The sequence below is a fragment of the Flavisolibacter ginsengisoli DSM 18119 genome (genome assembly GCF_900129295.1).
Lineage (GTDB): Bacteria > Bacteroidota > Bacteroidia > Chitinophagales > Chitinophagaceae > Flavisolibacter > Flavisolibacter ginsengisoli.
In genome coordinates, this window is sequence record NZ_FQUU01000010.1 from 115,343 (window position 1) to 173,013 (window position 57,671).

Consider the following 57,671-nt stretch of genomic DNA (forward strand, 5'->3'; position numbering starts at 1 on the left):
TAAACTTCAGTGCTTCCGGATCTTCTGTTTCTAAAGGCGAGACCTTGCTCGACACTGTGAATAACATCCTTTCTATGAAAGTAGATATGGTGGTTATGAGACATAGCGCCAGCGGAGCTCCCCATTTTTTAGCCAAACATATTCCCGCATCCATTATTAATGCCGGCGACGGTATTAATGAGCATCCTACACAGGCATTACTGGATGCTTTTTCCATTATTGAAAAATTTGGCACTTTAAATGGCACCAGGGTGGCCATTATTGGAGATATCATGCACAGCCGTGTTGCCCAAAGTAACATTTACCTGTTAACGAAAATGGGGGCTGAGGTAGTGGTTTGCGGACCACCTACATTGATTCCCAAATATATTGACCAGGCATTTAATGTGCGTGTGGAATACAACCTCACGAAAGCCCTTGAATGGTGTGATGTGGCCAATGTGTTGCGTATACAACTGGAAAGGCAAAACCAGGTGCTGTTTTCTTCATTAAGGGAATATAGCCTGGTGTATGGTATCAATAAAAGAATACTTGACAGCCTTGAGAAAAAAATTACCATCATGCATCCTGGCCCTATTAACAGGGGAGTGGAATTGGATAGTGATGTAGCAGACAGCGATCAATCTATCATATTGCAACAGGTAGAAAATGGTGTTGCAGTTCGTATGGCGGTATTGTACCTGTTGGCTGGTGATCGGAATTCATCTTAACTTGCTCCTAATTTTATTACATGCGTATAGCTTTATTTCCCGGTACATTTGACCCTGTTACATTTGGCCATTTAGATATCATAGAACGGTCAATTCCACTATTTGACAAACTATACATTGGCATTGGGATCAATTCTAATAAAAAACCTATGTTTTCTGCCGAGCAGCGGGTGCATTGGTTAGAAGAGATATTTAAAAATGAGCCTAAGATCGAATCAGTTATCTATGAAGGACTAACTGTGGATTGTTGCAGGAGGATACAGGCTAATTATATTTTACGTGGCATTCGCTATGTCAATGATTTCGAGTACGAAAAGGCCATCGCAGATATGAACCGGAGCCTTGATGAAAATATAGAAACGGTATTCCTTACCTGCCTGCCAAAATATACATCGGTAGCCTCAACCTTAGTAAGGGATGTTCTACGATATGGTGGCGATGTTTCTCAATTTGTTCCGGATGTAGTTTTAAAAACCATTCGCCAATCTGATCCTAAAATACTTTTTGCCTAAGCGTGGTCCAATAGTTTCACTCCGGCATGAATAACATCCCTGATGGACGCATGAGTATTGGACAAATAATGGTCTAATGCTGTTAATGGTGCCCATTCACACTTTTCAATATCTTCCTCGGTTTGCGGTTTAAACTCTTTTTGTTTTGAGCTTTTGATAAGATACCAGTGCGATTCCTTGATGATGTGTTCACCAAACTGGTGGTAGGTATGGTAGGTCACCGTAAGGGCTCTGTCCATTTCTATTTTTTCTAATCCTGTCTCTTCTATTACCTCCCGCAAAGCGCATGTTTCAAGATCTTCACCCTCATCCAGCTTCCCTTTAGGAAGGTCCCATTTCCCTCTTCTGAAGATCATCAGTACCTCATGGTCTTTTGTATAAACAAATCCTCCGGCAGCCTTAATAAGGTGCAGTTTCTTTTTGAATGTATTCAAAACAGCGTCCACGTCATGGTGCAGGAAAACCCCTCTCCTGATTTGCGGTTGTTCCATTTCATGGATCATTGCCTTTACGGTGTGCTGGTTAAATTCATCAATAAAAACGGTCTCTTCATGGTGCAAGAATTCTTCTACTTCAGGAGTGATCTCATTAACCAGGTAGAGCGGTTTATTATTAAAATAAATGATCTGCTGCATAAGCTAAGTTAAGCAGGAAGAGAGTTACAAATAAATTGACACCAGGAATTTTGAGCTAGGGGCTAACTCCATTTTTTTATCTTCGCCGGATGACAGATTCTATCGTAACAGCTGAGAAACTATTACAGGCAGACGCAGTTCGGCTTAATCCTAAGACCCCATTTACCTGGGCTAGTGGTTGGAAAAGTCCAATCTATTGCGATAACAGGAAGGTTTTATCGCTTCCCTATATCAGGGAGTATATCAAAAGTGAGCTATGTAATGTGGTATTTGAAAAGTTTGCAGAGGCAGAAGCCATAGCTGGTGTGGCCACGGCTGGTATAGCCTGGGGTGCAATGGTAGCAGACCAGTTGAAGCTGCCTTTTATATATGTTAGGCCGAAGCCAAAAGAACATGGTTTGGGCAACCAGATTGAGGGACAATATAACCCCGGCCAGAAGATAGTAGTGGTGGAAGACCTGGTTTCTACGGGTAAAAGCAGCCTGCAGGTCGTTGATGTGCTCAGGCAGAATGAAGTGGAAGTAATAGGCATGGTTTCCATATTTAACTACAGGTTTCCGCAGGCTGCTGAAGCTTTTGAACAGGCAGCCGTACCCATAATTTCATTGACAGATTATCCCAACCTTATAGCATTAGCACTTAAAAAGGCTTTGATAGAGCCCTCTGAAGAAGAGATTTTGTTAAAATGGAGGTCAGACCCTGCAAACTGGAAAGGAGTTTCCTAAATTGGTATTCAAATAATTATTTATGAAGAAACTGCTGGTTATGGCTTTTGCCGGAATGATCCTTTCCGTTGGGGCATCTGCCCAAACAAAGGCTGCGCAAACAGTCAAACTGAGTACCCCCACCGTTCAATGTGAAATGTGCAAGAAAAAGATCGAAGAATATTTAAAAAGGTATGATGGGGTTACCTCGGTTAATGTCAATTATAAAAGAAAAGAAACAACCATCAAGTACCTGACTGACCGCACCAACGAAGAGGTTTTGAAAGCTGCCATTGCTAACGCCGGCTATGATGCCAACGAGGTAAAGGCCAATCCTGAATCTTATAAGGCGCTCCCCAGGTGCTGTAAAAAGCCTGAAGATGGTGGGGGAATGCCCAAACACTAAGCCCTTCTTTAAAACGATTTTAAGTCCCTTTTTAAGGGACTTTTTTATTTAACTGTATTTCATCAAGCCTGTGTAATCCCTGGTAATGAATGGGCCTGCTAACGTAAATTCCGGCCTTTCCCACCTTCACATTTCCATCAGCTTTTAGTAAGATATCCTTTTGAGATAAAGATTCCAGGTTCAGTTCCATTGCTTTTCGAAGTGGGATAGTGCCTGAAAAAGGTATTGTAAAATCAGATTGTTTATTGACCTGTATTGCTGTGTCCTGAGTAAAAGTGCCCATAAATGTGCTATCCAGGTAAATATTTGCCTCTGCCTCCTTGACAGTTACGCCAAAATCATTGGGGTTAAAATAAGTAACATTAAAGCCAACCCTGGCTTCCTGCAAACTTAAATTCCTAAGACCAAACTCATCTATTTTCCTGAATTCAGGGTCTTTTACCTCTTTGCAACTTATCATACTCCCAGCCAAAAGAAGGAGGGAAGGTATAAGAATTCTCAATTTCATATTTCTTAATAGGGCAAATATCATGCTGAGTAAATATACTAAAATGTTGATAAAGTAAGTACTAAAATGCTTAGTATTTTTGAAAAATAAATGCTTCTTGGAAATGCCATTAGAATTAGTATATTATATTCTCCTAAATATATAAAATACAGTTTATTATAATTGTTATTTAATAAATAATTTTGATGTTATAAAGTGAAAATTATTGTACAATTCATATAATTATGAATCAACTCAACAATAAAAAATTTTAAGTGATAATTAATTGATTTTTAACCATAATTGAACTTATACTTAAGTATAACTTCAAATAAGTGATTGCATAGATTATTTAGTATAAATAACCAAAATCCACATTGATTTTAAAAGATGAAATCTTCAGTTTTAGCCCCTCAATTTGAAATTTGGGAACATTATCATCTGAAAGATTCGGGTGGTAGGGAAAGCCTTTACAGTTAGTTTTAAAGGCATCAGGAAATTTCCTGGCTTTCGATAGATGCCGGGAATTTTAAATCTCTTATCAACAAAATTTATCATTTATGTGGTATGACACATTAGCAGGTAAGTAAAATATTAGCCTCCACTTTGTGTATGGTCAGTGGAATCCACAAACCCTTTATGTAATTTGCATACAACCACATTATTCCCGATGGCTAACTGATGAGATATAAATTATTTACCTCATTTATTTTCATATTATTATTTCCACTTATTTCCTGGACACAGGATTTTTCTAATAAGGGCAGGGAGTTCTGGTTGTCCTATTCTTACCATGTCGGAATGGTCGAAGGGGGAAATCCAACCATGACTATTTATCTCACTTCTGAGGTGCTTACCAGGTTTACTGTAGATGTTTTCGGAGGATCAGTGATTCAATCCGGAGTTATCCAGCCAGGAGCAGTGGTCAGTGTAACCATCCCAAATCTTTATTTTATAAATGATGAAGGATTGTTTACCAATAGGGCTATCCGTGTCCTTGGGGATCAACCCCTTGTCGTTTATTCTTATATAACCAGGAGTGCTGCCAGTGGTGCTACGCTTTGTCTTCCGGTAAATGTTCTTGGTAAGGAATATTATTCTGTCAATTTCACACAGGAATCCAACGAGCTCAACTCGAATTCCTATTTTACCATTATTGCGGTGGAAGACAACACTACGGTGGAAATTACTCCTTCAGCAGATACCAAAAACGGTTGGAAAGCCAACAACACGTACTCAGTCAATTTAAATAAAGGTCAGATCTACCAGGTTTTGGGATATACCCCCGATGCCAGTGGCGTAGACCTTACAGGATCCAGGATCAGGTCCATAGCCAGCGGAACAGGTGGATGTAAACGTATTGCTGTTTTTTCGGGTAGTGGAAAGATACATATTCCCCCAACCGGTTGTGCCATTAGCAGTTCAGATAACCTTTACCAGCAGTTATATCCCACAGGAACATGGGGTAAAAAGTACCTTACAGTTCCCAGTAAGAATAATCCTTATAACTATTACAGGGTTATCAAAAATGATCCGTCAGCCTCAGTTTATGTAAATGGGGTACTTGTTCCTTCTACATCATTTATTAATAATTCTTACTACCAATTTTTTAATAACCGCCCCAACGAGATCATATCGGATAAGCCCATTTCAGTAGCTCAATATTTCACTACACAAGGTTGTGACGGAAATAGCAATACTGTCCCTAACGACCCGGACATGATCATCTTAAACCCGGTAGAGCAAAATATTAATAATGTTACGCTTGTCAATTCAAATCTTTTTGCTCCACCCACCAATCAGTATCCCCATCAACACCATATACATGTGATCATGAAGAATGGAGGCAGCGGCATTTCTTCTTTCCAGATAGATGGAGCCAGTGTTTCTCCATCATTATGGACAGTTCATCCATCGGATCCGGGTTATTCTTACCTGTATCTAAGTAATGTAAGCCAGGGATACCATCGTATTTCTTCAGATTCAGGCTTCAATGCCTTAGCCTACGGCTATGCCAATGCAGAAAGTTATGGTTATTCTGCCGGTGCCAATGTAAAAGACCTTTACCAGTTTGTCTCTGTCAGGAATGTATATGGGACTGTAAATTTTCCCGGAACCTGTAAGAATTCACCTTTTTACCTGGCAATGACCTTTCCCTACCAGCCAACCCAGATCAAATGGGTTTTTAATGGCCTGTTACCTGACATTACCATTACTGCGCCGATGTATGATTCAACATGGAATATTAATGGAAAGCAGTTATTCCGTTACCAATTGCCGGCAGCATTCAACCTTCCGGGAACTGGTACATTTCCCATAAAGGTATTGGCCCAAAATCCAACGCCGGACGGCTGCAGCGGGGAACAGGAGATCAATTATGATATCCAGGTGTATGACCGGCCTTCGGCTTCTTTTAGTTTTAGCACCAATGGTTGTTTATCCGACAGCGTTCGGTTTACAGATGTTTCTAACGGCAATGGCCGGCCGGTGGTCAAATGGCTTTGGGATTTTAATGACGGGAATATATCTGGCATTCGTAACCCTGCACATTTGTATACATCTCCGGGTTCTTATAATGTCAACTATTCCATCATTACAGATATCGGTTGCATTTCTGATACCGCCAGTAATAAAATAATCCTGTCCAATCCGCCACTGGCAAAGTTTGGTATTGAAAGCCCGTATTGTATTGGACAACCCATACGTTTCATTGACTCTTCTTCAAGTAGTTCATCCGCCATTGTTAAATGGTATTGGAATTTCGGAGATGGAAGTCCGGAAATGGTTACCTCTTCCAATGCAGCTCAATTACATAGTTTCTCGAAAGGAGGAACTTATACTATCTCACTAAAAGTAGAAATGGCAGGTGGCTGTCAGAGTACTGTATTTACAAGAGCAATATCCGTTACACCCAGGCCGGTTGCCTCATTCGATTTTGGTAATGCCTGCCTTCCATCCGGCACCATGCAATTCACTAATAATTCAGCTATCAGTGATGGCTCACAGGCAGCGCTTAGCTATGCATGGAATTTTGGAGATGGAGCAAAGGCCACCCAACCATCACCGGCTCATTCCTATGCTTCTGTCGGTCCCTTTGCAGTTGAATTGAAAGTGATTTCCAATACAGGATGCAGGGATAGCATTACCAAATCAGTCAACACCATTTATGCCCAGCCTAAAGCGATCTTTTCCCTTCCTGCTGCAATCTGCCTGGGTGATTCTGTTAATCCACAGGAGGCATCTATAGCTTCAGGAAGCTCTGTTTTAAAGTGGAATTGGGACTTTGGTGATGGATCGGTTTCTACACAGCAAAAGCCTGTGCATGTATACACTGTTGCCGGAACCTATAAGGTTTCACTGGTGATCACTTCGGCTGTTGGCTGCAACTCCGATACGGCTATAAAAAGTATTACTGTGAATCCTTTACCCACTGCTGCCTATAACATTATATCACCTGCCTGTGTGGGCAAAAATGTGAGCTTTGCTGATGCTTCAAAGGCCAACGCAGGTTTTATAACAGATTGGAAATGGGATCTTGGAGATGGAACAATACTCAATAAAAATACAAATGAAACGATCACCCACACCTTTAGTGTTGAGAAAAAATACCAGGTAAGTCTGCAGGTAAAAACAGATAGGGGATGTACTGCTTCGGTGTATACCCGGGAGATCACTGTGCACCCATTACCGCTGGCCGCATTCACCATGCCCGGTAACTGCCTGGCCGATCCATATTCCCAATTCAGGGACAGCAGTTCCATAACTGATGGTTCACAAAGTGGATTCAGCTATTCATGGAACTTTGGTGATCCCAATGCCAATTCCGCCAACCCGAATACATCTGTTGTAAAAAATCCGCAACATAAATATACTGGTGTAGGTTCTTATGATGTTTCCCTTACTGTGACATCTGGTGATGGATGCACCGCTTCTACTAAACAAGCGTTTTTTATCAATGGCTCCCTGCCTAAGGCCACCATTACAATTAATAATGGCACTGAGGCCTGTAGCAATAAGACAGTAACTATAACCAATAATTCAGGTGTGGATGTAGGAAGGGTAATTAAGCTTACCATTCAATGGGATCATGCTAACGCTCCGGCTATAGCAGATACTATTGCCTATCCCTCTGCAGGAGCGAAATTAACTCATACATACACAGAATTTTTTAGCCCGGCTTCAAAACCGGTTGAGATAAGAGTAGTAGCCTGGTCAGGTGAAAATTGCAGTAATGTATATGCTCAAACCATCCTGTTGAAGGCTACACCTCAATTAGGTTTTGACTCCATACCCTCTGTTTGTGCCAATGTTAAACCCTTTATTATTTCGGAAGCACAGGTATTAAATGGGGTACAGGGTTCAGGCACATTTTCTGGAAAAGGAATTACGCCTGCAGGTTTGTTTGACCCTTCCCTGGCAGGTGTGGGAGATCATATTATAAGCTATACCTTTTCAGCTGACAATGGTTGTGAAAATCATGTAGAGCAGTCTGTTAAGGTATCGTCGCTACCCATTATCAATGCAGGGCCCGACCGGGTGCTATTGGAAGGAGGCAGCGTTGTACTGTTGGGGACTGGGTCTGGCAATAACATCAGTTACGCCTGGTCGCCGGTGCAGGGATTGAATGATCCTTCACTTGCGCAACCAACAACTACTACGGCCATGGATATGGAATATACCCTGGTAGGTACTTCAGCAGATCTCTGCAGTGATTCAGACAGAGTATTGGTACAGGTACTTAAAAAACCATCCATACCCAATACTTTTTCACCCAATGGTGATGGAATACATGACAGGTGGGAGATCAGGTACCTGGAAAGTTACCCAGGGGCTACCGTGGAAATTTTTAACCGGTATGGACAACCGGTATTTAAAACTATTGGTTACAACAAACCATGGGATGGCACATTTAAAGGAAGTCCCTTACCGGCAGGTACCTATTATTATATTATTGAACCAAAGAATGGCAGGCAACCCATGTCGGGATTTGTAGATATTATACGTTAGCAATATGAACCGATCACTGTTGATATTATCCTTACTCATCACCGGCTCCCTGCATGGTGTAGCCCAACAGCGACCGCATTATACGCAGTATATCCTGAACAATTATATTCTGAATCCTGCTTTATCTGGTATTGAGAATTATACCGATGTAAAGATCAGTGGGAGGGACCAGTGGGTGGGATTGGATGGCGCACCACGGACTATGTATCTTACTGTACATATGCCTATTGGTAAAAAGGATTATAAAACATCTGCTACTTCGTATAATATTCCCGGCGAAAACCCCAGGGGTACCAATTATTGGTCTAATTATACCGCTTCCGAGCCGCACCATGGTATCGGCTTTTCTGTTATGAATGATAAAACAGGGTTGTATAATCGTTTTTCTGCTAATGTTTCTTATGCCTACCACCTGGGCTTATCCGCGCGAACCAATATAGCCGCAGGCTTTGCTGCAGGTATTCAAAGTATCAACCGTGATGGCACCAAATCAACTTTCAATAACAATGATCCTACCGATCCGGCGCAGGGTAATACTTCTGACATTTACCGGGTCAGGCCAGACCTTTCTGCCGGCATCTGGATATATGCTGCAGATTATTTTGTTGGTCTTAGTGCCCAGCAGGTGATCCCGCAAAAAGTTTCTTTTACCGATGACACTTTGGGTTTTAAGATAGTTCCCCATTTGTTTGCCACAGGCGGGCTCAGGTTCCTGCTCAGCGAAGACGTCAATGCCATTCCCTCAGTAATGGTAAAATATGTATCTCCTTTAGACCCTCAATTTGATGTTAACCTGAAGTTGCAGTACCAGGATCTTTTTTGGGTAGGAGGGAGCTATAGATTTAAAGATGGGTACGCGGCCATGTTGGGATTGAACGTTGCGAATTCATTCAATATTGGTTATGCCTACGATTTTACCCGTACTGCACTCAACACGGTAAGCAGGGGCACCCACGAGATCATCATAGGTTTTTTGATCGGTAACCGGTATGGTGATACTTGCCCCAGGAATGTCTGGTAAATGTTTTGAGAGGAACGTGTACCTGGTATTTATAAACTGATGCTAATTACAGGCGGATCACCTTTTTATCAGACTTCAAAGCTTTGATCTTTTCCAGTTTTACCTTAAGGCTGATTTTAGCGTCTCTTATTGCTGACAGGCTCACATCAGGTATCGGGCTGCAGGTAGTAAGCTGTGCATGGGACATTTCTGATTCCACCTTTTCCAGTTGAGAGAGCACCTGGTCACAATTGGTTTGCATGCTATCCAGTTCGATTTCTGTTAAGGCGTTGGACAAATTGGTATTGATCCTTGACCAGTCAATTTTTTCGTATTGTGCCTTTAAGTTCTGCTCAATATGCTGCCAGTTGATCTTTTCCAGTTCTTTATTGTACTGCTGTTGTGCCATGGCCTTTTCTTTCATTGTCATGGCATCTGCAATCTGTGTTTCAACCTCTTTCCATTGCAGGGTTTTCATTACCTTTTTTGTAGCAGCAACCGTCGAAGCCACCTGTTGTTTTTGTTCCTGTGTAAGGGAAGCATCTACATCATCCTGGGCCACCTGGATATAGTTGGATGCCTGTGGATCCACAGAATGTTCTTCAGGTACTACAGTCTCCCTTTGTTTAGGGTAAAGGCTCTTTTCATTAGCTGGTGAACTTATGGCAACGGTAGCCTTTGAAGACATAACAGGAACAGGTGATATGGATTCAGCTGCTGATGCAGTTTCCTCGGCTGAACTGAATAAAGCAAAAGGATTGGCCATGGTATTATAGGCAAACGCATAGTTACCTTGTCTTTTCTTTTCCTTAATGATCAGTACGGAGTTCAATGCTATAATACAGAACAGGGCTGCCAGTACACCGGCCAGTTGACTGAACTGAAATCTTTTTTTCTTTTCCATACCTACTATTTTTTCAATCCTGTTCAATAATGAATTCTTGCCTGTAGCACCTATGGCTAAAATATGCGGGGATGCAGTGGCAGCTTTTTCAAGTGTAAGTAGCGCCGCTGCATAACTTACTTTGTCATACCCGAATTGTAACACCAGTTCATCGCAGCATGATTCCCTTTCTGCTTCAATGTTCTTCATGAATTGTTTAACAAAAGGATTGAAATACAAGATGGTATGGATAATGCTGATAACCAGGTTTACCAGGTAATCGTAGCGTTTTATATGAGAGAGCTCATGGAGTAATACAGCTTCCACCTGCTGAACAGATAAATTATTCAGGCTGGCCACCGGTAATAGAATAATAGGTTTGAGGTATCCAATAGTAAGTGGTGACCTTACAATGCTTGACACATAAACCCTTACCTTTTTGCTGATGTTTAAATTCCCAGAGATCTTTTGCACAAAAAGACGGTAGGTTAGGTCCGCTTTTTTGATGCCTTCTTTTTTGATCTTTTGGACAAACAGGTAATTATTATATAAGCGCAGAGTTGGAAAAGCCAGTAAGCTGAGATAGGCAACAGATGCTGAGATCAGCAGGATGTTTAAAATACTGTCAGTTTCGGGAATAGATTGATCAAAGAATGCTATAGTTGAAACAGGATTACTGGTATAAAACTGTATAAAGCATATGATAAACCAAACAAAGCCGGTAATGATGGCGATAACCGAAAGCTGGTATTTTTTGTGAGACCCGGGTTTGAATAAATAACTAATGGCCAGGAATAAGCACCAGAGCAATGCCATTTGCCAAAAGCTATTAAGTGTGGCCCATCCGAGCGATTGCAGGAAATGGGACTGGCTCCAATTGGCCATAGTTTACTGTTTTTTCAGGTTGTCAATAAGAGTCTGAATCTTGTCCAACTCCTCAGCGGAAACTTTTTGCTCCCCGCTACCCAGTGCCTGCAAAACTAATTGAGTTGAAGATCCTCCGAAAAGAGAATCGATCATTTTATTTAAAAGGTGTTTTTGCGTCTTCTCCCTGTTTACCGCAGGTTGATAAACGTGCGTTCTCATAGACTCATCTCTCTTTACCAGACCTTTCTCGTGCATGATCTGCATGAGTTTAAGCGTAGTGGTATAGCCTACATCCTTAGATTTGGCCAATTCCTCGTGAACTTCCCGCACAGTAGCAACATCCTTATGCCAAAGGATATTAAGTATCTCTAATTCACTTTCCGTAGGTTTAATATATTTCGCCGCCATAAAAAAGCATTTACCGGACGAATATACGACCATTTTCGTATTATAAAAATAGGCCTATTATATTTAATATTTATTAACAGTTTTTAAGGATGAGCGGTTGGAAAACATTTTAAATGAGATTAATTACCGGGGGACCAAACTATCAATAACATTGATAATGCTATAAGAATGGGGTTATTCTCCAGCTTAATAACCCATTTACTCAATCGATTATTTCTTGCCTTCAATCAAATCATTGATAGCTTTTTCCATTCTTCGTTGCCTGGTTTCCTCTGTCCTGGCTTGTCCTAATGGCAATACATACCGTTGTTTGTTACTGTATGATAGTGTTTCAAAGAATTGCCTGGCCTTGCTGTTTTTATCAAGCAATCGTTGGAAGTCTGCCGGCACTTCCACTTCCCGCGGTTTAGTATCAAGTTCTAGTGTCACTTTTACTTTATCACCACCTTTGATACCTGTCTTGCTACGAATATCAGCACTTACACCAATCATAAATTTACCCCCCATTACGGCAATGGTATTTCTGTAAGTAAAATCGTTTACAGTAACAATTACCGGTGGCTTTTTCCCTGCTCCAAGTTTTTCCACCACTTCATCTGGCACATTAATTCCCGTATTGTTTCCCAGTTGCAGTATTGTGGTATTAAAACTTACCTTTTTTGCGTCAGACATAAATATCAATATTTTATTTTAATGGTTTGTACTAGTTTTTTTATTGGAATTAGATGTACTGTAACGTAAAAGTATTAATTAATGTGGAGGTATTATCATTCCTGCACTTTACTTATAATAACAAAAAAAAATGTTCATCAGTCTTGATAAAATCCTCCAGTAGCATTGCAATTTCAGTCTCAGTTACCAGCCGTTTTATTTATCTGGATGGCTGTTTCACCTTTCTTCCTCTTTTGTCAATGTAAAACCATTTGTCGCTAATCCAGGTAGAATATTCTCCAGTTGATTTGGTTTCACAAGTCATGGAGACTTTCGCCTTGCCTTTTTCAAAGGGCCAGGCGCAGGCAAACTGTGGTTGGATAACAACCTTCCCTGTTGCAGCGTCTGCATAGCCAATTTTTTCATCCTTAACTATCCGGAAAAATCCATCTTCAACGTAATCAGGCCCATTGTCAAAAGGGAAAACATTGTATAGGATGTTTTCTTTCCTATCAATTGCAACAAATCCTTTTGGCGGCAACGACACAATAGCATACGTTCGAAAAGTATCGGTAAAGCAAAAAGAATATTTCCCTGCCGGAATGATGATGTCTCCATAAAGGTTCTTATAACCATAGCCATCATTAACAGAATCAATATAAGACACCCATATTTTGTTACCATCTGTTTTCTGTCCAAAAACTCCATGAAAACAACACAGTCCGATAAAGATTAGGAATACAATTCGGTTGGTTATCATAATTGGCTGCCAAGGTTAAAATGTAAATGTGGCATTTGAAAGACGTCGGTTTCAATAAACCACAAAAGCAAAATAGTGATTTAAATTGTTATATTTAATGTCAAGCAACAATTTTAAAAACATTCTGTTGGCAGTAATTTTTTCTATTTGCTGTTATCTTCTTTCATCTCCAGATTCATTTGTTGTCCATACAAAAAAAGTTGTGGAATAAAAAGCAGGAAAACGGATAATTGCCAGGATGAAAAACCTTTACGAGCTATAAATAGGCAAACTATTATAAAGGCAATAACTATTGAAGCAATGTTTATTTTATAAGCTGTTTTCAAATATCCGTTGTCAGCCCAATTACGCCAACTACTTATGACTCTTATATTATTGTTTTTTGCAAACGTTTGTAAGAAGTGTATAAGCTTTAAATTATCATTTGGATCGACTTTGGTGGTGTTAATAAAAACAGTTTTATTATCCGTTATAAGCTTTCGCAGAAAACGTCCGTTGTCTATGACTATAGTTCTGATGTTGGCAAGGGGCAAGTCATCCACTTGTTTGTAATTAAACACAACTTTCTTTTTCCATGTAAAATGCAAATGCTCATTTTTAATAGAAATAGTCAGGTGTCCAACGGTGAAATAATAATAAAGCAATAAATAAATAACGAAAAAAAACAATCCCAAAATAGAACTGCCTATTTGAAATCCTAAAAGAAGCAGCCCTATAAAAGCAAATGGCAAAAGAAAAAGTCCGAACAGAACTCTAGATTGTCTAAATATGGTAAGCTTAAATGGTTGCAAGGTCAAATAAAATTACAGGCAATTAGAAACAGTTTTGAAATGGCAGTGTTACGTATCCAACTACCAGGTTACAGTTAACTAGTCGATTGTAGATATTTCGGTCAATTTATATTCATTAGTCCTGGTTCTGTTAAGCCCATGTTTAGAGTTTATAGTAGATACGTTCTTCAATAAGGTCGCCTTTGTTGTCGTATAAGTATTTCCACATTGATCTATAGCCTGTCCCATAGGATAATTCTTTGATTAATTTATCACCTTTCTTCCATGTTGTTGAAGTAAAGTCCTTCCCGGTAATCACAGTTGTTTCTTTTATGGTTCCATTATTTTCATATTCATAAAATAATTTGTTTAAAGTGTCATTGCTATTAGAAACACTGTAAGAATGATCTAACTGATTGTCAAAATAAATGTAATGGATGGTAGATAACAATTTAGAATTGTTGTCAAGCATCTTTTGCATTGTCAATATGCCTTGATTGTCATAAACATGATAAAGAAAACTAGTGTCATATAATGCTGTTCTTTGAGAAATAAGCCTGGCAGCCTCCTGAGAATTACCTGGGCGGTTTCTTATGCTAATGATAGCTTCTATTTTTAATTTTCCGGAATCATCATAGCTTTTAATGATTGAATCTAGTAGCAATCCATATTTTTTTTGGGCATGTGCCTTCAGTAATCCTTTTTCATTATAATAATCATTGACTTCCCTCCACAATACTTTTCTTCCGCCATTATCAATATCGAAATGCATTTTAGCAATTTGATGGCCAGTTGAGTCATATTTGTAATAGGTTAAACCAGATAACTTATTTGCAAATTCCTGACCATCAGAATAGAGGTAAATTGATTCCTTAGTTTCAATAATACGACCTACATTATCAAGAGCATTTTCATATTTGATGGATTGTGTTAGTTCCCAGCCCTTTTCATCATTCGAGGGAAAGTTACAAGCGAACATTGATATGGGTAGCAATAAAAGGAAGATGTCTTTCATAATTGCGGTTAACGCCCGAAGCGTTTGTGGATTGCTTGTAGTCTGTAGCTTCACCTTAGCCTGGCGTTAATTTAAACAGTTTTTATTACAGAAAGTTAGTATAGCAGGAACTATTTCACAAATATTCGTGTTAGCTGCTTTGCTTTTCTCAAAGTATTTCTTTCTTTTCTTCCCCGATGAGTCACCGCTTTAGTAGCCTGCTTCTTGGAGCCTCTCATGCGGGACTCATGGGCTATCTGTGTTCCGCAATCTTTTCTTCACTCGTACAATACACCATAAAATCCCTGTAACCCCTTTGGCTCCATTTGTAGTAAGTGGCAGAATTACAGCATATTCTATTCTAGGATAACTGCATCGATCAGTTTCTTAAAAAAACTAACAAAATATAATAAAAGGTAAAAGTAATTCCGGCGATGAGTTCCGCGCTGGATATCTTAAAGTTTTATCTGCTGCTGCGGTGACTCATCGGGAAAAGAAAAGCATACTAGGAGGCACTGCCAGCGATGCTGCATTTTCAATTGCAGAAACTTCTGATGGGGGCTATATAATGGCTGGTCAAACAGCTAGTAAAGAAGGAGATGTTAGCAATAACCACGGAAACACGGATGCTTGGGTGGTGAAGCTCGATAGAACTGGAAATAAGCAATGGCAAAAAACATTCGGTGGAACAGGTAGTGAAGGATCTCAATCTATTATTGAAACTTCAGAAGGAGGCTATATTATGGCGGGCTGGACCAACAGCAATGACGGTGACATAACCGGTTACCATGTTGGTTGGGGGATGAACATTGGAAATATAGACGGGTGGGTGGTAAGACTAAACAAAGATGGGAACCTCTTATGGAACAAAGCATTTGGGGGTAGCAGTAGTGATAGAATTAATTCTATTATCCAGGGCATGGATAACAGCTATACAATAGCGGGAGATACAAGGAGTAACTATGACGGTGATGTGGGCGCCAACCATGGTGATGATGATGCTTGGACTGTCAATATAGATAAAGAAGGAAAGATTTTATGGCAAAAAACCCTCGGCGGATCGGATGGGGATATGGCCTATTTTATTACACCTACGCGGGATGGTGGTTATGTGTTGGCAGGTTTTACTTCAAGTAATGATGGTGACGTAAGCGGTAATCACGGTGGCGAAGACGCTTGGGTGGTAAAGTTGGATCAGAGGGGAAACAAACAATGGCAACGGACACTCGGTGGATCAAGCGGCGACATAGCTCGAGCTGTTTTTCAACGTGCCAACGGAAGTTACGTGATGGTAGGATCTACAGGCAGTAACGATGGCGATGTAATCGGTCAGCTCCATGCTGGAGGCGCTTGGATTGTTACAATGAAAGATCATTAATAATAGAATTGAAGTAAATCGCCACTTATGGTCTTCAAATGCGCAATTTTCTTATTCAGGGAGTCTCTTGTAAGGTACTCGCGGATTTATAATGTGTCACTTCACAAAATCTTTGTTTATTCTTAAAGTAGAATAAACAGGAAGTATAAATATAAGCTTCATTGTGTGCTTCTCAGCCAGCACTGGTGCGAACCTATTGTTAGGGGTTGCTTTACTTTAGAACTGATTATTAGCATAAATCTTGGAAGAATCTTTTAGATAGAAGTTTATAACTATATATTTGGGAAAACTAACTATTATGAAATTAGTGGCTCTCTTGGCAACATTTTTATTCATCCATTCTTCGTTTGCTCAAACTACTGTTTTTTCCAAGACATTTGGCACATTAGAATTTATAGAATTGGATCATGGTCTTGCTCATGTAGTAGATGGAACAGTTGAAAATGTACAAAACACCCCCACTGGAACACACGGCTGGCTAAAAGATCTCGAGATTGTAAAAGTTACTGATACCATTGAAGTAGCGCCAAAGGCTAATTTCGGAGTAGTATATATGATCAAAGCAAAAGATACAGTAGATATTGCTGTGGCAATCGAATGGATCTATCCGGAAAAAGTCACAAATGAAAAAGGTGAGAAGTTCAAATCTATAAAGTATACCACGAAGCGGCCTACAAACATTCCATCTGCTTCTTCATACAGTCTTGACGCATCCTACGAAATGGTAAAAGGTGAATGGAAAATGAACATGTATATCGAAAATAAAAAGGTGTACACTAAAACATTTTTCCTTCTTTAATCGTATGACAGTTTTTTCGAAACACCATTGTGTCTACCGGAGTTTCAACTAAAACAGAGTCTTTAGAAAAGGCTACGACCTTGAAATAAGTTCCTCGGGCAATTACTAATGTGTCTCCTTTTGCGGACCAGGCATCTGGAACTATAACATCAAAATCATCATATCTGTATACAGAATCTGTTCTTTTATGATTACGGAAATTGTAATAATAAAAAAAACATTGGCCATTAGGGAGAAACTTATAACAAGAGTTAAGTTCGCCGATAACTTCTTTATCACCAGTAATATCCCAAAAACAGTCACTCTTCAGGACATCATCGAGATGTAAACTTTGGGAACTATTACAAGATAACAAGCAGAAAGTGAAAAATACTATAAAAAGTATATTCATTTAATTAAGATGAAAACAGAAGCAATTTCCACACGCTAATGATTTCAAAGTTGCTGATCTCTATTGCTTTATTGCTGTTCGTTAACCTTTGTGTGTTTAAAAGTGTCAAATAAATCTCGCCAATATTTGTTTGACAAAATTCCTACGTAGTGTCGACCTGAAATTGTCAGATGAATTGCAAGCCATAAAAGAAATATTCCTTGAATTTTTATATCACCTGAAGAATGTCCATTCAAAGAACCTCCGATTGAGTAATAGCTGATGATGGCTGAATATGAAACCACTTTAAATAGTCCGAGAGTTAATGTTAAACCGAGTGCTAATACTCCAGGTTTGTGTCGCCATACAAAAAGTATATATGTTACAGTCAGCATTACCAGGCCAATATAATGTTCGTAGGAGAAAATTATGGTTGTTGTTGATACAGTCCATATCAGAACTATTGTATAAACTGTCAAGATAATTAGAGGTATAAAGTCTATAAGATTCTTGATTTTATCCTTTGTCATAGTTAGAGATGGTCTGACTTGCAATTACAGCCTAACGTTATAGCATTGGTGAAAATAGGGGATTTGATATTCGCCTGACGATGCTAAAGCCGATGCCAAATAAAGATATAAAGTTTAGCGTATGTTTGTCAGTGTTTTTGCCAATGCACACTGTTGCCTGCTGCTTTTCAACCAGAAGCTACTATTAAAGCACGTTCTTCAGCCAAGATTCCATTCGCTCAATTGGTCTACAGGATTCGGCAATCTGCCTTCCAGCCATTGTCTTAATATAGCTGGTGTAAATTCCTTGTCTTTCGATTCGATCACCCATGATAAGTATTCGCCTGGTCCACCATTCAAATAAGGAGCAGGCGAAACAGGGTAAAACAAAGTGGGAAGACGCTCATTTAAAGACAGATAGTTGATTACACAGCCAAATTCTTGAACAACATGCCAGGAAAGAGGGTTAACAATATCAATTTGGAACTTTACCCACCAAAGACCATCATCGCCAATACCTGTTCCAATGGGTGATAGAATAGCAGGCACTCTGGCTAAATAATCAATTAATGGTTGAAATATTAAAGTTTCCATGGAGAATATCTTAATAATCCGGTTCTTGGCAAAGAAGCAAATTTGTATGTTCCGTTACGCTGGCTTAGCACAGAAATTGAATTATATTTTATTGTCCAATATAGCACTTCAAACGCTTTTTTACTATACACATGTTACTGGCTGCCGGTTTCAGTCAAGAATTGGAAATCCTAAAGAGATTTTCCACGTTTTTATGTAGGAGTATTTAAATGTCCCTAAATCTTTTACAGGTTGCAATGCATCCTCAATTTGCCTATGGTTGGAATACATAAAGTCTGTGATTTTTTTCACTGCTTTTTTGTCTTTCACCAAGTACAAGTTTCGAGCATTGCCGCCTTTAATTGGTTCTAAGGAGATAAGTTTGCCGTCGAAATAGTCAAAGTGAAAAGTGCTTCGTTTTCTTGTAAGTTGATTAGTAAAGGTTATTGTTTCATTTTCCGTGTCAATGACTAAAAAGTTAGAGTCAAAGAATAGACGCCCAAAGCCTCCTAACAAAATTATAAGCGCTACAAGAAATAAAATAAGGCCAGCAAGAGTAGTATTGTGAAATCCGAAAACCAAAAAATAGATAATAGCAGATATGCCGCCAATCAATGAAATAACTGTTAGCCAATAACCAAATGTTCTAAATTTTCCTTTTATTACCATTTCAAAATAACATCTTAGCTTGTTGTAACTCCTGTTAGATTAACGCTAACGCTGAAGGTTTTCCCGCAGTGCAGGTAGCCTGTACTACACCAGCTACAGCCTAGTTCTGTCTTTAAATAGCGGTTTACACTTTAAAGATAATTCACAGCCTGTATGCTCGGCAACATGGGTGTTAGCCACCTTGAATTCTTATGAAACTATTGCTTCCACTTTTGAACTGTCCCACGATATATTCTGCCTCAAGAATTAATAGTAAGGCATCATCTTTATCTTTTCTATGCCTAAGCATCTTTGGGTCGTTGCTAATAATGTTTGAGTAATAGACCTTTCGTTGATTTATATAATAACTTGCCTGATAATGAGTTTTATACATGACTTTATTTGACAAATCCCTGGTATCTTCTTTGTCAGTAAAGGAAAGCAACGCTTCCGGGTACTGCTTTATATCGTGTGATAAATTGAAGTCATTATGCTTCACCAAAATAAGTATGGGGGTGGAATTATTATAATAGTAAACCGTCATCTGTGTGCCTCTATCATCTTGGTCTAACCTCACTACTTTATAAACTGAGTCAGACTTTACGTAAAAAGCAAGAAAACCTACACCCCTTTGACTAAGAAGTCCAGTGTAAAAACATGAAAGAGAAGAATCCTTATCAATTCTTCCAGATGACTGACCTATTTTATTAACAAGCGTATCAGCACCTGGTAGCACTTGACAAATTAGCTGTGAACTGAAAGTAGCAGACAGAAAGAGCAATAACGTTATAGCTTTGGAGCACTTCATAAGTTGCGTCTAAAGTGAAAAAGCTTTGTTCAGTGGTTGCACCTAAACTTTGCCTTTGACCAAATGTATTATAGAAAGTCCAAAGCTGAAAACTTGCTTTTCAGAAAGCATTGGTGCAAGCATTCATGTAAAAGTGAAGCCTACCTTCTTAAATTCGGAGGTAAGTTTTGAAAAACGGATTGAAGGTATTATCAGCTGTAAGGAAAACTACTGTGCAGCAACGAAAGCCAGCAACACCAGAATATTTGGAAAACCCTTGAAAGTCAACGTAACTTTATGAGAACAACCAGCTATCTCTTTACATAGGATACCCTTGTTGGCGGTTCGGCTTTCGTTTTTCAAGGTCTTCAACTCATTTTTAGTAATCCAAAGTTCGTGTCCAACTGTGTCGGTTATGTCTCTATATCTTATTATGTCACCAAGAAATTTGGAGTTGTCGAATTTTGTCGGCTTAATGACTGCGAACTCGTAAAAGTGGTCTTCGTGTCTTCCAAGTTTAATGTTGTCAAAATAAATGGTATCGTTTTGAACTCTAAATGTCCCTTTAGTTTCTGTCACACCAAAACAAACCTTTCTCTCGGTGAATGTGAAATTGTGTTTTAGTTTTAGAATTGTCATACAATTAGCTGCTCCTTCACGTTGAGCTACAAGAACATCGTTTCCTTCAAGTTTGTCAAAGTCAACAAGTCCGAATGGTTTATAGAATGTCAATAATAAAACTGCTGTCAACAGTCCAATATTTATAAACCTGCTTTTTTGTTTAAAACGTTCTTTAATAACGAAATAAATTTGTCGCAGTAGAACAATAGCAAGTCCGAAAAACACTGCAGCCAATAGAAGAAAAGCTGGAAACGCAAACAGTCCGAGTTTCCCTTCCCAATAATAAGTCGTATTAACCAACAGAAAGAAGGCAACTGTCGTTATGATTAGTCGTTTACTTTTCAAAGTCGTGTAGTGTGTCGTTGAAGCTGACCGCCAACGGGAAGGGGATTTAAGCAGTATGGGAATTTGGAATACTGCTGTTTCACCCTTTATCCCAAAGCAAAATAGAAATTGTTTTGTTCAAAATATATTCTTCTGCCCATATTGCTTGAAGCCCATGTTAGCAGAGGTTTTTACCAAGCTCCCAGAGGCATCATTATATATCTCTTCCAGTCAGCGCCCTCCTTCTTATAAACGAACAATAGGTTGTATCCAGCCGAATCTCCCACCATGTGGATTAAAGTCAGAAGCGCGTACCTGCCATTACGTATGAAAATAGGTTCGCTAAATTGAAAATACCCTTTGCCCACATTTTTATGGAAATACGGCCATCCCCTTTGTCTGTCATAAAGAATGGCTTGAAGTGTGTCTCTAAGAAGTCCTTTCGAGTTTTCAAACAAACTGTCTTTCCATTGCGCTCGATGGCGACTTTTGAGTTTTTGTAGTACAATTTCATTATCGGCTTTTGTAAGAAAGAGTTTATTCATCTTGGTCTCTTGATCTCCTCCAGACAACTTGCCCGTTATTATGACATTTTGTGCTTCAGAAAAAGAGAGTTCAGATCGCAAGTAAATAAGTGTCCCTGTGTCCTGCCACCGTCTCATGGCATCATAAGTTATTTGGTTGGAAATATCTTGTCCAGAGCTTTGATGGCTTGCTAGTATGAATAAAATGATTGCAGTTAGGGTTCTCATAAAGTCACTGCTAACGGAACGAGGCTTTAAGCAGTACGGGCATTCCGTGCTTCTGCTGCCTCACTTAATTGCAAAAGTAAAATAGCTATTCTTTCGCTGAAAACATATTCCTCCGCCCGTATTGCTAAAAGCCTGCGTTATCACACGTTTTCATTCGCCTTGGTGTATCCAGATATACTTTTTGCCGTTCCAGTAAATGATACCACCTGCAAGAGCTGCTCCATCCTCATAATCTTCTATGATAATACCAGGTCTTGCCAATTTGATTTCTTTGCTGCCTAATATGTCACCGCTTTCTTTGTCAAATTGGGTCTCATAAGCGGTCTTTTTTGTGTAAATTTTCCACTTGTCAGCCCACTTGAAATCTTTGTCGCCACTGCCAAATGCAGTTCCTGCACCAAACAGAAAGTGTTCTCTTGTCCTGCCATGAATCAGAAGAATGCCTTTTCTTTTAGTTCCTTTCTCAATCACCAGAACAGCAATGTCCTGCGTGGCATCACCGCTGAAATCTGCTTGCAGAAACGAAGGTTTGAGAAATGAAGAAATGTCGTACTTCTTGTCCAGTCCTTTACTCTTTATAGCATCAGAAAACCAAGTCGGCAATGTTGGCGTTTGGCTGTGTCCAGCAATGAGCGTCACAAGAAAAATTATCAATAGGAACGGTCTCATAAAATGAGTGCTAACGTAGAACAGATTTCTGAAGCCAAGATATTCTGTGTTTCTTCTGCTTCACTTCTGTTCTATAGCTAATAAAGATATTGGGTTTATCGTTTGTTTGTCAGCCTTGGTTTAAGAAATCTGATGTTGTGTGCAATCGTTAGTGAAAGGATGCCGCCATCTTACCGAGGAATTTATCTGCCTCAGGTTTCTTTTCAGGTGGGAAACTAATGCGCAGGTGATGCATCAGTTTATCCGAAATGATTGTTTTCAAATAAAACACACCTTCATCGTCTGTGCCGCTCACCACAAACCACTTTGACTTTAAGACAGAATAAGTCACACTATTTCTTTGTAATTGATCTTTGTACTCCTGTTGCAATGCTGCCCTCGTTCCTTTGCCGAATGTTTCTACAGTCACCAATAGTGCACTATCCAACGTGTTGTCGTAATACTGAAGTGTTCCAGATGCAACAAGAAGACCCGGCTTGAAATAAGCGGGAAGTAGAAGATGAAAACCATTCTTGTGGTTAATCGATTGCCAATTCTTTTGGGCTGAACAGAGAAAGACCAGATGAAGAGCTATAAAGAAGAAAAATAATCTCACCATTAGCAGTTAGGTTTTGGATTGTATACAACAACGTTTTTTAGCTTTAAGAAGTTGCGGCGTTCATTGATACTGGGCCACAATATTGCACCAAAGCTGCATAAAGGTATTTTGTTCAGCCTTTGCAAGCAAGCCGAATTGCTTAAAGCTGCTTTTGTAGGCATAGCTAATGTGGTTATTGCACCTGTAAAATGCGGAGTATCTGAACTAACAGCAGTATTGGAATTGGTGCTGTCATCAACAAGGTCAATAATTTAATGCTCTGGCTCGGAAAATAACGCCAATTGAGCAATACTTTCCCAGCGACAAAATATGAAATCAGTGCAGATGTCAGAACAGTAGGAATAAAGAATACTATGTTGAACGAAAAATTGTGCGGTGCATAGCCTGGAACAATGCCAAATATGTCCAATCGGAAATAGTTTACTATAAGTGCAGTTGCAACAAGGCAGTCTGCCACTATGGCCCAACGAAAAAGTCGCCGTTGATGTCGATTAGGATGATTTGCAAGATTGTTCGATGTCATTAATTGTTCTTCAAAAATTCAGGCTGGGCATTGCTTGTAACGGTTAACAGCTTTATGCAGTACTGGCATTCATTTCTTCCCCGATGAGTCACCGCTTTAGTAGCCTGCTTCTTGGAGCCTCTCATGCGGGACTCATCGGCTATCTGTGTTCCGCAATCTTTTCTTCACTCGTACAATATACCATAAAATCCCGTAACCCCTTTGGCTCCATTTGTAGTAAGTGGCAGAATTACAGCATATTCTATTCTAGGATAACTGCATCGATCAGTTTCTTAAAAAAACTAACAAAATATAATAAAAGGTAAAAGTAATTCCGGCGATGAGTCCCGCGCTGGATATCTTAAAGTTTTATCTACTGCTGCGGTGACTCATCGTGAAAAGAATTAGTAGGTCACAAATTTCTTTTTTTGAACCTCGTTCATCCTTTGGGTTTGGATAACACCAGTACTTTAAATAAGTATGAAAAGCAATCGTATTTACTGCCTGTTCACCTTCTTCTCCTTGGGAATGTCGAATGTCCATTCTAGTTGTTACTAATATCTGCTAACGGTGACGGCTTTGTGCCTGTGGCGGCATTCCGTGGTTCGTCAGCCGTGAATAAAGATATGTCGCTTATTTAAAAAACTTCAGTTGAGCCTTTGTTCATCCAGCCGCCATAGCACAAAGCATATATGTAAAAGAGTAGCTTACCCTTTTAAAATTCGGAGGTAAGTTATGAAACAACTCTTTATTGGTTTAGACGTCCACAAAAAAACTTGGGCAGTAACCATTCAGGAAGATCATCTCATACTTAAACGGTTCACCATTGACGCAGATGCCGATCTTCTGATTGGCTACGTGGCAAGGCATTTCCCGCATCACCAGGTACAGTGTTGTTATGAATGTTGCTGCTGCGGCTATCATATCTATCATTCCCTTACTGCTGCTGGTTGGCAGGTGCTGGTGGTCAATCCAGGAGACATCGCAAGGGGTAATAAACAAGTAACCACAAAAACAGACAAGGTAGACAGTGCTCACCTGGCAAGAGAACTCGAGGCAGGAAGACTGAAAAGTATTTATATCCCCACTCATAAGCAGGAACAGTTCCGCAGTTTGTTCCGCAGACGTAATGACCTGGTCAAAAGCCTCAGGCGTATTAAATGTCATATTAAGTCCATGCTCTTGTACTATGGAATTGTATTACCAGAAAAATATGACAACATCAACTGGAGTAAGGACATGATCCAGTGGGTGTACAAACAAAGATGGTCTTATGCTCCGGCCACCGAAGCCATGAAAAGCAGGCTGGAAGAATACCTTTTCCTTCGCAAACAGTACCTGCATGTAGGAAATGAATTAAGGAGCTATGCACGCAAGCACTTTAAAAAAGATTATTACCTGCTCAGAAGCGTTCCAGGCATTGGTCCTTTGACAGCCATTGGAATGCTGGCAGAAGTAGGTGACATCAGGAGGTTTAGAAACATTGACCACCTGAGCAGCTATATTGGACTGGTGCCTTCCCTGCATAGCAGTGGAGAAAAAACCTACAGCCGTGGCATTACCTACAGAAGCAAGCGCCTCCTTAGAAGCTACCTTGTGGAAGGAGCCTGGGTAGCAGCTAAGCAGGATCCTTCCCTGATGGTCTATTACGAAGAGAGAAAGGGATGTGATCACAAAAAATTAATTATCAAGCTGGCTGCAAAGACTTTAAGCAGGATCTACCATGTGATCAAAACAGGTGAACGGTATGAACTACTGAAGCCGTAGACCTGATACATAATCTTATTACCTAAGGATCTTAATACTATGCAGAGAGAAAAACTATTTACAAAAGTGGCGACTGTAAAACATCGGTTGCAGATGCGTAAAAGTATATTGCTTCGCAAAGCATACAGCGCCACTTCCTTTTCTTTTACAAATGCCTGCAGCGACCCCAGGGCCGACTGCTTATAGGATGCTGAGACAAAGGTAGTAAGATGATAAAATAAGTAACAACTGAGAAAGAAAAGTAATCAAAAGGGAAACGGATTAATTGTTTTATCAGCTGCCAGGAATACTATTGTGCAACACCAAAAGCCAGCAACACCATAATATTTGGAAAACCCTTGAAAGTCAACGTAACTTTATGAGAACAACCAGCTATCTCTTTACATAGGAACCGATGTTGCCTGCATGTGCTTTTTGTTGGGGCTGTCATTTTTCGTTTTTGATGGAAACCAGTTTTACAAATTTTGAACTTGTTCCTGTCCAAAAAGAGTTTTGCAAAGTTTTGCCTTTGTCAGTAAAGAACACTTCAAAGGATAGTTGATTACTGTCGGCAAATGTGAGGTCAACTTCGTCTATGTCCCACCTGCGGTACTGCCAGGTGCCTTTGCCGAAAGTTTTTACGCTGTCAAGTTTTGCAAGTTCAAACGTCTTGTCCGGGTGAAGGTTGAGCACCACTTGCCCGGAGCTTTCAAGGGCATAGCTGCCAATCAATGATTTTTCATTACTTGCTTCAATCCTGTCCACCATGAACGCATGAAGAAAAGGAAGTGATAAGAGGATAAAACCCAAACCAATTCTTTTCCGTCCGTGTCCTTTGTCGGCGTTAAATCCTTTAAACAGAAGAATGATACCTGTCAGTGGTATTATGATGTAAAGTGGTATCATCCAAACAAACTCCATGAAATGTTCTTTCTGTCTGACGGAACTAAATGAATGCTTGTGTCAGCATTGCAGGCAACGCTTAGTATTTAAGCAATTATACGCAATGTATATTTTTTTAATTAGCTCACTTTCATCACTTTTCCACTGCGCTATTTTTATTGCGCATTGCGCCAATCATCCGTCCCATTCTATTTCCTCTTGTTCCAAGGACTGTCCAGGGCACTTTCACAATCACTATTTTTCTTTGACAGCATTCAAATAATGGCTGGTTTTTAAGTAAGCAGGGCTTGCATGCTCAATTCCCCAACCCTAAAATAAGGTGGCTTGAAAAACAAATAACATATAATTTACCAGGGAACCAAACCCATAGTCAACCTTAAAAGTTAAACCCATTTTAATCCCTCCACTAATAAACGAAAATCACTACAATAGGATACCCTTTCTCTATTCTGTTTATTTACCCTCACCCAGTCCATGGAAAGAGCAGGATATCCCGAAGATATCCCGAGGATATCCCGAGGATAAGCCGACGATAAGCCGACTCTTATAGAGTCGGGATATCCCCGGGACATCTATGGCTGATCCATAGGATATCGTTGGGAAATGGTTGCCTTTGGCAAATTTTAGGGGAGGAAGAAAGTGCAACTGGTGACTGCTTACCCGGGAATACCTGATCGCTGCATTTATTAGATCAACAGCGCATTGCTTTCTCATAGGGGTAGGGTAGCTTTGAGGTATGTCAAAGATCATAACAGTCACGTTTAACCCAACGATAGACAAAAGCACCTCAATAGCTGCCCTGATGCCTGAAAAAAAGCTTAAGTGCGCTGCACCCAGGTTTGAACCTGGTGGTGGTGGCATCAATGTGGCAAGGGCTATCAAAAAGCTGGGGGGAGAAGCTTTGGCTGTTTACCCGGCCGGAGGGTATTCCGGTAAGTTTTTGAATGAATTGATGGCCCGGGAAGGGGTTACCATGCATGCTGTACCGACAAAATCTCATACCCGTGAGAACTTGATCGTGTTTGACAGGTCTACCAGCCTGCAATACCGCTTTGGTATGCCTGGTTCTGAGGTGCTGGAAGAAGAGTGGCGCCAGCTTTTGACTGATATTGAAAATTCCGGAGCTGAATACATCATTGCCAGTGGCAGCCTGCCGCCGGGAATGCCGGACGATATTTTTGGATGGATAGCCGATATAGCCCGTAAGATCAAGGCTAAATTAATTGTGGATACTTCCGGGGAAGCCCTGAAAAAGGCTGTGGACAAGGGGGTATTTCTATTAAAGCCTAACCTTGGAGAACTGAGCTCCCTTGTAGGCAAGGAGGAAGTATCGCACGAATCGGTGGATGAAATAGCCAAAGAGATCATTGGCAGGGATTGTTGCCAGGCCATTATCGTTTCTCTTGGATCGGCGGGGGCACGGTTAATCACAAAAGATGAGGTAATACAGGTGATACCCCCGGTGGTAAAACGCCTGAGCACGGTAGGTGCCGGAGACAGCATGGTAGCCGGTGTTATCTTAAGTTTGTCCAGGGGTATGGACTTAAAGGAAGCCATGAAGTATGGGGTGGCCTGTGGCACAGCGGCTACCTTGAACCCAGGCACAGAACTTTGTAAACCTGAGGATGTGGAAAAACTCTATAAATTAATGAGTACTACGGGTGCTCACCAGCAATAAATGGGTTTAAAGTAAAGCTCATCCAATAAAAGCAACATCAAAAGCCTGAACCTTAATTTCTATAAAGAAAAAACCCTTTCCAATAGGGAAGGGCTTAAAATAAAAGTCCCCCGAAGCAGACCGGGGGAACTTTTTTTGTCTCTCACAAAGCAGAACTATCTTAAATGAATTGTATTTGCTGTTACTGATTTTGAGGCAGTTACTTTTATAGACTGTTCAGTCTTCCATTTCGCTGCACCGGTTTCAGAATTATTTTTTTCTTTGAAAACCGAGGCAAGGGTAGGAGCAATTACCAGGGATACAATGGACATAAGTTTGATCAGGATGTTCATGGATGGGCCTGAAGTATCTTTAAATGGATCTCCAACCGTATCTCCTGTCACTGAGGCCTTATGTGGATCAGAGCCTTTAAAATATTTCTGGCCATTGATATCTACCCCTTTTTCAAAGCTTTTCTTGGCATTGTCCCAGGCGCCACCTGCATTGTTCTGGAACATACCCATCAATACGCCACAAACAGTTGCACCTGCCAGGAACCCGCCTAAAGCTTCCGGTCCAAGCAGAAAACCAATGATCAATGGAGAAATGATAGCGATGGCACCCGGCAGCATCATTTTTTTGATGGATGCTTCCGTGGAGATGGCAACGCACTTATCGTACTCAGGTTTTCCTTTTCCTTCCATAATGCCCGGAATATCGCGAAACTGGCGGCGCACTTCTTCCACCATAGCCATGGCGGCCTCGCCAACCGCACGGATAGCCAGGGAAGAGAAGATGAAGGGGATCATTCCACCTACAAACAGGCTGGCCAATACATTAGCATTGTAAATATTGATACCATCCATTTTAAAACCGTTGGCATTGATCACACCAACATAGGCTGCAAACAAGGCCAGTGCTGTTAAGGCAGCAGAGGCAATGGCAAATCCTTTTCCTGTTGCTGCAGTGGTGTTACCTACTGCATCCAGGGTATCTGTTTTTTCACGTACTTCTTTTGGCAGTTCGCTCATTTCGGCTATACCACCAGCGTTATCTGCAATTGGTCCAAATGCATCGATAGCAAGCTGCATGGCAGTTGTTGACATCATACCCGCAGCAGCAATGGCCACACCGTACAAACCGGCAAAAGCATAAGAGCCATAAATACCGCCTGCTAAAACCAGGATAGGCAGGAAGGTAGATTCCATACCTACCGCTAAACCACCAATAACATTGGTAGCATGACCGGTGCCTGACTGGCGTACAATACTGTTCACAGGGCGTTTGCCCATAGCAGTATAATACTCTGTGATGATACTCATTAAGGTACCCACTACAAGGCCAACGGCGATAGATCCGAATACATTCATTTTGGTAAATGCAAAACCCCTGAGGTACATGTCACCGTCAGGCAGCAGGAAGCTTACCAGGAAAAATGAAGCAATGGCTGATAAAATGATAGAACCCCAGTTACCCATATTCAGGGCTTTCTGAACCACGCTGGTACTGATACCCGCGTTATCTGAAATGCGTACGAAGAAGGTACCGATGATAGAGAATATGATACCTACGCCAGCAATGAGCATAGGCAATAATATAGGGGAGTAGCCATTGAAAGTATCGTTAAGTGCAGTACCGGCATTGTCAGTCACCTCGTGGCCCAATACGATGGTAGCTAATACGGTAGCTACATAAGAACCAAAAAGGTCAGCACCCATACCTGCAACGTCACCTACGTTATCACCCACATTATCTGCAATGGTGGCGGGATTGCGGGGATCGTCTTCAGGAATACCGGCTTCCACCTTTCCTACCAGGTCAGCACCCACATCAGCAGCCTTTGTATAGATACCTCCACCCACACGGGCAAAAAGGGCAATACTTTCAGCTCCTAATGAAAATCCTGTAAGTACTTCTATGGCGCGGGTTACTTCATGACCTGTTGACAGGGCATCCGGAGCAAACCATTTGATCAATACTATAAATAAGCCTCCAAGGCCCAGGACCGCTAATCCTGCTACACCCATACCCATTACAGCACCGCCCGTAAAGGACACATTCAATGCTTTAGATAAAGAAGTGCGGGCAGCATGTGCGGTTCTTACATTGGCTTTAGTGGCAGCACGCATTCCAATATAACCGGCAAGTGCACTAAAGAACGCACCGATAAGAAAAGCCACTGCTATGAACCAATGTGATTCTGCATTCCTGCTTCCCATATAGCCTAATAATATGGCCACAATAATTCCGAAATAAGTAAGGATCTTCCACTCTGCCCTGAGAAATGCCATAGCACCTTCGGCAATGTAATTTGCGATCTCTTTCATTCGGTCCGTGCCAGCTTCCTGTTTACTTACCCAGGCAAATTTCCACAAGGTGTAGAGCAAACCAATTAATCCCATAACGGGAACCAGATAAACGTAAGAATTCATATTGCAGTCTTAAGTTATTTATTTACCCCTCCCGAAGGTTTCGGATTTGAGGACGGCAAAGATAGGGGTTGAAATGTCTGAACCATATTTTATGGCATTTTTTTGAAATGGATATAAGGCAACGTTAGCCTGGAAATGTACCTGTTGTCATATAAAGGAAAAGAAAAGGCAAGCCGGTAGCCTATTGATTTCTTTATAATTCTATCATCTGGAGGGGTTGTCCCAGCGTTTCCAGTTGCACCTGCAGCCTGGTGCAATTGGTATCTGTTATGAATATTTGAGTTTCCTCGTCAGCGCAAACTCTTTGCAACAAGTTAGTAATACGTTCTTCATCCAACTTTTCAAAAACATCATCCAGTAACAATAGGGGCGACAGGTGCTTTTCTTCTTTAATGATCTCCATTTCTGCCAGCTTCAAGGCAAATAACAGGCTTTTGCGTTGACCCTGGGATGCAATGCTTCTAAATGCCTGTTCACTTAATTTGAAAAATAAGTCGTCTTTATGTATTCCCCCGGAGGACCTCTGGATCATCAGGTCCTTTTGTCGGTTATGTTTTAGTAATTCCTGCATGCTCACATGATGCAGCTCTGTTTCATAAAACAGGTTAATGTCCTCGTAGCGCTGGCAAATATCATTGTACAATTGCTTCACCATGGGCAGGAACCTTAAAAGAAATTCGCGCCTCTTTTCGAAAATGTGATCTCCTTCTTTAGCGAGTTGTTCATCAAGGATATCAAGGACAGTGATGTCTTTTGTATAACTATCGTTATAGGAGCGCAGGAAAGAATTCCTTTGTTGCAGTATCTTGGTGTAATCTATCAGGCTTTGCAGGTAGTCATGGTCTAATTGGGAAAGCAGGGTGTCTATGAATTTCCTTCTTTCCTCGCTGCCTCCAATGATCAATTGGATATCATCCGGTGCAATGATGACACAGGGATAGCGACCAATGTGTTTGGAGAACTTCGTATAGAGTTCATCGTTCACGGAAAATTCTTTCTTCCCGGTCTCCCGGAGAATGCAGACCGCTTTTTCCTGCTTTTCATTTAACTGCAGGTGACCTTCAATTCTGAAACCTTCCTGGCCCTGGAGGATATTGTTACTGTCCTGGCGTGTAAAATAGCTTTTAGTAAAACAGAGATAGTGAATGGCATCTAAAAGATTAGTCTTACCCACACCATTACGTCCGCAGATACCTATGATACGCTCAGTGAATTGAAATTCCTGCTGAAAGTAGTTCTTAAACTGGAACAATGATATGGATCTGACTGAAAGACTCAAGCGGGCTGTTTTCTTAAATTAATTGTTATTGCTGCCTACTTCAATGGTTCACCTGGATGAAAATGTATGGTAATGCACTGTGAGCTTATTGGAGAGAAGCCGCCACCAGTTCGGCAATATCCATCACCCGCACATCGGCTTCTTTTTCAGCCGCCTTTACACCATCTGTGAGCATGGTATTGCAAAAAGGACATGCAGATGCTACAATTTGAGAGCCTGTGTCAATAGCTTCATTGGCTCGTTCCCAGTTAACCCTTGTGTTGCCTGGTTCTTCTTCTTTGAACATCTGTGCACCACCGGCACCACAGCAAAAGCCTTGTTTACCACAACGTTTCATTTCCACCAGTTCGGCATCCAGCGCTTCCAGCACTTTCCTGGGTGCTTCATAAACCCCATTGGCCCTCCCCAGGTAGCAACTATCATGGTAGGTGATCTTTCTACCTTTGAATGTACCTGAGTCTTTCAGCCGTATCTTACCTTCATCTATTAGTTGTTGTAAAAAGGTAGTATGATGCATGACCTCATAGGTGCCTCCCAATTCGGGATATTCGTTCTTGAAAATATTAAAGCAATGAGGACAGGTAGTCACGATCTTTTTAATGCCATAGTTATTCAGGGTTTGAATATTCTGGTAGGCCATCATCTGGAAGAGGAATTCATTGCCAGCTCTTCTTGCAGGATCCCCGGTGCACATTTCTTCTTTTCCCAGGATGGCATAGTTGATCTCCACTTTATTTAAAATAGTGGCAAAAGCCTTAGTTATTTTTTGAGCTCTCTGGTCAAAGCTACCGGCACATCCTACCCAAAATAATATCTCCGGTGTTTCACCGGAAGCAAAAAGTTCGGCCATTGTTCTTACCTGCATGCTATAATTTTTCTTCGCTTCAAAAATAAGCTATGAAGCTTTATGGTAATGAAAATAGATACCGGTAACAATATGTGTTTATTTTTGAAGGCTTACTATGAATTGGAAAGGATTTTGGGAAAAATGGTCCAACTGGGAGTTATGGCCTTTTGCACTTCGCTATCTTTTTATCAGTCCTGTATGGGCATGGTATTGCCTGCGTTCGGGATCGCTATGGTTTTTTTCTTCTTCTAATCCTACTATTACATTCGGCGGCTTTGAAGGGGAGGGCAAAAAGGAAATGTATGAACTGCTGCCTTTGAACACCTATCCAAAGACCATTTATATTCAACCCGGAGAACTATTTCCTTCAGTGAAGCACCGCATACAGGAAAATGGTTTTACCTATCCATTTATAGTTAAGCCGGATGTAGGCATGAAAGGTCTTTTGTTCAGGAAGATAGATAACGAAGCAGCCCTTGAAAAATACCACAGGATGATACCTATGGAATACATCGTACAGGAACTGGTGGAGTATCCGCTGGAGGTTAGTGTATTTTATTACAGGTATCCCAACCAGGAAAAAGGGGTGATCACGGGCTTTATACAAAAGGAGTTAATGGATATCACCGGTGATGGCAGCAGCACCATTTGGGAATTGATAGTTGCCCATGATAAAGCAAGGCACAGGCTGGAAGAAATGCGTATCAAGCATATTGAATCACTGGACAGGGTGTTGCCTGAAGGAGAAAGGTATATATTGACCCATGCGGCTAACCTGAATAGGGGAGCAAGGTTCACCAATTTAAAACATTTAATAGACGCAGACCTGTTGAAGGTGTTTGATGCACTCAGTCATCCCACACAGTTTTATTATGGCCGGTACGACATAAAATGCAGGTCGGTTGAGGATCTGAAAAAAGGAGTGCATTTTAGTATCCTTGAATTTAATGGCAGCGGGGCAGAACCTAACCATGTATATAATGCGGGGTACAGTTTATGGCAGGCTAACGCAGAATTCATTAAACACTGGAAGGTGCTATATGAAATATCGCGGTACAATAAAGATCATGGTTTGCCTTACTGGTCTTTTAAGAGAGGATGGGATTTTTTAAAGGAAGCTAAAAGACACCTGAAATTGCTGGAACAATATGACAGGGAGATACTGGTTTAATAAAGATCAGTAATTGAAAAAAGGATAAATGGTATTTTCGAAATTAAGCACCTGGATATGCAAAAGCTGGTACGTATTTTTTTTACAGGTCTATTTATAAGCTTCCTGGGTTCCCTTCCACTGGGCACGCTGAATATTGCAGCTATGCAGATAGCCATTGCAGAAACTGTAAAAGCTGCACTTTTCTTTTCCTTGGGTTCACTCACAGCAGAGATCATTTATGTGAGGCTATCACTGGTAGCCATGGATTGGGTGCGCAAGCAGCAGAAAATATTAAAGGCGCTGGAATGGGTGACACTGGTTATAGTGCTGGCCCTCGCTGTTTCCAGCTTCTATACAGCCATGCACCCGGGGGTGCACAAAAGCCCGATTCTGAATACTTCTTTGCATCCTTACTTCCTGGGTTTGACTATGAGTGCAGTGAACCCGGTGCAGATACCATTCTGGTTTGGATGGAGCACCGTACTATTTACCAAGAATATTCTATTGCCGCGTAACAGCCATTACAATACATATATAGTAGGTATCGGCCTTGGAACTTTGTTAGGGAACTGTGTTTTTATTTTTGGTGGAAGGATCATAGCAGACCGCATCAGCAGCAACCAGAATATATTAAACTGGGTGATCGGTGGCATTTTCCTGGTCACTGCCCTGATACAATTGTATAAGATACTAAAGCATAAAGATGCGCATCATGATATTGAACATCCCGAAGAGCTGACCCGTAAATTCGAAGGACATTTGGATGAAATAAATAAGCACACTTAAACAAATTGATATGTTGAATCAATCTATTATTGCTGAGCTCAAACAGGAAGCAGTACAAACAAAAAAGATACTGGAAAAAGTTCCCTTTGATCAATGGCAGTGGAAGCCCCATCAGAAATCAATGGCGCTCGGAAGGCTGGCCTCTCATGTGGCAGAATTGCCAAAATGGATCACTATGTGCATCAACACTGATGAACTGGATTTCAGCAAAAGGGGATACAAGGCAAACGTTTTTGAAAGCAGGGAGCAGTTATTACAGCAACTGGATGAAAATGTGCAGGAGGCGCTTTCAACCCTGGAGAAAACAAGTGATGCGCAATTACAGGAAAACTGGACCTTACGCAATGGAGAACATGTGATTTTTACACTGCCGAAGATAAACGTAATACGTTCCGCAGCTATGAATCATATGATCCACCACAGGGGGCAATTATCCGTATTCCTTCGCCTGTTGGATATTCCTGTTCCAGGTATGTATGGACCAAGCGCAGATGAATCCTGATATATAGGTTGTGAAACAGAAGGTTTTTTAGCCTGAGTACTGACCATGGTCAATAAATGGATGTATAGAATAAATGTAGCTTTGTTTTAGTTCTTTTTTTCCAACCTAAAACTTAGCTATATGAACAGCGTACAACGCCTCGAATTCTGGGGTGAACACCACCATCCCAAATGGCTGGATATTTTGCGTGTAGCACTGGGCGTCTTTCTTTGCTTCAGGGGAATCAACTTTGCTACACACATGGGTGAATTGATGAACGTACTGACAGGTAGCATGCCTTTTAGCACCTTCATGTTAGTATTGATAGGCCACTACGTGGTTTTTGCCCATATAATGGGAGGTTTTCTCCTTGCTGTAGGTATGCTTACGCGCATGGCCTGCATCATACAGATACCTATTTTAATGGGGGCCATTATTTTTGGAGAATTCTCTGAAACTTTGAAACCGTTATCTGAAGCCCTTATCTCTGTAGTGGTATTGGTATTGCTGCTTTATTTCTTTGTCATCGGCAGTGGTCCATGGTCTTTGGATAAAGCTTTTGAAAAAACGGATCAATAGGATAGGATTTGTAGCCATAATATACTGACAAAACATGGTGCTACCCTTAAAGTGGGGGATTATCCTGGTTGCTTAAGAGGTTTGCCCACAGCAATGGAACAATCATGGCCGGTTTGCCCATGAGCAGGGTTTAACCTGGCACCTGTACTATCCATTGGCAATGAATTCCATATAGCTAAAGAATCTTCACGGGACAATGTTTTTGTTACCGCCGGCTTAACAGGTGTGGAAGGATTTGTTTTACCTGGCGGTGCATTTAATGGAACTCCTACAGCAATATCACATCTATGTCCAGGCAGGCCATGAGCCGGGTTTAATTTAGGAAGAGCGCCTGTTGGCAAGGTTGTAGTTATAGCACTGGTTGCAGCAGGTGAGGAATTGAGTGGTGCCCCTACAGCAATATCACATCTGTGTCCTGGTTTTCCATGCGCGGGATTTATTCCTGCCGCTGGTGTCAGGCTATTTTGGGAGATTATAGGTGGTGGAATTTGTGTTGCCAGGTTACCTGCAGGTTGTGGTATAACAGGTAAATCTTTTGATGTTGCGGGTAAAGACGCCGAAACAGGCAATGGATCACCTACCGCTATATCGCACCTGTGACCTGGTTGCCCGTGTGCCGGGTTCCGGGCAGTACCTGCGGTGGAATTGCTTGCAAACATTACTCCCGGCTTTGGATGATAGTATTGAACATAACTTCTCTGGTTATCATCATTGCAGGAGCCAAGTATCATCAATAGTATAATAAAGGATAAAAAACTAACCGTAGTTCGCATGGCAGCTATTTTAATAAATATACAAAAATCTTCTGCTTATATGGATGCAGTTGCCAATGAAAAGCAAGCCCGGTATAAACCCCGGCGTTTCAGAACTTAACCACTATTTTAGGTAACACCTTTACCAGGATAAGAAAATACCTGCCCCTGGGAAAGAGCAGGTATTTTTTAAATAGTGGTCATTTGACCAATGCTTACCATGATAGAATAGTGCTGGTCCTTAGCTTTTCAAAACTTTATAAAATACGATCATAAAACAAACCAGTATAAGAATGGCAAAGTCTGTGATCTCTTTCCGGTCAAGCTTGGGGTATAATGTAAATAGCAGTAGTTTCCTTAAGAAGTTCATAGGGGTACAAGTTTAGGATTTTTACGGTGCGACAAGATAATAAGTCTATATGGAATATGCAAGCAGTCCATGAATAGTAATTTATTATGCAGACCTAAACGCTGTATAATCAAGTGCCTGCAAAAACTTTACCTGATAAATTCTTTTCTCAAGATGCGCATCAGGACTTCATTTCAGCCACCCAGCTGTCCCTGTCATCGGGACTGAACTTCCAGGGGGCGAAATTGTTTTCCACATTGCTGTACATACCATTCCATTCAGTGGGCTGGTTGCTCTCTTCCAGTGCCAGGTATCTTTTCAATTGGTTGATGATGCTTAAAGGACTGATCAGCACAGGACATACCTGCACGCAAGCCTGGCAACTGGTACAAGCCCATAGTTCTTCGGTGGTAATATAATCATGCAAAAGTGTTTTGGAATCTTGCTGTCCGTCGGGATTGTTATCTCTTAAAGTACCCACTTCTTCCATACGGTCGCGGGTATCCATCATGATCTTTCGGGGTGATAATTTCTTGCCTGTCTGGTTAGCCGGGCAGGCTGCAGTGCATCGGCCACACTCAGTGCAGGTATAGGCATCCAGCAGGTTTTTCCAACTCAGATCATTGATGTCTTTGGCTCCGAATTTTTTATGTTCTTCATTGGCTGCTTCTGCAGGAATGGTTTCGGGCTGCATGGCATACAATACTTCCCTTTGTATCTCGGGCATGTTATCCATTTTGCCCTGGGGTTGCAGGCGTGCATAATATGTATTGGGAAAGGCCAGCAGAATGTGTAAATGTTTAGAGTAGGGCAGGTAATTTAAAAAAACAAAGATGCCGGCAATGTGCATCCACCATGCGGCTCTTTCAATTGTTACAAGGGAAGCTGCACTTAGGTTTTGAAAAACAGGGGTAATAAATCCGGATACCCAGAAAGATGCAGTTTGGACCTCAGCGTAATGACCATAACCTTTAAGCTGAAGCGCTTTATCTGCTGCATTCATTATAAGAAATAAAGACATTAACACTATCTCGAAGAACAATATATAGTTAGCATCACTTTTGGGCCAGCCATTTAATTCTTTCATATTCAGCCGGCGCACATGTACTATGTTTCTGCGTATAAGAAATACAATACAGGAGGTAAGCACTAAAAAGGCCAGCACCTCAAAGAAATCCAGCACAAAGGAATAGACATTACCAAGGGCAGGGGCAAATAATCTATGTGTGCCCAGGATTCCATCCAGGATGATCTCAAGGATCTCCACGTTGATAATAATAAAACCTGCATAAACAGCAAGGTGCAGGAATGCAACCAGCGGCTTATCAAACATTCTTTTTTGCCCGAAAGCCATGAGCAGCACATTTTTCCACCTGTCGGGGTGAGACTCTATTTTTTCATCCCTGCCCAGGTTGATATTCTTTCTTATGAAGATTGCTTTTTTTGTAAACAACCAGATTGCTGCTGCCACAAGGACAATAAATAAAATTTGTTGCACCAACTGCATATAGATTTGCTAATTTAAGCGCTGTAAAAATAGGAGCTAAATATGGAAACTTCGCAAAACAGGAATTGTGTTTTAGACAAGGAAGCCATCAACAGGAAGATGAAACGCATGGCATTGGAGATAGCCGAGCAGAATAATGACGTAGCCGACCTGCTCATTGCAGGTATTACGGGCAATGGTGAAATAGTGGCTAAGTGCCTTGTTGAGGAACTATCTAAATTAAGCTCCATTAAGACAAGCCTGATCAAGGTAATAATAAATAAGAAGCAATTAATGGATGCATCATTAGAGCCAGCAACAGATGTGACCAATAAAAACGTCATCCTGGTAGATGATGTGGCAAATACGGGTAAAACCATGTTGTATGCCTTAAAACCATTTTTAGCTTCACGACCTGCAAGGATCCAAACCCTGGTACTGGTGGAGCGCAGCCATAAGCTTTTTCCTATTCAGACAGATTATGCCGGGCTGTCATTGGCCACAACCTTACAGGAACATATAAGCGTGGAAACGGAAGGTGATACGATAACAGGCGCCTGGCTGTATTAACCCCATTCAATAGGAATGCTAATCTTAAAAGCTGATCCAGTGGCCTTTAAATTTGCCATTAGATAATTCCAGTGTGGGTGCAGGGATCTTCAACACATTCAAAACAGAAAAGGCTGTCCGGAGAAACCTGCTTTTGGTTTTGATCCTTGCCAGGTCTATATCAGGTGAGAGATACCATTGCCTTCTTCGCTTAAGGTCCCGCCTGTCAAAAACAACATTTCCTTCTTTATCATATGCCAGGTTTTGATAACCGCCAAACATATTATCTGCTCCATACCCAATAGCAAGGTTGAGCCAGGGGGGTAATCCGTCTATACCACATGTTGATGAAAGGTTTATGCTTAACCAATAAGTTTGTGCATTATAATCTTTTAGTAGTCTTTCCGGGAGGCTGCTGCCGAATAGATCGTTGGCTCGTTGTTCCAGTGCAGCAGGTTTGTATTTTTTTTGAAAGGATGAAAACTTCAGGCTGATCTTTTGCTCTTTCCATACCAGTGCCTGGGAAGCAAAAAGAGTAGCACCAAAAAGATCGGCAGCTGCATCAGGCCAGCTCCATCCCCATTCAGCCGACCTCCCATCGAGGTATTCAATAGAAAGCATATAGGCCAGGCTGGTACCTGTGCCCAAAACAACTGACTGGCGGTCATTCATGCCAGCCCATTTCCACACGGTTGTATTGACACGGGAACTATGATAGGCAGTCCATGCATGGCCGATCTTATCCATCTGCAGCCATTCGCCGGCGTCATTAAAACTGTGAAAAGATGTTCTGGGATAACCTTTATACCAGGCTTCATTTAAGAATATAAATGATCCGCCATACACTGCTGCCATACCTGTTGCTGCCATCCATTTACGTTCGCTAAAATTAATTGTGGAAGCAGGTAATAATGCGCTATCCCTGTTGTGGATATGGGCATTGTACTCCTGGGCATTTGCAGATAGGGCAATAAAAATAAAAACAGATACGAGCCATTTTCTCACCTTTCAAATGTACGTACACTTAACTTCGCATTGTATTAAAATGGAAGGATAAAAACGGTAATGCCATTAACTGGCATCAGAATTTTAAATAGATAAACTCCTTTATTTTAGATAACAGTTAAAATATTCAAACCAATAAATTCTATACGATGGATGCTGCTATTCAACAGAACGTAGATAAATGGCTGAACGGAGCTTTTGATGAAGAAGTAAAGAACCAGATACGGGAACTACAGAAAAATGGATCTGATGAACTGGCGGATGCATTTTACCGCACCCTCGAATTTGGTACAGGTGGGTTGCGTGGTTTAATGGGTGTGGGCACCAACAGGATGAACAAATACACGGTTGGTATGGCTACCCAGGGATATGCCAATTACCTGAAACAAAGTTTTCCGAATGAACAGGTAAAAGTGGCTATTGCCCATGACAGCCGCAACAACAGCCGTTTCTTTGCTGAAACCGCAGCAAATGTTTTTGGCGCTAATGGAATCAAGGTTTTTTTATTTGAAGACCTGCGGCCTACACCTGAACTTTCTTTTACCATCAGGCAGTTTGGATGCCAGGGGGGCGTAGTGTGCACAGCATCGCATAATCCGAAAGAATACAATGGTTATAAGGCCTACTGGAATGACGGGGGCCAGTTGGTGCCACCGCATGATAAGGCTGTAATTGCAGAAGTGGAAAAGATACATGATGTGACAGACGTAAAATGGAGCGGGGGAGAAGCCAATATTGAAATAATAGGTAAGGATGTAGATGAAGCTTATGTAAAGATGGTCAAAGGCCTGAGCGTTTACCCAGAGGTGATCAAAGAGCAGAAAGACCTTAAGATCGTATATACTCCCATACATGGTACCGGTATTAAATTGGTGCCGGCAGTGCTTAAAGCCTTTGGTTTTGAGAATGTGCATATAGTAGAAGCACAAGCCATTCCAGATGGTAATTTTCCCACTGTAGTTTCTCCCAACCCGGAGGAAAGTGAAGCCATGAGTATGGGATTAAAACAAGCAGAAGCAATAGATGCAGATATACTGCTTGGTACAGATCCAGACGCTGACAGGGTAGGCATAGGTGTGAAAGACAACAACGGCAAGTGGGTGCTGATGAATGGCAACCAGACAGCGGTACTGGCTTTCAATTATATGATGGAAAGCCGCAAGGAAAAGGGTATTGCACAACCCAATGATATGGTGGTCAAGACCATTGTTACCACAGATCTTATTGACGTAATAGCTGCATCACTCGGAGTTAAATGCTATAATGTATTAACGGGCTTTAAATGGATAGCGGAATTGATCAAGGAAAAGGAGGGAAAGGAAAACTATGTAATTGGTGGAGAGGAAAGCTATGGTTTAATGATAGGCTCGCAGATCCGGGATAAGGATGCCGTTTCTGCTGTGGCCTTATTGTGTGAAATGGCAGCTTATGAAAAAAGTAAAGGCAAGACCCTGTTTCAAAAACTCCTGGAGCTGTATAGTAAATACGGTTATTACCAGGAGGATCTTATCTCCATTACTAAAAAAGGAATGAATGGTCAGCAGGAGATAGCTCAAATGATGGAGGACTTTAGAAATAACCCGCCAAAAGAACTTGGAGGCGTTAAAGTAACCCAATTGCTTGATTATCAAAAGCAGGTGAAGACCGATCTTCTTACTGGTCAAACTTCAGCCATTACGCTTCCCAAATCCAATGTCCTGCAGTTTATTCTTGAAGATGGTAGTAAGATCAGTGCCCGCCCTTCAGGTACAGAGCCAAAGATCAAGTTTTATTTTAGTGTCAATACTAAATTGGAGGCCATTGATAAATTTGCTGAAGCTCAGCAAAAAGCCAGGGGAAAGATCAAAGGAATTATCCAGGATATGAAGCTGTAATTGGTTTATAAACTTCTATAAAATTAAAAAGTGCTCTTATGGAGCACTTCCTCTTTTTTAGGCGGATGGACTTAATATTTTGATTTGTTTATTTCCTCGTGAGGGCACAAAGAAAAGGGGAAATCTTCAACCATACAAAAGAGAATCGCTGAAATCCCCTATTTAAGGGTTGATCTGGGCTCACCTACCGGTACAGATCTGAAGGTAGGGATGAGTTTGGGAACGCTTGCCTGGTACTGTTTATAGCTGTTACCATATTCTTTCACCAGTTTGTCTTCCTCGAACCTGATTGCGATCAATGTATACACTGTAATGACAGTGTCAGCTATTAATACGGTCCATAAAGGGAAGCACAGGAATGCACCCCAGATAAACGCAAAAGTGCCAAGGTATAATGGGTGCCGTACATATTTATGAACGCCCGAAATGATCAGCGTGCTATGGCTGTCTTCCTTCACCAGGCTTAAAAGCCCGCTTAAGCTTATAAAATACTTTTTTATGCAGATAAACATGATAACCAATCCGGTTAAAGCTATCGTGACTCCTGCTAACCTGGAAAACATGGTGGTTTTGAAAACAGCCATTGTTTCAATACTAAACTGATAATATAAAATGTACACCAGGAACACAAAAGCGAAGATTGTATAGACCAGCCTGTAATACCGGAATTGATTGCCGAGGATAACAGCCAGCTTAATTTTAATAGCAATGCTGGCCAGCAGGCTATGCAAAAGGCAATAAACGGTCCATAAAAGAAAAAGAATGATATGATTTCCAGGCATCTATAAAAGTACTCCTTTAGCTTTTTATGGAAAGACATCTCCATAAAATTATATTTGCCGCATGAGAAGGTTTGAAGATACGTACCGTCATAAGGGACTTCGTAAAAAGCTGGTGGAAACAGTTAGGTCGAAAGGCATTACAGATGAAAAGGTGCTGGAGGCAATAGAAAGGATACCAAGACATTTTTTCCTGGATTCAGCCTTTGATGAAGTGGCTTACGAGGACAAGGCATTTCCTATTGCAGAACATCAAACCATTTCTCAACCCTATACAGTAGCCTATCAAACGCAGTTACTGGAATTAAAACCTTTTGAAAAAGTATTGGAAATAGGTACAGGCAGTGCCTACCAGGCATCAGTATTGGCGGAGTTGGGTGTGCAGGTATATACAATTGAACGACAGAAAAAGCTGTTTGAATCCAATAAGCGGTTTGACTTCATTAAAAGATATCCCAATATCAAATTCTTTTATGGCGATGGCTATGAAGGATTGCCCACATTTGCTCCTTTTGATAAAGTGCTGATCACAGCAGCAGCTCCGGATATACCTCAAAAACTGGTGCAGCAAATGAAAACGGGGGCCATGATGGTCATTCCTGTTGGTACCGGGGAAGTGCAGGTTATGAAACGCCTGACCAAGCAAAAAGATGGCGGTCTTAAAGAAGAAATATTTGATCGGTTTAGTTTTGTTCCCATGCTGGGAGGCAAGAACGATTAATGATATTGAAGGTAAAGAGTATACAATAGTCAGTTTTCCTTTATTATCTTTCCTATTTATTAATCACTCAATCATTCGCTGTGTTGTCAATAACCAGGCACAGTGAACCATGCTTATGAGAATAATACCTTTTGTCATTAGTCTTGTAGTTACGCTGGGCCTTGTATTTGCTCTGAATACAAAGATCGGGACCATACCTCCCCTGGGAAAGTTTCTTAGCCCCCAGCAAGGGTTTTGGCAAAATGCTGAACCTTGTGATGCAAGGCTGGATGAAGATCTGCGTTTTCCAGATCTTAAAGGAAAGGTGAAGGTATACATGGATGAGCGCATGGTACCTCATGTATTTGCGGAAAATGATGAAGATGTATATTTCGTACAGGGATATCTCCATGCCAAATACAGGTTATTCCAGATGGAATTTCAAACCCATGCAGCAGCAGGAAGGTTGAGTGAAATATTAGGCAATAACCCACAGATCATCAACTATGACAGGCTGCAGCGAAGAATGGGTATGGTGTATGGTGCGGAAAATGAATTGAAAGCTGTTGCAAAAGATGCGCTTACGCAAAAAGTATACGATGCCTACACTGCAGGTGTGAATAGTTATATCAACTCTCTTTCTGCAGGAAACTTACCTGTGGAGTATAAACTACTTGACTTCAGGCCAGAGCCATGGACCAATTTAAAAATAGCATTGTTCTTTAAAGTGATGTGCAGTGACCTTGCAGGGCAGGAATATGCAAAGGATATATCCTTCAGTAATGAAAAGTCCCTGTTTTCAAAAGAAGAGATGGATATGTTATATCCCCAGGTTTCAGATTCATCTGTATCTATTATTCCTAAAGGAACAATATTTGAATCCCCGTCGGTACATCCTGAAATTCCTGCCAATGCAGATTCGTTTTACCTACAGAAAGATTCTATTGCTGAGCCGGTAAAAGTGCCAAAACCCTTTGAGGTCAAGGGAAGTAACAATTGGGTGGTAAGTGGCGCAAAAACCAAAAGTGGTGCTCCCATCTTATGCAACGACCCTCACCTTAGGCTAACACTTCCTTCTATCTGGTACGAAATGCAATTACATACACCTACAATGAATGTGTATGGTGTAGGATTTCCAAGTGTTCCCGGAATAGTTATAGGCTATAATGATAGCATTGCTATTGGGTTAACAAATGCCGGCAGGGATGTAATGGATTATTACCAGGTGAAATTCAAAGATGCTTCCCGTAACGAATATTGGTATAAAAATCAATGGCAGGCAGCAGAGCATCGCATTGAAAAGATAAAAGTTAAAGGTGGAGCAACTATTATTGATACAGTGGCCTATACTGTCTTTGGACCGGTGACGTATGACAGGAGTTTCACTACTGCTGACTCTAATACGAATAAGGCTCTTGCTATGCGATGGACAGCTCATGATCCTTCCAATGAAGTGCTGACATTAATTAAGTTGAACAGGGCTAAGAACTATTCAGAATATAGCCAGGCAATAAAAGAATTTGCCTGCCCCGGTCAGAATATAATTTTTGGATCTACCAATGGTGATATAGCTATCTGGCAGCAGGGTAAATTTCCTGCAAGATGGAAGAACCAGGGGTTGTACGTGATGCCGGGGGAAGATGATACATATAGCTGGCAGGGATTTATTCCCCAGGGTGAAAACCCGCATGTGCTGAACCCGCCTGATAATTTTCTTCAGAGTGCTAACCAGAGAGCAGTGGATTCGTCCTATCCTTATTTTATTCCAGGGGATTATTATGTGCCCCGGGGTAGGTCCATCTACAGGCAACTGAGCCAAATGCAGGACATTACCCCACAGGACATGATGCGACTGCAGGGTAATGCTTATAGTACATTAGCTGGGGATGCAATGCCGTTATTTTCAAAATACCTCAAAACAAATGAGCTTAGTGATAACGAATTAAAATATTGGGAAGAGGTCAGCAAATGGAATTTTGAATATACAGGCCAGGAAAGGGCGCCTACTATATTCCAAACCTGGATGGATAGCCTGGAATCTGTGATCTGGTCAGATGAATTTACGCAGGCATCTAAACCTGTAACAATACCTTCTGAACAGATACTCCTGGAGAATTTATTAAGAGATTCAGCTTTCCGGTTCGTGGATAATATCAATACCCCGGAGAAAGAAAATCTCTACCAGGATGTAACGCTCTCTTTTAAAAAAGCCGTGGGCGAATTGGTTAAAAATGAGGATGGGGTAATATGGTGGAAACATCGGAATACTTTTATTCAGCACTTATTAAGAGATGCCTTGCCTGCGTTTGGAAGGACCGGGTTAATGTGCAATGGATGGAGCACAACTATCAATGCTTTGACTAAAACACATGGCCCTAGCTGGCGCATGGTTATTCATCTTACAAAGCCCATAGAAGCTTATGGAGTTTATCCAGGTGGGCAAAGCGGTAATCCAGGCAGTAAATTCTATGAGAATTTTATAGATACCTGGGCTACCGGTAAATATTTTACCCTCTGGATGATGCATGAGAATGAATCTTCTGATAAACGAATTATTGGGCAAATAAACTTTACCAATTCCTGATGAGCATGAGATTTTTATTAGCAACACTACTTACAGCAGCATTTGCATTTATTGCCGGGATGTTTTTACCCTGGTGGAGCATAGCCATTGTTTCATTTTTGGTTGCGCTGTTTTTATTGCCAAACATCGGCCTGGGTTTCCTATCCGGGTTTCTTGGGATCTTTATTCTGTGGGGGTTTTTATCATTGTGGATAGATTTGAAAAACGAAAGCATTCTCTCCGGCAAAATAGCGCAGATCATTCCCCTGGGAGGTTCGTCTATTTTATTGATTCTTGTGACTGCTTTTGTTGGAGCCATCGTGGGGGGATTTGCAGCGATGGCAGGAAGTTCTTTAGCGCCGGTGATGGTACGTAAATAAAGAAAATATATATTAAAACTAAATGAAAGAGCTCTCCTTAGTACCTGGGGGAGAATGAATATTTTCTTTCTCAATAAGTTAGGTATCTTCAGGCAGTTTAAAATATTTTCGTCTGTACAAAAACGTTCAAATAAAATTGATTGCCTAATTTCGGGCATCCAAAAACCAAGGAATAATTATGGCATTTAGTTCTACTACCATTCAACCTGTTGCAAAACCTGTTAATGAACAGCCTGTGGATAACCACAATAATGCAGCCGCAGCTTCTTTATTGAGTATGCTTGTACTTTCAGTGTACGCCGCACAAAAAAGCAAAAAGAATTTCCGTAAGCTTAAACGTAAGTTCTTATGGACAGCTTTTAAATTAAAACTAAAATCTCTTTTCAGCAGCAGGCCAACTGACCGCCAATTAGTGCTTTATATCCTTTTGGGTATCCTGGCACTGGTACTGGTATTCTATTATCCTATTGCCGCCCTTATCGTAGCTATTGTTGGATTGATCCTGTACCTGACAGGTAGTATCTGATATTAAGAATAATATTTTTTAATAAAGGACTGTGTTTCACAGTCCTTTATCTATTTAAGAAGGCCTCGATTTCACAATTTATTGAAGAGTGAAAGCGTATTTTTGTTGCTTTAAAACTGAAATTTTCCTGCCCAGGCAGGGTTCACCCGGCGAGTGTCCTATAAATTTCTATTATGGCTGTATTGCATAACCGTATCTCCCAGGCGGAGCTTAAACAACGTTTGTTCGAAGAAAAAGAACACCGGACCACCATTTCCTTCTATCATTATTTTCCAATAGAAGATCCCAGGGTTTTCAGGGATGAACTCTATAAGAACCTGGACACCATTAAGGTTTTCGGGCGTATCTATGTTGCACACGAAGGGATCAACGCCCAACTGAGTGTTCCCGACAGCCATTTTGATGCATTAAAATCGTATCTCTATTCCATTAAACCCCTGGAAGGGATCAGGTTGAATGTCGCTGTGGATGATGATGGCAAATCCTTTTGGGTACTTAAGATCAAGGTAAGGGACAAGATAGTAGCAGACGGCATTACAGATCCCAGTTTTGATATGCGTAACAGGGGAAAGTATGTAAATGCTGAGGAGTTTAACCGACTTACTTCAGATCCTGATACAATTGTGGTGGACATGCGTAACCACTATGAATATGAAGTTGGTCATTTTGAAAATGCCATTGAAGTGCCATCCGATACTTTCCGTGAGCAATTACCCATGGCAGCTGATATGCTGAAGGAGGCCCGTGATAAAAATATTATCATGTATTGTACGGGAGGTATCAGGTGCGAAAAAGCCAGTGCCTACATGCTGCACCAGGGTTTCAAAAATGTTTTCCACCTTGAAGGGGGCATAATCAATTATGCCAACCAGGTAAAAGAAAAAGGCCTTGAGTTGAAATTTAAAGGTAAAAACTTTGTTTTCGACAACAGGTTGGGGGAACGGATTACAGAAGAGATCATTGCTCGTTGCCATCAATGCGGAAAACCAGCTGATACGCATGTTAATTGTGCCAATGAGGCCTGCCATCTGCTTTTTATTCAATGTGAAGAATGCAAAAACTCCTTCGATGGCTGTTGTACCAAAGAATGCCAGGAAGTTATCCATCTTCCCCTGGAAGAACAAAAAATAGTCAGGAAAGGCATTGATAAGGGCCGTAATATCTTCAACAAGTCCAGGGCAAGATTACGTCCACGACTTGCAGACTTAAATAAAAAACTACCTTAATAATTATAGCGGCTGTTGCCTACCTTAGCAAGCCATTTCTATACCGTGAGGAAAATCGCTGCTATTTTATTGATCTGCTGTCTTTTTTTTACTCTTCTGGGGTACCACATTATTTATAAGGTCAGGCTTTCGGGTATCAAAACTGAAATGAAAGCGAGATTGCAATCCCATATTACTAATGAAGTGATGACTCTCAGGTTTAACCAGGCGGATAAATCAGAATTGGAGTGGGAAGATGGATCAGAGATACGGTACGGAAAGGAAATGTATGATGTTATAGATACAAGCACAGTAGGCAACCAGTTCGTGGTGCATTGTATCCATGATAAAAAAGAACAGGAGTTGGTAGAGAACTATCAAAAGCTTCATGATGATTCCCCATCTCCATTGCAAACAGGGCTCATTAAATTAATGACTACCAGCTTCCTTTCTGCCGCAATGCTTCAATACATCCCAGTACATTATCATAACCAAATAAATTACCCTGTATATACAGCATCAGTTGCTAATGGTTATTTTTCTTCTCCAGACCAACCCCCCCGCACTGCCTGAGCTTCTCAGATCTTGTTTTACATATCCTGCTCATGATATTATGCAATAAACCATAGGGAGCAGGTAGTCAATAAAAAGTATTTTACAAACTATTCATGCAATGAAGCAAATTTCCATTGTTATTATTTTTTTATTCTGTGCAGTCATCTTGCATGCACAGGAAACCCTTAAAGGAAAAGTTATCGACGCTCTAACCAGAAATCCTCTCCAGGGCGCATCTATAAACACCATCGGCAAAGGAGTGGCCTTTACAAATGAAGATGGCTTATTTTCCATGCCCTGTGATGTAAACAATAAACTCACCATAACTTTTCTTGGATACGAGCCTGTAGAAAAGTTTGTAAAGAATTGCAGGGATGAACTGGTAATTGAGATGGTGCCTTTCAGCCATTCTATGGAAGATGTGGAAATAACAACTACCTCGGCACAGAATAAATCAGTATTGTATCAGCCGGCATCTATAGCCAAATTAAATACACGTGAATTAAAAAGAGGCACTGGCCTTTACCTGGATGATGCAATCAATGCAAATGTTCCAGGGGTAGCCATGCAAAGAAGATCCGTTTCCGGAGGTCAGCAATTTAATATCAGGGGTTATGGAAATGGGGTAAGAGGAACAAATGGCGTCAGTAGCAATTTTGATAACCAGGGTTCCAAGGTTTACTTAAACGGCATTCCACTTACCGATGCTGAAGGCATTACTATTATGGATGACATTGACTTTGGCTCTATTGGTAATGTGGAGGTAACAAAAGGTCCTTCAGGTACTTTGTCAGGACTGGCTATTGCAGGGGTGGTAAACCTGAATACCATAAAGCCAGAACCTGGTATAACCAGTCTAGGCCAGGAAGTCCAGGTAGGCAGTTATGGTTTGAAAAGATTCACTACAAATTTTCAAACAGCAAATGAGCATGCTTCTCTTTTGGCTAATTATGGACACCAGGAATCAGATGGATTCATGTCACACACAGCATCCAAAAAACAATTTGTCAACCTTGCTGGCAATTTTCAATTAGGTCCTAAGCAATCATTATTTACCTATTTTGGGTATAGTAAAAGTTACGACCAAAGGGGAGGAGAATTGACAATAGACCAGTATAACAACCTTGATTATAGTGGTAATCCTGAATACATCAAAAGGAATGCTCATTCAGAGGTTAACAGTTTCAGGGCAGGGCTGGGTCACCGTTATCAATTCAATAAGAATATTTCCAATACTACAACTGTATTTGGTACGGCTATGAATACCAATGCCAGTTCTGCGGGTGGTTGGACTGATAAAGACCCCGTCAATTTTGGACTTCGATCTGTTATTGATACTAAATTTCCTTTGAATAATGAAGTCGTTCTTAGTGGGATCACAGGTGTTGAAACCCAACATCAGTATGCACAAACAATGGGATATACCATGGTAGCTAATGCTGCAGATCCAAACGGCTACTGGGTGGTGGGTGCAATGAGAAGTAACCAATCGACTTATACAGGAACATCATCTCTATTTACAGAATGGACCCTTTCTTTACCCAGGGAAATTTCTATTACTGCAGGTCTTGGGTGGAGCAATATGAATATTGAATTGAATGACCGTTTCTATGTTGCCAACAGCACTAATCCGCGTCAGTATAAAAAAAGCTATAGTAACATGCTCTCTCCCCATATTGCTATTAATAAAGTATTTAACAAACAGCTTTCCTTATATGCTTCCTATAGTAAGGGGTACAAAGCACCGGTAAGTTCTTACTTTTTTATCCCGGCTACAGGTAAGTTGAATACGTCATTAAAGCCCGAAGTTGGAGGTCAATTTGAAATGGGTTCTAAGGGTTTATTGTTCCATGATAAGCTAAGCTACCAGGTTGCTGTTTTCGATGCCCTTTTCTCAAATAAAATGACAGCTGTAGCTGTTCCACTTGATGGCTCTGTAACAACAACTGCCTATAGCTATGTTGCCAATGGTGGAAAACAAGACAATAAAGGCATAGAAGCCCTTTTGAAATATACTGCATATGAATCTTACAAAGGGTTTGTAAAGGCTGTAAAACCTTTTGCCAACTTTGCATTCTCAGACTTTACCTACAAGGATTTTAAGTTTCAGAAGTTTAAAGCAGGAAGTAATAACACTGCCGTAGATACGGTTGACTATAGTGGTAAAGATGTTGCAGGCGTTCCCCGGGTTACTTTTAATATTGGGTTAGATGTACTTACGAGTTACGGGTTTTATGGAAATGCTTATTATTCTTACAAGGACGCCATGCCTATTACATCTGATGGAAAGGAAATGACAGATAGCTATAGCCTGTTGAATGCAAAGCTTGGCCTGAGAAGAATGCTGTCAAACCATTTTGATGCTGATCTGTATTTTGGTGTTAATAACATTACAGGTACTCAATACTATTACATGGTTTTCGTGAACCAGTTGCCGGATGCCTATTTACCAGCTCCCAATAAAGCAAATTACTTCGGGGGTATTAATCTAAAGTACAATTTTTAAAAAATCAGAAGTGTGGCAGCTTATGTACCTGCCTCACTTCTTACCTTTTATTATATGAGAATATTTGGCTTATTAATGATTATAGGAGTTAGCCTGACTGGATGTGGACGCTTTGGTAAAAAGGTTGGAGGTGATGATAAAGACAGGATCGTTTGTGTTTCCAAGCAAATGACTGAATTTCTTTTTGCACTGAATCTTGGTCATAAAATAGTGGGCATTGACCTCACCAGTACCTATCCAACTGAAACAAAAAAGCTTACCACAGTGGGCTATCACCGTCATCTGAATGCTGAAGGCATTATTTCCCTTGAGCCAACGGTAGTGATCCACCAGGGCGACATAGCACCGGCTAACGTAATGGCGCAGGTGCAGCAAGTGGGCATTCCTGTGAAAGTATATCCTCCGGGATCTACCATTGACAGTGCTAAAATGGTGCTGGCCATGGTAGCCCATGATTATGGTGCGGATAGTATTGCCAGGCGGTTAAACCAAAACCTGGACAGGCAATTGCAAATAGCAGATTCCTTTGTTCGCAGGTTTCCCACAAGGCCAAGGGTACTTATCATACACTTTGGGCAACAGCGTAACCAGTACTTTGTTATGGGTACAAGAGGAACAGCCAATGCCATGCTTACCCTGGCAGGTGGTGACAATGCCGCTGATACCAGTTCATTCAGAGATCTCAGTGCCGAAGTCATTGCAAGAGAACAACCTGACGTTATACTGGCAACTGATTTTGGGTTTGACAGGCTGGGAGGAAGTATGCAAAAGTTTATGGATTTACCTGGAATAGCTTTAACACCAGCAGCTAAAAATGGAAAGATCTACAGGATAGAAGAGCATGACCTTGTTTACTTTGGACCACGCACAGGGGAGAACATAATTAAAATTGCCAAATTGATTCATCAATAGACAGCTCATGCTCCTCTTAAAAAAAACGAGTTATAGTTCTATTTATTTGACCCTAAGCTTATTGCTTGTTGTCGCCATTGTACTTTCTGCAGGCACCGGAGCTGTTTATTTGTCCTTCCGGGAAATTAGCTCCCTCATTGCACACAAAGCTTTTGGTAACGGAATAGTGAACCCGGTTCATGAAGGATTATTTTTCCAGATCCGCTTGCCAAGAACGATTTTATGTCTTTTTGTAGGTGCAGCACTTTCAGTTTCCGGCGCATTGATGCAATCCTTATTTCGCAACCCAATAGTAGAACCCGGACTGGTGGGTACATCAGCAGGTTCTGCTCTTGGTGCAGCTCTTTTTATTGTACTGGGAAGTAATTCGTTTTTTTCTCACTTATCATTTATGAGTGAGTTGCTGATGCCTGTCTGCGCATTCCTGGGAGGGTTAGTTGCCACTGTCATTGTTTATTATTTTTCCGCTTCTCTCAACCGTGTCAACATTTCTGTTATGATCCTGGCAGGCATTGCTGTAAATGCTATTGCAAACGGAGCAACCGGCTTTCTTGCCTATATTGCCCGTGACCCGCAGGCACGATCTATTACTTTCTGGAACCTTGGATCCTTTGCAGGTGCCAACTGGACAGCTGTTGCTTTTGCAGGGGCATCAACAATAGTTGGTTTCTTTCTTTCCCTGCGATTCGCTAAATCTTTGAATGCGCTTCAACTGGGCGATACTGAAGCCGGGTACCTGGGAGTTAATACCGAAAGGCTCAAGATCAGTATTATTTTAATCAATACTCTTTTAGTATCAATAGCAACTTCCCTGGTGGGGATCATTGCTTTTGTTGGTTTGATTATTCCTCATTTATTAAGGCTGATGAAGGGTTCTGATAACCGGTACCTTATAATTGGTTCGGCTTTATTAGGTGCCATTGTGCTTTCCATTACCGATATGGTTTGCCGGGTAGTTATTGCCCCCGCGGAGATGCCAATTGGAATCATTACTGCATTTATTGGTGCACCGGTATTTTTATGGCTATTAAACAGGATGAAGAACAATGGGCAAAAAGGAGGGTTCTATGCTTGAAGCAAAAGATCTATCCTTTAAAATTGCGGGTAAGCATTTATTACAATCCACCAGTGTAAATTTTAGAGCAAATGCTTTTCATGTCATAATGGGTGCCAATGGAGCTGGAAAATCCACCTTATTAAAATTGATGGCCGGGGATATTCAGCCTACGACAGGGGAGGTATTGTTTGATAGCAAAGATCTTCGCAACTATACCCGTTTACAATTGGCAAGAAGAAGAGGTGTATTGTCACAACATTATAATATCACCTTTCCCATAACGGTTGGTGATATGGTTATGATGGGGAGGTATCCCTATTTTGACAATATACCTAACCAAAAGGATATTACTATTCAGCAACAGGCAATGAAATTGATGGGGGTGGAAGCCTTTTATGACAGGGATTACAATACTTTATCAGGCGGTGAAGCCCAGAAAGTCCAGATGTCTCGTGTACTTTCACAAGTGTGGCAGGAAGAAACCCTGGAAAGCAAAATTATATTCCTCGACGAACCTGTATCACACCTGGATATAAAGTATCAATACCAGTTACTACAGGTGGCAAAAGATCTTTGCCAACAGAATATTACTGTAATCGCTATACTTCACGATATCAACCTTGCTATCAGCTTTGCAGACAGGCTTCTTTTAATGAAACAGGGTGTCATTAAGTACGATCTTTCTTCAATAGGTGAGATATCCACCGAAATGCTTGAAGATGTATTTGATGTAAAACTCCGTTTACTTCATCCCCAGGGACATAAACCTGTAGTAATCTTTTAATCTCTAAAACTTCTTACACCTGTCCTTTAAACTAGGTTTCCAATTTACTTTTTACTGATATTTTGATAACGCTGCAGCTATTAATTTAAAGTTTTCTTCTTCTTCCAGGTCTTGTGGTGTAAACAGGGTTCCTGTTACTTTTTCATAAAGTTCAATATATCTTTTAGATATCGTTTCTACCCATTCGTCACTCATAGCAGGTACGGTTTGTCCTTCCTTTCCCATGAATTCATTTTGTATCAGCCATTCACGTACAAACTCTTTGCTCAATTGTTTTTGTTTTTCTCCCTTTTCCTGCCTCTCCGCAAAACCATCTGCATAGAAATAACGTGAAGAATCTGGTGTATGGATCTCATCCATCAATACTATCTGCCCATGGCGCTTGCCAAATTCATATTTGGTATCAGCTAATATCAAACCTTGTTTTAATGCCAGCTCTTTTCCCCTTTCAAATAAGGCAAGAGCATATGTTTTTATTTGCGTCCATTCATCCCTGGGCACGAGGCCTTGTTCAATGATCTCATTTTCAGAAATATCTTCATCATGTCCTTCACTTGCTTTTGTAGAAGGAGTTATTAAAGGAGTAGGAAAAAGGTCGTTTTCTTTTAAGCCATCAGGCATTAATGCACCGCATAAAACCCGCTGACCATTAGAATAAGTACGCCAGGCATGCCCACATAAATTTCCTCTCACCACAACCTCAACTTTAAAAGGTTCACATTTATTTCCAATGGAACTATTAGCTGTAGGTGTTTCCAACAACCAATTGGGACAAATATCAGAAGTGGCCTTGAGCATAAAGGAAGCCAATTGATTTAATACCTGTCCTTTATAGGGAATGCCTCTTGGCAAGATCACATCAAATGCGGAAATCCTGTCAGAAGCAATCATGACCAGCAGGTTATTATTGATGGTATATACATCTCTTACCTTTCCCCTATAAAAAGTGGTCTGTCCCGGGAATTGAAAATTTGCCATGCCCCGAAAGTAAATGGAACTGATCTTATATAAGGTGATGAGGGTTTGAAAATTTCAACAACTTATTCGAAGTCGTCGAAAATAATTTCCCGATGATTGGCCAAATGCTTATTTTTCCGCGTAGAAATACAGGTAATATTGGTCGGCCCGGTTGCCATAATTACATATTTCCCAAACTAAAATAGACACTATGAGAAAAAGCCTGAGTTATTTGGCTGTATTGCTTGCTGCGATCTTTTTTTCACTTTCCCCTGTTATTGCTCAAAATATTACAATTAGTGGTGTGGTAAAACACAGCACTACAGGAGAAGGCATTCCCTCGGTTTCTGTAACTGTTAAGGGTGGCACCCGGGGAAGTTATACCGATGGCAATGGAAAGTTTGAATTAAAAGTACCCACTTTGCCTGTTACATTAGTTTTTAGTTCTATTGGATTTGATCCTAAAGAAGTAGTGGTGGACAACGCATCCACATCCATTAGTGTCAATCTTGATCCTGCAAGCTCATTGGGCCAGGAGGTTGTTGTCTCTGCCACACGTACACCACAGAGAATACTTGAATCTCCAGTTTCTATTGAACGTGTAAATGCTGCAACCATCAGAAATGCACCTGCTGCAAACTATTATGATGTAATAACCAACTTGAAGGGTGTTGATGTTGTAGCTTCTTCCCTGACATTTAAAACTCCAACCACCCGTGGTTTTTCCGGCAGTGGTAACCTTCGTTTCAACCAGATAGTGGATGGAATGGATAACCAGGCACCAGGTTTGAATTTTTCAGTAGGAAGCGTTATCGGTTTGACTGAACTGGATGTAGATAATATGGAATTGCTTCCGGGTGCTTCTTCCGCTTTGTTTGGTCCGGGAGGAATGAATGGAACTTTATTGATCAATAGTAAAAACCCTTTTAAATACCAGGGTCTTTCTTACCAGGTAAAGACTGGTATAATGCATATTAATGACCAGGAAAGAGGTGTATCTCCTTATTACAATTGGGCACTTCGCTGGGGTAAAAAGGTTTCTGAGAAATTTGCTTTTAAGATCAGCACGGAATTGATCCAGGCCAAAGATTGGTTAGGTCGTGATTACCGTGATTATAAGAGATTTGGTACTTCCGGTCAGATAGTGCCAGGAACAAGAGAAACAGATCCTAACTATGATGGTGTAAATGTATATGGTGATGAAACTTCAGATCCCAGGATCCCAACTTTCAGTTCCATATTAACTTCTATCGGTACTGCTGTTCCTTTTTTAAAGGACTATATAGGTACTATAACACCTGGAATAGCTACGGATATGAGAGTATCCAGGACCGGGTATACAGAAAATGAGGTTGCCAATCCCAACACACTGAACTTTAAATTGTCCGGTGCATTGCACTATAAATTATCCTCCCGGATAGAGGCAGTTCTTGCTGGCAATTGGGGAACTGGTAATACAGTCTATACAGGGAGCCAGCGTTATTCCCTGAAAGATCTGAAGGTGGGCCAGTACAAACTTGAGCTCAATTCTGATAAATGGTTCCTTCGTGGATATACCACGCAGGAAAATTCTGGTGAATCTCATAACCTGACTGTAACAACTCAATTATTCAATGAAGCCTGGAAACCTAGTTCACAATGGTACCAGGAATATGCTTTTGCCTATCTGAATGCAAGACAGGCTGGGCGGGGAGATATGGAATCTCATAACATTGCAAGGAGTGTTGCGGATAAAGGAAGACCTGCTGCAGGTACCCAGCAATTCAGAACCTTATTTGATAACGTAAGATCTTTACCTATTCCCACCGGGGGTCTGTTTGTGGACCGTACAGACCTTTATATGGTAGAGGGTCAATATAATTTATCTGATGCTGTGAAAGTTGCTGAAGTTTTAGTAGGAGGTAACTGGAAGAAGTACGTACTAAATAGCCAGGGAACGTTATTTGCCGATAAAGAAGGACCGATAAGTATAAATGAAATAGGTGCTTATGCGCAGGTTGGAAAAGAGATTATTAAAGACTACCTGAAGTTGACTGCTTCCGGACGTTATGACAAGAACGAAAATTTCAAAGGTAGGTTTACACCGCGTGTTACAGCTGTAATAAAGCCTGTTAAGGACCATAATATCCGCCTGTCTTATCAAACTGCTTACCGTTTCCCAAGTACCCAGCAACAATGGATAGATCTGAATGTAGGTACAGGAACTTTATTAGGTGGTAATAAAGCGCTTTGGGATAAATATGACCTGGTAAATAATCCGCCAAACAGTGTTTCTCCCCAGGGTGTAATTGGCGAAACCATTCCTTATACCGAGGTAAAACCCGAGTCAGTTACAACATTTGAAGTGGGATATAAGGCACTGATACAAAAAAAGCTTTTGATAGATGCTTACTACTATACAGGTAATTATAAGGATTTCATTACCCGCAGGGATGTATTGCAATTATCAACTACCAAGGGTTATTCAATTGTAGTTAATTCACCTGAAAAGGTTAAGACCTATGGATGGGGTATCAGTGCAGAATATTTATTGCCTGCAAATTTCGTTGTGAACGGTAATGTTTCTTCCGACACAATTAAAAACGTACCGGCAGGCTTCCGTGCTTTTTTCAATACTCCGAAGTACAGGACGGTATTAGGTTTTGGCAATACAGGTTTCGGACCTAACAACGTACTCGGTTTTAATATCGCATGGCGTTGGCAGAAAGGTTTCTTCTACGAGAATGATTTCACTCAAGGCGACCTTCCTTCCTTTAATGTTGTAGATGCTGCTTTTTCCGTAAAGGTTCATTCTATCAAATCACAATTCAAAATAGGAGCCACCAATGCAGGGAACCAATATTACCGTACTGCAGTGGGTAATCCAAGTATTGGTGGATTGTATTATGTAAGTTTTGCCTACAACGTGTTATAAGAGAAAACCAAAAGAATTTAAAATTATTATATGAAATTGAATGTTTATAAATGGTTGAAGCCTTTTGTGGTTCTTACAGGCGTAGTTAGCTTGTTGGCTGCCTGTAATAAAGACAACCTGACTCCTGAACCTATTGCGCAACCTGCTCCTGCTTCTAGTTCTATTATCGATGCCCTGAATGATCCTGATTTTACTATCCTCAAAGCTGCAGTAACAAGAGCAGGGGCCAATTTGACGGCCCTATTGAGCGATAAAGCCGCTGTATATACCTTTTTTGCACCAGCCAATTCAGCTTTCCAGGCCATTGGCATCACCAGCCCGGCAGCTGTGGCAGCATTCAGACCCGGTCAGTTGGACACGCTATTACGTTATGGATTAATAGGCGGGCAAATGCTTACGGCAGATAAAATACCAACCAGCTTTCCCAATGCGCAGGAGCCAAGTTCCCTGGTATTAGCAGCCCCCTCGGCCTCATTACCTCCGGGGTTAAGGATGTCTATTTTTCCTTCAAAAAGAGGAACAACTGTATGGGTTAATAATATACCGGTGATCCAGGCAGATATTTTAGCAGGTAATAGTGTGATCCATAAGGTGGCCGTATTGGTGGCACCACCTTCACAATTCTTATGGA

At 41.0% G+C, this 57,671-nt stretch carries 52 protein-coding genes (2 of these 52 running past the window's edge); 28 read left to right on the plus strand and 24 right to left on the minus strand.

Going from position 1 to position 57,671, the window contains the following annotated elements; translation table 11 throughout:
- Window positions 1–710: the 3' portion of an aspartate carbamoyltransferase catalytic subunit gene (locus BUA53_RS12665; protein ID WP_072835751.1), read on the plus strand. The gene continues 223 nt to the left of window position 1, outside the view; only the last 710 of its 933 coding nucleotides appear in the window; its start codon lies beyond the left edge, outside the window; its stop codon occupies window positions 708–710.
- Window positions 711–730: 20 nt separating this feature from the next.
- The gene (gene coaD, locus BUA53_RS12670; RefSeq protein ID WP_072835752.1) at window positions 731–1,222 is read left to right on the plus strand and encodes a pantetheine-phosphate adenylyltransferase; all 492 of its coding nucleotides are present in this window, start codon (window positions 731–733) and stop codon (window positions 1,220–1,222) included.
- Here coaD and BUA53_RS12675 read toward each other — a convergent pair.
- On the minus strand, window positions 1,219–1,857 hold the full coding sequence (locus BUA53_RS12675; RefSeq protein ID WP_072835753.1) for an NUDIX hydrolase: 639 nt from the start codon (window positions 1,855–1,857) through the stop codon (window positions 1,219–1,221). The two genes, coaD and BUA53_RS12675, sit on opposite strands and share 4 nt — an antisense overlap.
- Before the next feature lie 89 nt (window positions 1,858–1,946).
- On the opposite strand from BUA53_RS12675, the gene pyrE reads away from it, so the two are divergent.
- On the plus strand, window positions 1,947–2,582 hold the full coding sequence (gene pyrE / locus BUA53_RS12680; RefSeq protein ID WP_072835754.1) for an orotate phosphoribosyltransferase: 636 nt from the start codon (window positions 1,947–1,949) through the stop codon (window positions 2,580–2,582).
- 22 nt (window positions 2,583–2,604) lie between these two features.
- On the plus strand, window positions 2,605–2,967 hold the full coding sequence (locus BUA53_RS12685; RefSeq protein ID WP_072835755.1) for a heavy-metal-associated domain-containing protein: 363 nt from the start codon (window positions 2,605–2,607) through the stop codon (window positions 2,965–2,967).
- Between the two features lie 31 nt (window positions 2,968–2,998).
- Here BUA53_RS12685 and BUA53_RS12690 read toward each other — a convergent pair whose 3' ends face one another.
- Entirely contained in the window at window positions 2,999–3,427 is a 429-nt protein-coding gene (locus tag BUA53_RS12690) for an LEA/WHy family protein (RefSeq protein WP_175546074.1), read from the minus strand.
- 708 nt (window positions 3,428–4,135) lie between these two features.
- Here BUA53_RS12690 and BUA53_RS12695 point away from each other — a divergent pair.
- Both BUA53_RS12695 and BUA53_RS12700 read left to right on the plus strand, forming a co-directional pair.
- Window positions 4,136–8,461 (plus strand): PKD domain-containing protein, encoded by a 4,326-nt coding sequence (locus tag BUA53_RS12695; RefSeq protein ID WP_072835757.1) that lies wholly within the window; start codon window positions 4,136–4,138, stop codon window positions 8,459–8,461.
- A 4-nt stretch (window positions 8,462–8,465) separates the two neighbouring features.
- Complete coding sequence (locus BUA53_RS12700; protein WP_072835758.1) at window positions 8,466–9,482, plus strand: PorP/SprF family type IX secretion system membrane protein; 1,017 nt, start codon at window positions 8,466–8,468, stop codon at window positions 9,480–9,482.
- A gap of 46 nt (window positions 9,483–9,528) precedes the next feature.
- Here BUA53_RS12700 and BUA53_RS12705 read toward each other — a convergent pair whose 3' ends face one another.
- The 6 genes from BUA53_RS12705 to BUA53_RS12730 all read right to left on the minus strand — a co-directional run bounded on the left by BUA53_RS12705 (window position 9,529) and on the right by BUA53_RS12730 (window position 14,815).
- Window positions 9,529–11,229 carry a M56 family metallopeptidase gene (locus tag BUA53_RS12705; protein WP_072835759.1) on the minus strand — a complete coding sequence of 567 codons (1,701 nt, stop codon included), beginning with the start codon at window positions 11,227–11,229 and terminating at the stop codon, window positions 9,529–9,531.
- A gap of 3 nt (window positions 11,230–11,232) precedes the next feature.
- Window positions 11,233–11,619, minus strand: coding sequence for a BlaI/MecI/CopY family transcriptional regulator (locus tag BUA53_RS12710; RefSeq protein ID WP_072835811.1), 387 nt, complete (start codon window positions 11,617–11,619; stop codon window positions 11,233–11,235).
- 210 nt (window positions 11,620–11,829) lie between these two features.
- Window positions 11,830–12,291, minus strand: coding sequence for a YdeI/OmpD-associated family protein (locus BUA53_RS12715; RefSeq protein ID WP_072835760.1), 462 nt, complete (start codon window positions 12,289–12,291; stop codon window positions 11,830–11,832).
- A gap of 199 nt (window positions 12,292–12,490) precedes the next feature.
- Window positions 12,491–13,030 carry a WG repeat-containing protein gene (locus BUA53_RS12720; protein ID WP_072835761.1) on the minus strand — a complete coding sequence of 180 codons (540 nt, stop codon included), beginning with the start codon at window positions 13,028–13,030 and terminating at the stop codon, window positions 12,491–12,493.
- A gap of 143 nt (window positions 13,031–13,173) precedes the next feature.
- Complete coding sequence (locus BUA53_RS12725) at window positions 13,174–13,821, minus strand: hypothetical protein (protein WP_072835762.1); 648 nt, start codon at window positions 13,819–13,821, stop codon at window positions 13,174–13,176.
- A gap of 142 nt (window positions 13,822–13,963) precedes the next feature.
- Window positions 13,964–14,815, minus strand: a complete 852-nt coding sequence (locus tag BUA53_RS12730) for a hypothetical protein (RefSeq protein ID WP_072835763.1) — start codon at window positions 14,813–14,815, stop codon at window positions 13,964–13,966.
- 457 nt (window positions 14,816–15,272) lie between these two features.
- On the opposite strand from BUA53_RS12730, the gene BUA53_RS12735 reads away from it, so the two are divergent.
- Window positions 15,273–16,172 carry a hypothetical protein gene (locus BUA53_RS12735; RefSeq protein ID WP_072835764.1) on the plus strand — a complete coding sequence of 300 codons (900 nt, stop codon included), beginning with the start codon at window positions 15,273–15,275 and terminating at the stop codon, window positions 16,170–16,172.
- 298 nt (window positions 16,173–16,470) lie between these two features.
- Window positions 16,471–16,971 (plus strand): DUF3859 domain-containing protein, encoded by a 501-nt coding sequence (locus BUA53_RS12740; protein WP_072835765.1) that lies wholly within the window; start codon window positions 16,471–16,473, stop codon window positions 16,969–16,971.
- 1,098 nt (window positions 16,972–18,069) lie between these two features.
- Here the strand turns inward: BUA53_RS12740 and BUA53_RS12755 are convergent.
- From BUA53_RS12755 to BUA53_RS12785, 7 genes are all read right to left on the minus strand, one after another.
- Complete coding sequence (locus BUA53_RS12755) at window positions 18,070–18,444, minus strand: hypothetical protein (protein ID WP_072835768.1); 375 nt, start codon at window positions 18,442–18,444, stop codon at window positions 18,070–18,072.
- A gap of 150 nt (window positions 18,445–18,594) precedes the next feature.
- Window positions 18,595–19,092 (minus strand): hypothetical protein, encoded by a 498-nt coding sequence (locus BUA53_RS12760; protein ID WP_072835769.1) that lies wholly within the window; start codon window positions 19,090–19,092, stop codon window positions 18,595–18,597.
- A 172-nt stretch (window positions 19,093–19,264) separates the two neighbouring features.
- Window positions 19,265–19,879, minus strand: a complete 615-nt coding sequence (locus BUA53_RS12765; RefSeq protein WP_072835770.1) for a hypothetical protein — start codon at window positions 19,877–19,879, stop codon at window positions 19,265–19,267.
- 207 nt (window positions 19,880–20,086) lie between these two features.
- A complete protein-coding gene (locus tag BUA53_RS12770; RefSeq protein WP_072835771.1) occupies window positions 20,087–20,824 on the minus strand; it encodes a hypothetical protein in 738 nt (245 codons plus the stop codon).
- A gap of 170 nt (window positions 20,825–20,994) precedes the next feature.
- The gene (locus BUA53_RS12775; protein ID WP_072835772.1) at window positions 20,995–21,555 is read right to left on the minus strand and encodes a hypothetical protein; all 561 of its coding nucleotides are present in this window, start codon (window positions 21,553–21,555) and stop codon (window positions 20,995–20,997) included.
- Window positions 21,556–21,705: 150 nt separating this feature from the next.
- Window positions 21,706–22,224 (minus strand): hypothetical protein, encoded by a 519-nt coding sequence (locus tag BUA53_RS12780; RefSeq protein ID WP_139256428.1) that lies wholly within the window; start codon window positions 22,222–22,224, stop codon window positions 21,706–21,708.
- Window positions 22,225–22,372: 148 nt separating this feature from the next.
- Complete coding sequence (locus BUA53_RS12785) at window positions 22,373–22,822, minus strand: hypothetical protein (protein ID WP_072835774.1); 450 nt, start codon at window positions 22,820–22,822, stop codon at window positions 22,373–22,375.
- Between the two features lie 1,237 nt (window positions 22,823–24,059).
- On the opposite strand from BUA53_RS12785, the gene BUA53_RS12795 reads away from it, so the two are divergent.
- Entirely contained in the window at window positions 24,060–25,091 is a 1,032-nt protein-coding gene (locus tag BUA53_RS12795; protein ID WP_072835776.1) for an IS110 family RNA-guided transposase, read from the plus strand.
- Window positions 25,092–25,517: 426 nt separating this feature from the next.
- On the opposite strand, the gene BUA53_RS12800 is transcribed toward BUA53_RS12795, so the two are convergent.
- Window positions 25,518–25,991 carry a hypothetical protein gene (locus tag BUA53_RS12800; protein ID WP_072835777.1) on the minus strand — a complete coding sequence of 158 codons (474 nt, stop codon included), beginning with the start codon at window positions 25,989–25,991 and terminating at the stop codon, window positions 25,518–25,520.
- Window positions 25,992–26,709: 718 nt separating this feature from the next.
- Here BUA53_RS12800 and BUA53_RS12805 point away from each other — a divergent pair.
- Window positions 26,710–27,651 carry a 1-phosphofructokinase family hexose kinase gene (locus tag BUA53_RS12805; RefSeq protein WP_072835778.1) on the plus strand — a complete coding sequence of 314 codons (942 nt, stop codon included), beginning with the start codon at window positions 26,710–26,712 and terminating at the stop codon, window positions 27,649–27,651.
- Between the two features lie 155 nt (window positions 27,652–27,806).
- On the opposite strand, the gene BUA53_RS12810 is transcribed toward BUA53_RS12805, so the two are convergent.
- The 3 genes from BUA53_RS12810 to BUA53_RS12820 form a co-directional block, all read right to left on the minus strand.
- On the minus strand, window positions 27,807–30,062 hold the full coding sequence (locus BUA53_RS12810; protein ID WP_072835779.1) for a sodium-translocating pyrophosphatase: 2,256 nt from the start codon (window positions 30,060–30,062) through the stop codon (window positions 27,807–27,809).
- A gap of 193 nt (window positions 30,063–30,255) precedes the next feature.
- Window positions 30,256–31,341 (minus strand): DNA replication/repair protein RecF, encoded by a 1,086-nt coding sequence (gene recF / locus BUA53_RS12815; protein ID WP_072835780.1) that lies wholly within the window; start codon window positions 31,339–31,341, stop codon window positions 30,256–30,258.
- An 85-nt stretch (window positions 31,342–31,426) separates the two neighbouring features.
- Window positions 31,427–32,206 (minus strand): (Fe-S)-binding protein, encoded by a 780-nt coding sequence (locus BUA53_RS12820; RefSeq protein ID WP_072835781.1) that lies wholly within the window; start codon window positions 32,204–32,206, stop codon window positions 31,427–31,429.
- Between the two features lie 97 nt (window positions 32,207–32,303).
- Between BUA53_RS12820 and BUA53_RS12825 the strand changes: the two genes are divergently transcribed.
- The 4 genes from BUA53_RS12825 (at window position 32,304) to BUA53_RS12840 (ending at window position 35,187) form a co-directional block, all read left to right on the plus strand.
- Complete coding sequence (locus tag BUA53_RS12825; RefSeq protein WP_072835782.1) at window positions 32,304–33,359, plus strand: ATP-grasp domain-containing protein; 1,056 nt, start codon at window positions 32,304–32,306, stop codon at window positions 33,357–33,359.
- 57 nt (window positions 33,360–33,416) lie between these two features.
- Complete coding sequence (locus tag BUA53_RS12830; protein WP_072835783.1) at window positions 33,417–34,127, plus strand: LysE family translocator; 711 nt, start codon at window positions 33,417–33,419, stop codon at window positions 34,125–34,127.
- A gap of 10 nt (window positions 34,128–34,137) precedes the next feature.
- Window positions 34,138–34,629 carry a DinB family protein gene (locus BUA53_RS12835; protein WP_072835784.1) on the plus strand — a complete coding sequence of 164 codons (492 nt, stop codon included), beginning with the start codon at window positions 34,138–34,140 and terminating at the stop codon, window positions 34,627–34,629.
- Window positions 34,630–34,749: 120 nt separating this feature from the next.
- Window positions 34,750–35,187 (plus strand): DoxX family protein, encoded by a 438-nt coding sequence (locus BUA53_RS12840; RefSeq protein WP_072835785.1) that lies wholly within the window; start codon window positions 34,750–34,752, stop codon window positions 35,185–35,187.
- Between the two features lie 59 nt (window positions 35,188–35,246).
- Here the strand turns inward: BUA53_RS12840 and BUA53_RS12845 are convergent, their stop codons facing one another.
- Together BUA53_RS12845 and BUA53_RS12850 are read right to left on the minus strand one after the other, a co-directional pair.
- Complete coding sequence (locus BUA53_RS12845) at window positions 35,247–35,960, minus strand: hypothetical protein (protein ID WP_072835786.1); 714 nt, start codon at window positions 35,958–35,960, stop codon at window positions 35,247–35,249.
- 509 nt (window positions 35,961–36,469) lie between these two features.
- On the minus strand, window positions 36,470–37,795 hold the full coding sequence (locus BUA53_RS12850) for a 4Fe-4S dicluster domain-containing protein (RefSeq protein WP_072835787.1): 1,326 nt from the start codon (window positions 37,793–37,795) through the stop codon (window positions 36,470–36,472).
- A gap of 42 nt (window positions 37,796–37,837) precedes the next feature.
- Here BUA53_RS12850 and BUA53_RS12855 point away from each other — a divergent pair, with 42 nt between their 5' ends.
- Window positions 37,838–38,344, plus strand: a complete 507-nt coding sequence (locus BUA53_RS12855; RefSeq protein WP_072835788.1) for a phosphoribosyltransferase family protein — start codon at window positions 37,838–37,840, stop codon at window positions 38,342–38,344.
- 24 nt (window positions 38,345–38,368) lie between these two features.
- Here the strand turns inward: BUA53_RS12855 and BUA53_RS12860 are convergent, their stop codons facing one another.
- Window positions 38,369–39,328, minus strand: coding sequence for a DUF2279 domain-containing protein (locus BUA53_RS12860; protein WP_072835789.1), 960 nt, complete (start codon window positions 39,326–39,328; stop codon window positions 38,369–38,371).
- Between the two features lie 149 nt (window positions 39,329–39,477).
- Here BUA53_RS12860 and BUA53_RS12865 point away from each other — a divergent pair, with 149 nt between their 5' ends.
- The gene (locus BUA53_RS12865; protein ID WP_072835790.1) at window positions 39,478–41,202 is read left to right on the plus strand and encodes a phospho-sugar mutase; all 1,725 of its coding nucleotides are present in this window, start codon (window positions 39,478–39,480) and stop codon (window positions 41,200–41,202) included.
- 158 nt (window positions 41,203–41,360) lie between these two features.
- On the opposite strand, the gene BUA53_RS12870 is transcribed toward BUA53_RS12865, so the two are convergent.
- Window positions 41,361–41,984 carry a methyltransferase family protein gene (locus tag BUA53_RS12870; protein WP_072835791.1) on the minus strand — a complete coding sequence of 208 codons (624 nt, stop codon included), beginning with the start codon at window positions 41,982–41,984 and terminating at the stop codon, window positions 41,361–41,363.
- Window positions 41,985–42,045: 61 nt separating this feature from the next.
- Here BUA53_RS12870 and BUA53_RS12875 point away from each other — a divergent pair, with 61 nt between their 5' ends.
- From BUA53_RS12875 to BUA53_RS12920, 10 genes are all read left to right on the plus strand, one after another.
- A complete protein-coding gene (locus BUA53_RS12875) occupies window positions 42,046–42,702 on the plus strand; it encodes a protein-L-isoaspartate(D-aspartate) O-methyltransferase (protein WP_072835792.1) in 657 nt (218 codons plus the stop codon).
- A 115-nt stretch (window positions 42,703–42,817) separates the two neighbouring features.
- Window positions 42,818–45,265, plus strand: a complete 2,448-nt coding sequence (locus BUA53_RS12880; RefSeq protein ID WP_072835812.1) for a penicillin acylase family protein — start codon at window positions 42,818–42,820, stop codon at window positions 45,263–45,265.
- Between the two features lie 5 nt (window positions 45,266–45,270).
- A complete protein-coding gene (locus tag BUA53_RS12885; RefSeq protein ID WP_072835813.1) occupies window positions 45,271–45,624 on the plus strand; it encodes a hypothetical protein in 354 nt (117 codons plus the stop codon).
- A gap of 178 nt (window positions 45,625–45,802) precedes the next feature.
- The gene (locus BUA53_RS12890) at window positions 45,803–46,150 is read left to right on the plus strand and encodes a hypothetical protein (protein ID WP_072835793.1); all 348 of its coding nucleotides are present in this window, start codon (window positions 45,803–45,805) and stop codon (window positions 46,148–46,150) included.
- 173 nt (window positions 46,151–46,323) lie between these two features.
- A complete protein-coding gene (trhO, locus tag BUA53_RS12895) occupies window positions 46,324–47,376 on the plus strand; it encodes an oxygen-dependent tRNA uridine(34) hydroxylase TrhO (RefSeq protein ID WP_072835794.1) in 1,053 nt (350 codons plus the stop codon).
- 147 nt (window positions 47,377–47,523) lie between these two features.
- Window positions 47,524–47,928, plus strand: a complete 405-nt coding sequence (locus tag BUA53_RS12900) for a hypothetical protein (RefSeq protein ID WP_139256429.1) — start codon at window positions 47,524–47,526, stop codon at window positions 47,926–47,928.
- A 100-nt stretch (window positions 47,929–48,028) separates the two neighbouring features.
- Window positions 48,029–50,416, plus strand: coding sequence for a TonB-dependent receptor (locus tag BUA53_RS12905; RefSeq protein WP_072835796.1), 2,388 nt, complete (start codon window positions 48,029–48,031; stop codon window positions 50,414–50,416).
- Window positions 50,417–50,428: 12 nt separating this feature from the next.
- Window positions 50,429–51,328, plus strand: coding sequence for a heme/hemin ABC transporter substrate-binding protein (locus BUA53_RS12910; protein WP_217652993.1), 900 nt, complete (start codon window positions 50,429–50,431; stop codon window positions 51,326–51,328).
- A gap of 7 nt (window positions 51,329–51,335) precedes the next feature.
- Entirely contained in the window at window positions 51,336–52,403 is a 1,068-nt protein-coding gene (locus BUA53_RS12915) for a FecCD family ABC transporter permease (protein ID WP_072835797.1), read from the plus strand.
- The gene (locus BUA53_RS12920) at window positions 52,396–53,169 is read left to right on the plus strand and encodes a heme ABC transporter ATP-binding protein (RefSeq protein WP_072835815.1); all 774 of its coding nucleotides are present in this window, start codon (window positions 52,396–52,398) and stop codon (window positions 53,167–53,169) included. Before BUA53_RS12915 ends, BUA53_RS12920 begins: the two co-directional genes overlap by 8 nt.
- Window positions 53,170–53,220: 51 nt before the next feature.
- Here the strand turns inward: BUA53_RS12920 and BUA53_RS12925 are convergent, their stop codons facing one another.
- A complete protein-coding gene (locus BUA53_RS12925) occupies window positions 53,221–54,147 on the minus strand; it encodes a phosphoribosylaminoimidazolesuccinocarboxamide synthase (RefSeq protein ID WP_072835798.1) in 927 nt (308 codons plus the stop codon).
- A 190-nt stretch (window positions 54,148–54,337) separates the two neighbouring features.
- Here BUA53_RS12925 and BUA53_RS12930 point away from each other — a divergent pair, with 190 nt between their 5' ends.
- Together BUA53_RS12930 and BUA53_RS12935 are read left to right on the plus strand one after the other, a co-directional pair.
- Window positions 54,338–57,040: a TonB-dependent receptor gene (locus BUA53_RS12930; RefSeq protein WP_072835799.1), complete on the plus strand. Its 2,703-nt coding sequence runs from the start codon at window positions 54,338–54,340 to the stop codon at window positions 57,038–57,040.
- A 30-nt stretch (window positions 57,041–57,070) separates the two neighbouring features.
- Window positions 57,071–57,671: the 5' end (the start) of a fasciclin domain-containing protein gene (locus tag BUA53_RS12935; protein ID WP_072835800.1), read on the plus strand. Its footprint extends 689 nt past the window's final position; the window shows 601 of its 1,290 coding nt (coding positions 1–601); the start codon lies at window positions 57,071–57,073; its stop codon lies off the right edge, out of view.

Bases quoted from the DNA above. Each gene is read 5' to 3' on its own strand.
- BUA53_RS12820 (WP_072835781.1), bottom strand. From the start codon at position 32,206: ATGCAGGTAAGAACAATGGCCGAACTTTTTGCTTCCGGTGAAACACCG.
- BUA53_RS12700 (WP_072835758.1), top strand. From the start codon at position 8,466: ATGAACCGATCACTGTTGATATTATCCTTACTCATCACCGGCTCCCTG.
- BUA53_RS12775 (WP_072835772.1), bottom strand. From the start codon at position 21,555: ATGAGAACCCTAACTGCAATCATTTTATTCATACTAGCAAGCCATCAA.
- BUA53_RS12715 (WP_072835760.1), bottom strand. From the start codon at position 12,291: ATGTCTGACGCAAAAAAGGTAAGTTTTAATACCACAATACTGCAACTG.
- BUA53_RS12850 (WP_072835787.1), bottom strand. From the start codon at position 37,795: ATGCAGTTGGTGCAACAAATTTTATTTATTGTCCTTGTGGCAGCAGCA.
- BUA53_RS12840 (WP_072835785.1), top strand. From the start codon at position 34,750: ATGAACAGCGTACAACGCCTCGAATTCTGGGGTGAACACCACCATCCC.
- BUA53_RS12805 (WP_072835778.1), top strand. From the start codon at position 26,710: ATGTCAAAGATCATAACAGTCACGTTTAACCCAACGATAGACAAAAGC.
- BUA53_RS12925 (WP_072835798.1), bottom strand. From the start codon at position 54,147: ATGGCAAATTTTCAATTCCCGGGACAGACCACTTTTTATAGGGGAAAG.
- BUA53_RS12740 (WP_072835765.1), top strand. From the start codon at position 16,471: ATGAAATTAGTGGCTCTCTTGGCAACATTTTTATTCATCCATTCTTCG.
- BUA53_RS12915 (WP_072835797.1), top strand. From the start codon at position 51,336: ATGCTCCTCTTAAAAAAAACGAGTTATAGTTCTATTTATTTGACCCTA.
- BUA53_RS12755 (WP_072835768.1), bottom strand. From the start codon at position 18,444: ATGGAAACTTTAATATTTCAACCATTAATTGATTATTTAGCCAGAGTG.
- BUA53_RS12855 (WP_072835788.1), top strand. From the start codon at position 37,838: ATGGAAACTTCGCAAAACAGGAATTGTGTTTTAGACAAGGAAGCCATC.
- BUA53_RS12865 (WP_072835790.1), top strand. From the start codon at position 39,478: ATGGATGCTGCTATTCAACAGAACGTAGATAAATGGCTGAACGGAGCT.
- BUA53_RS12760 (WP_072835769.1), bottom strand. From the start codon at position 19,092: ATGGTAATAAAAGGAAAATTTAGAACATTTGGTTATTGGCTAACAGTT.
- BUA53_RS12800 (WP_072835777.1), bottom strand. From the start codon at position 25,991: ATGGAGTTTGTTTGGATGATACCACTTTACATCATAATACCACTGACA.
- BUA53_RS12780 (WP_139256428.1), bottom strand. From the start codon at position 22,224: ATGAGACCGTTCCTATTGATAATTTTTCTTGTGACGCTCATTGCTGGA.
- BUA53_RS12710 (WP_072835811.1), bottom strand. From the start codon at position 11,619: ATGGCGGCGAAATATATTAAACCTACGGAAAGTGAATTAGAGATACTT.
- BUA53_RS12810 (WP_072835779.1), bottom strand. From the start codon at position 30,062: ATGAATTCTTACGTTTATCTGGTTCCCGTTATGGGATTAATTGGTTTG.
- BUA53_RS12870 (WP_072835791.1), bottom strand. From the start codon at position 41,984: ATGCCTGGAAATCATATCATTCTTTTTCTTTTATGGACCGTTTATTGC.
- BUA53_RS12930 (WP_072835799.1), top strand. From the start codon at position 54,338: ATGAGAAAAAGCCTGAGTTATTTGGCTGTATTGCTTGCTGCGATCTTT.
- BUA53_RS12685 (WP_072835755.1), top strand. From the start codon at position 2,605: ATGAAGAAACTGCTGGTTATGGCTTTTGCCGGAATGATCCTTTCCGTT.
- BUA53_RS12885 (WP_072835813.1), top strand. From the start codon at position 45,271: ATGAGATTTTTATTAGCAACACTACTTACAGCAGCATTTGCATTTATT.
- BUA53_RS12875 (WP_072835792.1), top strand. From the start codon at position 42,046: ATGAGAAGGTTTGAAGATACGTACCGTCATAAGGGACTTCGTAAAAAG.
- BUA53_RS12690 (WP_175546074.1), bottom strand. From the start codon at position 3,427: ATGATAAGTTGCAAAGAGGTAAAAGACCCTGAATTCAGGAAAATAGAT.
- BUA53_RS12765 (WP_072835770.1), bottom strand. From the start codon at position 19,879: ATGAAGTGCTCCAAAGCTATAACGTTATTGCTCTTTCTGTCTGCTACT.
- BUA53_RS12835 (WP_072835784.1), top strand. From the start codon at position 34,138: ATGTTGAATCAATCTATTATTGCTGAGCTCAAACAGGAAGCAGTACAA.
- BUA53_RS12730 (WP_072835763.1), bottom strand. From the start codon at position 14,815: ATGAAAGACATCTTCCTTTTATTGCTACCCATATCAATGTTCGCTTGT.
- BUA53_RS12675 (WP_072835753.1), bottom strand. From the start codon at position 1,857: ATGCAGCAGATCATTTATTTTAATAATAAACCGCTCTACCTGGTTAAT.
- BUA53_RS12890 (WP_072835793.1), top strand. From the start codon at position 45,803: ATGGCATTTAGTTCTACTACCATTCAACCTGTTGCAAAACCTGTTAAT.
- BUA53_RS12830 (WP_072835783.1), top strand. From the start codon at position 33,417: ATGCAAAAGCTGGTACGTATTTTTTTTACAGGTCTATTTATAAGCTTC.
- BUA53_RS12880 (WP_072835812.1), top strand. From the start codon at position 42,818: ATGAGAATAATACCTTTTGTCATTAGTCTTGTAGTTACGCTGGGCCTT.
- BUA53_RS12900 (WP_139256429.1), top strand. From the start codon at position 47,524: ATGAAAGCGAGATTGCAATCCCATATTACTAATGAAGTGATGACTCTC.
- pyrE (WP_072835754.1), top strand. From the start codon at position 1,947: ATGACAGATTCTATCGTAACAGCTGAGAAACTATTACAGGCAGACGCA.
- trhO (WP_072835794.1), top strand. From the start codon at position 46,324: ATGGCTGTATTGCATAACCGTATCTCCCAGGCGGAGCTTAAACAACGT.
- coaD (WP_072835752.1), top strand. From the start codon at position 731: ATGCGTATAGCTTTATTTCCCGGTACATTTGACCCTGTTACATTTGGC.
- BUA53_RS12695 (WP_072835757.1), top strand. From the start codon at position 4,136: ATGAGATATAAATTATTTACCTCATTTATTTTCATATTATTATTTCCA.
- BUA53_RS12825 (WP_072835782.1), top strand. From the start codon at position 32,304: ATGAATTGGAAAGGATTTTGGGAAAAATGGTCCAACTGGGAGTTATGG.
- BUA53_RS12785 (WP_072835774.1), bottom strand. From the start codon at position 22,822: ATGGTGAGATTATTTTTCTTCTTTATAGCTCTTCATCTGGTCTTTCTC.
- BUA53_RS12720 (WP_072835761.1), bottom strand. From the start codon at position 13,030: ATGATAACCAACCGAATTGTATTCCTAATCTTTATCGGACTGTGTTGT.
- BUA53_RS12845 (WP_072835786.1), bottom strand. From the start codon at position 35,960: ATGCGAACTACGGTTAGTTTTTTATCCTTTATTATACTATTGATGATA.
- BUA53_RS12920 (WP_072835815.1), top strand. From the start codon at position 52,396: ATGCTTGAAGCAAAAGATCTATCCTTTAAAATTGCGGGTAAGCATTTA.
- BUA53_RS12905 (WP_072835796.1), top strand. From the start codon at position 48,029: ATGAAGCAAATTTCCATTGTTATTATTTTTTTATTCTGTGCAGTCATC.
- BUA53_RS12795 (WP_072835776.1), top strand. From the start codon at position 24,060: ATGAAACAACTCTTTATTGGTTTAGACGTCCACAAAAAAACTTGGGCA.
- BUA53_RS12705 (WP_072835759.1), bottom strand. From the start codon at position 11,229: ATGGCCAATTGGAGCCAGTCCCATTTCCTGCAATCGCTCGGATGGGCC.